The following is a 57,671-nucleotide window of genomic DNA, read 5'->3' as shown; positions in this document are numbered from 1 at the left end:
AATTTGCATTTATTATCGCATCTTTGGGAGTCTCGCTGCACGTGACAAGTGATTTTCTCTATCCGATTGTGGTGGCTGTTTCCGTCATCACTACTTTTCTGACTCCTTATATGATTCGTCTTGCCGAACCGGCTTCTACTTTCGTAGATGCTCATCTTCCCGTTTCATGGAGGAAATTCCTGATGCGCTACTCTTCCGGATCGCAGACTGCGCTCAATCATGAGAACTTATGGAAGAAGTTGATATTGGCAATGGTACGTATTACTGTCGTTTATTCTATTGTCAGCATATCGATCATTGCGCTTTCTTTCCGTTTTGTCATACCTTTCTTTAAAGAGAACCTGCCTCATTTGGGAGCTTCTTTACTTGGAGCCGTGTTTATCATTCTCTGTATTGCTCCATTTCTGCGGGCTATTATGGTGAAGAAAAACCATTCGGTGGAGTTTATGACTTTGTGGCACGCCAATCGTGCAAATCGCGCTCCGCTGGTATCGACCATTGTGATTCGCATTATGATAGCGGCACTTTTTGTTATCTTTGTGATTTCCGGATTATTCAAGGCGTCTATCGGCCTGGTTATCGGAGTTGCAGTGCTGGTAGTGTTGCTAATGGTATGGTCGCGCCGCTTGAAAAAGCAGTCTATCTCGATTGAACGTCGTTTCTTCCAGAATCTTCGTTCCCGTGATGTGCGTGCGGAATATCTGGGGGAGAAAAAACCGGAATATGCCGGACGCTTGTTATCGCATGATCTCCATCTTGCCGATATGGAGATTCCTGGTGAGTCTGCTTGGGCGGGAAAGACATTGATGGAACTGAATTTAGGAAAGAAGTTCGGAGTTCATGTTGCTTCCATTCTTCGCGGAAAGAGACGGATTAATATTCCGGGTGGTTCTGTCCGTCTGTTTCCAATGGATAAAATACAGGTGATAGGGACGGATGAACAATTGAATGTGTTTAATGAAGCCATGCAAAATGGGACAAAGGTGGATTGGGATGTGTATGAAAAGAGTGAGATGACTCTAAAACAATTAATTGTTGATAGTGATTCCATGTTTTTAGATAAGACCATTCGTGAATCGGGCATTCGGGATAAATATCATTGTATGATAGCAGGTGTTGAAAGTGAGGATGGAACATTGATGATTCCAGATGTGAATGTGCCGCTTGAAGAGGGTGATGTGGTCTGGGTGGTAGGTGAAAAAGAGGATGTATACCAATTAGTCAATCAAAAAAACGAAAAAGTACAAGTCGGATAGGAATGTTATGCCTATTTTTGTAAACGATAAAAACTTAAAAATAATAATGTCATGAAGAGCGATCCGAAAGAATGTCTGTATTGCCAGAATAATGAAACGCTGCATAATCTGATGATTGAGATTGCGCAGTTGAGTGTGTCACGTGTATTCCTGTTTAAGGAGCAAACCTATCGCGGGCGTTGCCTTGTTGCTTACAAGGATCATGTGAACGATTTGAACGAGTTGAGTGATGAAGACCGTAATGCTTTTATGTCAGACGTTGCACGTGTTACCCGTGCCATGCAAAAAGCTTTCCAGCCGGAAAAGATAAATTATGGTGCATACTCAGATAAGTTGTCTCATTTGCATTTTCATTTAGCGCCTAAATATGTGGATGGACCGGATTATGGAGGTACATTCCAAATGAATCCGGGAAAGGTTTATCTGACTGACGCGGAATATCAGGAACTGATTGATGTAGTTAAGGCAAATCTATAAATGATAATCTAGAGTCCACGGTTCACGGTTCACCACAGAGGACACAGGGGACACAGAGGTTGTATATCGGAGCATACCTATGGTATCCTGTAATTGTATTAAGAGTATAATCATGGACAGTGCCTAAAAGACTCTTTCCCCTATTTCCTCTGTGTCCTCCGTGTCCTCTGTGGTGAACTATTCTTCAAAGTCAAAATCGAAGTCGAAATCGTCCATAAACTCCGGAGTTGTAAATTCTTCCAGCTCGCGGCGGTCTTTTTTAGTTGGGCGTCCGGTTCCGCGTGCACGGTCTATGAATCCGCTGATTTTGCTCATTTCTAACAATTCGTATTGATCGGGAGTAGTGACGTTTTCCATCATCTCCGGTACTAACTTTGCACCTATGCGCTTTTCGATAGCCTGCAGTACCTTGAATGAATAGGTGATAGGTGGCTTTTTTACCTGTATGACATCTCCCGGTTTTACCATACGGGCAGCTTTCACTAATGCGCCATTGATGGTGACGCGTCCTTTCTTACAAGCTTCCGCTGCAATTGTGCGTGTCTTGAAGATGCGGACAGCCCACATCCATTTATCTATTCTTGCTTCCGCCATTTTATTTCTTATTAAACTGGTTCATAGTGATATCAATTCCGGAAAGGCAAAAACTCTTGATGATTTCTCCAGCTGTTTCTAATCTTTCATTCATTGTTTTCCAGTCTTCATCAGTGAAGTGTCCGAGTACGTAATCTATTTGTCCGCCACGAGGAAAATCATTTCCGATACCAAAACGCAAGCGGGCATAGTTCTGAGTCCCTAATGTTGCAGCGATATGTTTCAAGCCGTTGTGTCCGGCATCGCTTCCTTTTCCCTTCAAACGTAACGTTCCGAAGGGAAGTGCCAGATCGTCTACTACAATCAATATATTTTCTAGTGGAATGTTTTCTTTTTGCATCCAATAGCGAACGGCTAATCCGCTTAGGTTCATAAAAGTAGACGGTTTCAACAGTATCAGTTGGCGACCTTTGATCGTGAAATTAGTGGTGAATCCGTAGCGGCCGTCAATAAAAGGAGGCGCACTGTTGGTTTTAGCCAATGAATCTACCGTCATAAATCCGATGTTGTGGCGGGTCTCATGATATTCGGGACCAATATTCCCCAGTCCGACAATTAAATATTTTATCATTGTTTTTTCGGTAAAACAGTTCGTTAATGTAGAAAGAGAAACGCAGATTAATACAAATTAATGCAGACTGAACATCTGCTTTAATCTGCATTAATCTGCGTTTGAAGTATATCTCTGTTTACAGGGATAATCTCAGATTATTTGCCTGCAGCGGCTGCTGCACCTCTTGCTGCACGAGTCAACTTAACGGCACATACAACGGCTTCTTTAGCACTGATCAGTTCAAGACCTTCAAAGCTCAATTCACCAACTTTGATAGTCTTACCCAATCCTAAGTGAGAAACGTTGATGATCAGTTTTTCAGGAATTACATTGTACAAAGCTTTCACTTTGATCTTACGCATCTGCAATGCCAACTTACCACCGGCTTTTACACCTTCTGCAAGACCTTCCAACTGTACAGGAACTTCCATTACGATAGGTTTAGCTTCATCAATCTGATAGAAGTCAACGTGCAGGATAGTATCCTTTACCGGGTGGAACTGGATGTCTTTCAAGATAGCGTTTACTTTTTTGCCATCGATCACCAAGTCTACTACGTAGATGTGCGGAGTATAAACCAAGTTGCGAAGACCTTCGTTAGTCACTGTGAAGTGAACTACTTCATTACCTCCGTAAAGTACACAAGGTACACCACCGTTCTTACGCATTTCTTTCAAAGCTCTTGCCTGTTCTGAAGAGCGTTCTGCAATTGTTCTTGCAGTTCCTTTTACTTCAATTGATTTCATTTCTTTAAAAATTTGTGTTACTCTAAATTAAGTTAGTTTGCTTAATTCACCATCACACGATGTGGATTATCACACGATGTTGCAAAAAAGCGGTGCAAAAGTACATCTTTCTTTTGAGATATCAAAGAGTTACTCCTTTAAAAGTCAATATCAATCTTAATTTCACTCTCTAATTTCTCTTCTTGGGCTTCTTCGGTAGCTTTTCGCTCATTCTCTTCATCGGCTTCTTGGTCCAGCTGACCGCTGTAGTCACCCATTTCACTACGGTCGATAAAGCTGATAGCTTCCGTCAACCCTGCCATAAACTTCTGAAAGTCTTCCCGGTATAAGAAGATTTTGTGTTTCTCGAAGCTCACTTGAGAGTCATCACCTTCTCCCGTTACCACTTTTTTACTCTCTGTAATAGCCAGGAACATTTCATCTTTACGATTCTTTTTTACGTCAAGGTAATAGATGCGTTTACCTGCTTTAATGGACTTGGAGAATACGATCTCCTTGTCATTCATGTCTGCGCTCATTTTCTTTTTTAAATCTTCCATATCTTACGGTCCGTTTATAATCGGCCTCAAAATTGGATATTTTTTTTAAACTGTCAAAAGAAAAAGCGCAGAGAATGAAATACTGCATTAAAAAATGTGATTTATTTGTGGAAACTCATTAAAAATATCTACTTTTGCAGTTCGATAACAACAGTATTAATTTGAATTATGATCAACAGAGTTCTTATTCGTCTTAAGATTATACAGATAGTATATGCCTATTATCAGAATGGCAGTAAAAATCTAGACTCAGCGGAGAAAGAGTTATTCTTTAGTCTTTCAAAGGCGTATGACCTTTATAATTATTTGCTAATGCTGATGATAGCATTGACAGAGTACGCACAAAAACGTATTGATACGGCAAAAGCCAAATTGGCACCTACGGCAGAGGAGTTATATCCCAATACAAAGTTTGTGAACAACAAGTTTGTTGCTCAATTGGAGGTCAATAAGCAGCTTACAGAGTTCATAGCCAATCAGAAAAGGACTTGGGCGAACGATCAGGATTTCGTAAAGGAACTTTATGAAAAAATTGTGGAAACTGATATTTATAAAGATTATATGGCTTCCGATGATGATTCTTATGAAGCAGACCGTGAATTATGGAGAAAACTCTATAAAACATATATTTTTAACAACGATTCTTTAGATCAGGTGTTGGAGGATCAAAGTCTGTATTGGAATGACGATAAGGAAATCGTAGATACATTCGTGCTGAAGACAATTAAACGTTTTGATGAAAAGAAAGGCGCTAATCAGGAATTACTTCCGGAATTCAAGGATGATGAAGATCAGGAATTTGCGCGCCGTCTGTTCCGTCGTACTATTTTGAACTCTGACTACTATCGCCATTTGATTAGCGAGAATACGAAGAATTGGGATTTGGACCGTATTGCATTTATGGATATCATCATTATGCAAACTGCCTTAGCGGAAATTTTAAGTTTCCCGAACATTCCGGTCAGTGTTTCGTTAAATGAATATGTAGAAATAGCGAAGTTGTATAGCACGTCTAAAAGCGGTAGCTTTATCAACGGAACGCTGGATGGAATAGTTAATCAATTGAAAAAAGAAGGTAAGTTGACCAAAAACTGATACCTTTGTATACATTATAGAAACTAAAACAGATTATTTATGAACGTATTGACTTTATTATTAGATGCTCCTGTTGGGGCTGCCGGAGGTGGAAGTATGATGTGGATCATGCTGATAGCGATGTTTGTTATCATGTATTTCTTTATGATCCGTCCTCAAAATAAGAAACAAAAAGAAATAGCTAATTTCCGTAAATCTCTTCAAGTAAATCAGAGTGTGATTACTGCCGGTGGTATACACGGAACAATCAAGGAAATTACTGACGACTATGTTGTACTTGAGATTGCTTCTAACGTAAAGATTAAAATAGATAAGAATTCTATCTTTGCTGACGCTTCAGCAGCTAGCAATCAATCTAAATAAATAGCTGGTAAATACATGCCTATGTTTGATCGTAGGGAAATAAGATATACGTATTTAAAACTATCTAAGAGAATTAAGGATTTTCTGCTCAGTGATAAGAGCAGAGAGTTCTTAATTTTTTTATTTTTCTTTTTGATAGCCAGCGGATTCTGGTTACTTCAAACATTGAATAATGATTATGAAGCGGATTTCTCTATCCCGGTGCGTATCAAAGACGTTCCTAATAATGTAGTGTTGACCTCTGAACCTCCTTCCGAACTTCACGTCAGGGTGAAAGATAAAGGGACTGTCCTTCTGAACTATATGTTGGGCAAAAGTTTTTTTCCGGTGAATCTTAGTTTTCCTGATTATAAGGGAAAAGATAATCATGTGAAGATTTACGCCTCGGATTTTGAAAAGAAGATAATAAGCCAGTTGAACGTGTCTTCCAAAATTCTTTCTATAAAGCCGGATACATTAGATTATATCTATTCGGAAGGAAAGTCCAAACTGGTACCTGTTCGTCTTCAAGGAAAAGTGACTGCCGGACTTCAATATTATGTGTCGGATACGATTTGCAATCCTGATTCAGTATTGATATATGCTCCGGAAGGAATTTTGGATACGATAACGACTGCTTATACGCAAAAGATAAATTTGGAGAATATTTCGGATACTACGCGTCAACGGGTTTCTTTATCTCCGGTGAAAGGAGTAAAGTTTGTTCCGAGTTCGGTTGAAATGACATTCCCGGTCGATATTTATACGGAGAAAACCGTAGAAGTGCCGTTGCATGGAATCAACTTTCCGGCGGATAAAGTGCTGCGTGCCTTCCCTTCTAAAGTTCAGATTACTTTTCAGGTAGGCTTAAAACGGTTTCGTAGCATAAAAGCGAGTGACTTCGTGATTAATGTCTCGTATGAAGAGTTGCTGAAGTTGGGTTCGGATAAATACACGGTTAAGTTGAAATCATTTCCAAGTGGAATCAATCAAATCCGTATTACTCCGGCACAAGTTGATTTTTTGATAGAACAAATATCTTCCAATGGCGATTAAAGTAGGTATAACCGGTGGTATCGGTAGCGGGAAAAGTGTGGTTTCCAGATTGCTCGGCATAATGGGAATCCCTGTTTATATTTCTGATATAGAGGCGAAACGTATTACGAATACGGATGAGGTGATTCGTCGGGAACTGTGCGCTTTGGTTGGTGAGGAAGTTTTTCAGAATGGGGAATTAAACCGTCCTTTGTTGGCTGCCTATATGTTTGGGTATCCGGAACGCACGAAAGAAGTGAATGGGATCATTCATCCACAGGTGAAAAATGATTTCCGTCAATGGGCCGGTCGGTTGAGCGGTAAACCATTAGTCGGCATGGAATCAGCCATTCTTATAGAGTCTGGTTTTAGAGATGAGGTCGATGTTTTGGTAATGGTATATGCACCATTGGATATAAGGGTGGAACGTGCCATGCGACGTGACGGTTCTTCAAGGGACTTGGTAATGAAGCGTATCGAGGCTCAAATGAGTGATGAGGTTAAGAGAAGTCAAGCCGACTTTGTGATTGTGAATGACGATGAAACACCCTTAATTCCGCAGGTTTTAGAGCTTATTTCTTTGCTATCTAAAAATAATCATTACCTTTGCTCCGCAAAAAAATAATTAATAAACAAAAGAATATATACTATGTTGAAGACTATCTTGTCTATCTCCGGCAAACCGGGATTGTACAAACTCATTTCGCAAGGAAAAAATATGTTGATTGTAGAATCAGTCAATGCTGAGAAAAAACGTTTTCCTGCTTATGGCAATGAAAAAATTATCTCTTTGGCAGATATAGCAATGTACACGGACGATGCGGAAGTTCCTTTGTATGAAGTGTTGGAAGCAATCAAGGAAAAAGAAAAATCTGCAGCCGCTTCTATTGATCCAAAGAAAGCAACTCCTGAACAATTGCGTGAATATTTGGCTGAAGTATTGCCGAATTTCGATCGTGAACGTGTGTATGTGGCTGATATCAAGAAATTAGTTTCCTGGTATAATATCTTGGTTGCTAACGGAATCACGGAATTTAAACCGGAAGAGGCTAAAGAGGAAACAGTTACGGAATAAGGAATTGATCCGATTGTTTAATCGAAGTGAAAGCATGATAATCACATAAAGATGGTTATCATGCTTTTTTAGTTGGAATGTGGATATTTCAAAAATATATTAGTATTAATTGGGTAATCTTTGATTAAAATAAATATCTTCTGTTTATATTGTAAATAATACTTCTTTTTGTGTATCTTTGCCTCCATAGTTTTAAATTGATGTTAGGGGAGATGGAGACAATAACAAATAAAGAAGTAAATGTCCGTTTGGACAATCAAAAAGGAACCTTGTGCATAACCGGCTTATTAGTTGGTACGATGGTGTTTTTATACGATTCACAGGGAGAGCTGAGGGGGAAGTCCAAGTTTGAGTTGCCCTCAATTTCTATGCTGGTTCCTAAATATGGGACTTATGTATTGGTGATGAGCCATCCGAACTGTCAACCGGAAGTTCGTAGGATTATATATTCAGAGAAATAAAAAAATGAGAATGTGTCATACCGCGATGAACGCAAATTATCGCAGGTTATTTATGACACATCCTCATTTTAATTTAATGAAACCTTTAATTCCTGAATACTAATCCGTCACCGCTAGCGTCTACAATAATTGCTTTGCTTCGGTCTACTTCCTGAGAAAGTAGTTTTTTGGACAAGTCGTTCAATAGGTAGCGTTGAATAGCCCTCTTTACTGGACGTGCTCCGAATTCGGGATCATATCCTACTTTAGATAAGAAGTCCAAAGCAGCTTCGGTCATCTCAAGTTCCACTCCGTTTTCGGCTAACATCTTCTGTACGCTCTTGATCTGTAAGAGTACAATCTGCTTGATTTCCTTTTCTGTTAACGGCAAGAACATGATTGTTTCGTCGATACGGTTCAAGAATTCCGGACGAATGGTCTTTTTCAGCATATTCATCACTTCCTTTTTCGTTTCTTCGACTACCTCTTCTTTGTTTGCACCATTCAGCTTCTCCATCTGGCTCTGTATATAGGAACTACCCATATTTGAAGTCATGATGATGATAGTGTTCTTGAAGTTGACCACCCTTCCTTTGTTGTCCGTCAGTCGTCCGTCATCCAATACTTGCAACAGAATGTTGAATACATCCGGATGAGCTTTCTCTATTTCATCGAACAGAACGACAGAATAAGGTTTCCGTCGGATAGCTTCCGTCAGTTGACCGCCTTCATCATATCCTACATATCCCGGAGGCGCTCCGACCAAACGGGAAACACTATGCTTTTCCTGATACTCGCTCATATCGATACGGGTCATCATCGTTTCGTCATCAAACAGAAATTCAGCCAATGCCTTTGCAAGCTCTGTTTTACCCACACCGGTCGTTCCGAGAAAGATGAATGAACCGATCGGACGTTTCGGGTCTTGCAGTCCGGCGCGGCTACGACGTACAGCGTCCGCAACAGCTTCTATCGCTTCATCCTGCCCGATAACCCGTTCGTGAAGCTCTTCTTCAAGATGCAACAGTTTGTCTTTCTCGCTCTGCATCATTTTGCTGACCGGAATACCCGTCCAACGAGAAACTACGTCTGCAATGTCTTCGGCGTCTACTTCCTCTTTAATCATGGCGGTATCACCTTGCATCTCGCGGAGCTTTTGCTGAGTCTCTTCTATTTCTTTGTCCAAAGCTTGGAGTTTACCGTAACGTATTTCCGCAACTTTTCCGTAGTCGCCTTCCCGTTCCGCCTTTTCAGCCTCAAACTTCAGATTCTCAATCTCCACCTTATTCTGTTGGATCTTGTCCATCAACGTCTTTTCGCTCTGCCATTTTGCCTTGAAAGACTTTTCCTGCTCTTTCAGTTCGGCAAGCTCCTTACCGATGATTTCCAACTTAGGCTTGTCATTCTCACGTTTGATGGCTTCACGCTCAATCTCCAATTGTTTGATTTTACGGGAAATCTCATCCAGCTCTTCCGGAACGGAATCCACCTCCATGCGTAATTTAGCGGCAGCTTCGTCCATCAGGTCGATAGCTTTGTCCGGCAAGAAACGATCGGTGATGTAGCGGCTACTTAGTTCTACGGCTGCAATGATCGCATCATCTTTGATACGGACATGATGATGGTTCTCGTAACGTTCTTTCAGTCCACGCAGGATAGAAATTGTGCTCAAGTTATCCGGCTCATCCACCTGCACGATTTGGAAACGGCGTTCCAAAGCCTTATCCTTCTCGAAATATTTCTGGTATTCGTCGAGAGTCGTAGCACCGATAGACCGCAACTCGCCACGTGCTAAGGCCGGTTTTAGGATATTGGCGGCGTCCATTGCACCTTCCCCTTTTCCGGCGCCTACCAGCGTGTGAATCTCGTCAATAAACAAGATGATATCACCTTCGGATTTCTTCACCTCATTGACTACGGACTTCAACCGTTCCTCAAACTCACCTTTGTATTTTGCACCGGCAACCAATGCACCCATATCCAATGAATACACCTGTTTGTTTTTCAGATTTTCGGGCACGTCTCCACGAAGAATACGATGCGCCAATCCTTCTACAATGGCTGTCTTACCGGTACCCGGTTCTCCAATCAGAATCGGATTGTTTTTAGTACGACGGCTCAATATCTGAAGTACGCGGCGGATCTCCTCGTCACGTCCGATGACAGGGTCCAACTTACCGCTACGGGCAGCCTCATTCAAGTTGATGGCATACTTTTCGAGTGACTGATAGGTGTCTTCACTTGATTGCGACGTAACCTTTTCTCCTTTTCTCAATTCACTGATGGCGTTACGCAGTTCCTTTTCCGTCATACCTGCGTCCTTCAGGATGGTAGAAACGGTACTCTTGACAGTCAGCAATGCGAGTATGATATGTTCCAGTGAGACGAATTCGTCACCCATTTCTTTGGAATACTGTGTCGCTTTCTGTAAAACCTCGTTGGATTCACGACTCAGGTACGGCTCGCCACCGGATACTTTCGGAAGTGAATCGATTTGTCTGTCTACAACAAGAGCAACCTGTTGTCCGTTCATGCCCAATTTCTGGAAAATGAAGTTAGTGACGTTTTCGCCTACTTTCATCACTCCCTGCATGATGTGGACAGGTTCAATAGCCTGTTGTCCCCGACTTTGTACCAGGTTCACGGCTTCCTGCACCGCTTCTTGAGATTTGATGGTAAAATTGTTAAAATTCATATTGTTGTTCTCCTTTCTTATTTCATGTTTCTAATAACACTTAAAAGGGCGCAAAAGATTTGCCAAGTAGAAAAATATGACAAAATAGCATGATTATTAAGGAGTTAAAGGACAAAATGACTTTTTTTGTTTAGTGCAGACTGACGAATTTACAAGATAATCAAGTGGATAAATGAAAGTATTGTAGTATCTTTATCCGCTGTAATGATATAATTAAGGTATATATGAATGATAAACCCCAAATAAAACTGTCCGAAACAGTAGTGCTGATAGATGCCGCTTTTTTGAATTTTGTAATAACGGATATAAAAAACTATTTTGAGAAGACATTGCAACGTTCTTTACAAGAGATAGACCTTTCGTTGTTTACTTCCTATCTGACTCTGGATGCAGGAATCAACGAAGGAAAGAACGAGGTGCAATTTCTTTTTGTATATGATAAAGAATCGAGACACTTGCAACATTGCCAGCCTTCCGACTTGCAGGAGGAGCTGAACGGAGTTGCTTTCCAAAGTCCGTATGGCGAGTTCTCTTTTGCCGGTGTCCCGTCGGAGGGCATGGTGTCGAGAGAAGACCTGTTTATGGATTTGCTTTCCGTTGTTTCCGATTCGGCGGATGTGAAGCGGATGATTGTTGTTTCTTTCAACGAGGAATATGGGAAGAAAGTGACTGATGTTCTACAGGGACTGAAAGGCAAGGAAGTTATGCAGTTCCGTATGAATGAACCGGAAATACCGGTAAACTACAAATGGGATATGTTGGCTTTTCCTGTGATGCATTCATTGGGAATAAGGGCGGAGGAGTTATAATCGCTAATACTAAGTTGCTGTGTCCGATTTTCGTTTAAAAGTTTTTCAGAGTGTAGCGAAGAACCTAAGTTTTACGAAGGCTTCGCAAGAGTTGTTTGTCAGCCAGCCTGCTATCACCAAGCATATTCAGGAGTTGGAGACTTGTTACCAAACCCGTCTTTTCGATCGTCAGGGAAGTAAAATCTCCTTGACTGAGGCCGGAGAGCTGTTGCTGAAGCATAGTGAAAAGATTTTGGATGATTATAAGCAATTGGAATACGAGATGCACTTGTTGCATGACGAATATATCGGAGAATTAAAACTGGGTGCCAGCACTACGATTGCGCAATACGTCCTTCCTCCTTTATTGGCCAACTTCATAACAAAGTTTCCACAAATCAATCTTTCTTTGATAAATGGGAATTCCCGTGGGGTGGAAGTGGCGTTGCAGGAACATCGTATTGACCTGGGATTGGTAGAGGGTATCTTCCGTTTGCCGAATTTGAAGTACACTGCATTCCTGCAAGATGAACTCGTGGCTGTGGTTCATACGCGGAGTAAATTGGCGGTTGCCGACGAAATCCTTCCGGAAGAACTTCCAAATATCCCTTTGGTCTTGCGCGAAAGAGGTTCCGGTACATTAGATGTATTTGAGCGTGCTCTGCTGCAATATAATCTGAAGCTCTCTTCTCTGAATGTTTTAATGTATCTTGGCAGTACGGAAAGTATCAAGCTTTTTCTGGAGCATACGGATTGTATGGGAATTGTTTCCATCCGTTCGGTACATAAGGAACTTGTTGCCGGCACTCTCAGGGTAGTTGAAATAAAAGGAATGCCGATGCAACGTGAATTTAACTTTGTTCAGTTGCAAGGGCAGGAGGGAGGATTGTCCCAAGTCTTTATGCGTTTTGCGGGACATCATAGCAAGAGTTTATAACCTCGCTTAGGAATCTCTACTAGAAGAAAAAACAATATTATCTCTCATCTCTCATAATTTGCTTGTAAATTGCTGATTATTAGTTTGATATTTTATGAGAGATCTTTTTTGTGCTACCATCTCTCATATATTAAGGCTCTATCTCTCATACTTTCCGCACCTTTTGAGATATAATCTTTGGTAACTCATTATTCTTCTTGTTTCTTTTTTATATAGATTCTGTGTGCACCTCTTCCAGCGATTCCGATTCCGGAATTGGGTTGATCTCCCCATTGTTTTAATTCTATGGTTGCTGCCGTTTGTAAGAGTCCTGTTAGGTTCCGATATTCATGAACCGTAAGGAACGAATGCTCGTCGAGATATTTCAATGCCAGTTTGAGGCGTTGCTCCGGTGTGAACTTCTGTGAGGAACGTTGCTTTTTCCAAGAGGCTCTTTCCAGTCGGCATCTTTCATTAATTCTTCTCGGCATGATTTTGTCTACTCGGAAATTTACATTTCCTACATAAATACTCTGTGCATTACGATGTTCACTTCCTTCTTCGGCTCCTTCCCGTTCTTTATCTTTGTACAGGGCTAGCGACGCTGTGAATGTGCCGATTCCGTCTATCTTAACCGAGCGTCCTTCCGCCATTATGTGTGCCATTTCGATGGAGGTTTGGAGCAATATGCCTTCTATATCTCCTGGGCTGAAACCACTGACGTCACCCACTCGTTGGGCGAGTTCTTTTATGCTTGCATTGTCTACCCGTGCAAACTTCGGATATGTGATTCTTTTCCCCGTATTCTGTAAGTCGGGCATCTCCTCCATTATGTACTTTGCCATACTGTTTGTTGTTTAAATCATTAGTAGATAAGTTCTTGTATACTAGGGCAAAACTTCTTTTTCTCTAATAGATAAGTACTTTTGGATTAAGTATAAACTATAAACGGAGCTTTCGTTTTTACAAATGAAACTTGCGTTTATAAAAACGAAAGCTTTGGTTATAAAAACAAAGCCTTCGTTTATAGTTTTCTCTTGTACAAAGGTAGGTTTTATATTTGAGAAAAAGAAGTTTGGCATTAATAAAAAGGAATTTATCTATTAATAGATTGCGTGGAAAGTACTAGGAAAAGTGGAAGTAGGAAAGGATGTCTATATGTGTTTAGACGATTGCTGGGAGGGGTGTTTCTAGTTTTATTCTATTACTTGAATAAAAATGAATGAGATGAAGTAGGATATTTGATTTTATTTTCATATTTTTGCAGTTGTCTATAGCGATAGGCTATTATTTGTAGAGATAAAATTGTAAGAAGCGTTGTGCTTCATTCTTGTGACTGAAAACCTAGGAAATTTTCAATGACACACGGGAATGACACAGTATGTTTCCTACGCTGATTCAGCGTGGGTCTGCTGTCCATCTATTCGTGTGTTTGGGTTTTCCTAGGACCTTCAGTTGCAGATAGTTGGCACGCAGTTCCGCGCTTTTTTTGTGTACTTATATATTGACTGATTTTTGGGAACTGGAAGTCTGCTGAATTTGATATTAAATAAAATTGATTATATATGGCAGCAATTATTAAATCCATCTATTGGGAGCAAATGGACCAGGAAGAATTAGTCTATAAGTTTCCATTCAATAACATTACTACAGGTAGTGTGTTGACGGTTAATGAAAGTCAAGAGGCTTTCTTTTATAAAAGTGGTACGCTTTGTGATTCTTTTACATCGGGTAGGCATACGTTGAACACAGCTAATTTGCCTGTTCTTCAAAAACTATTGAATTTACCTTCGGGAGGAGAAACGACCTTTACGGCTGAGGTATGGTTTGTCAGCAAACTAGAAAAGCGCAATATGCTGTGGGGAACCGGAGGTTTACGAATTATTGACCCCTATTTTCAAATTCCGATAAAGATTGCTGCTCGTGGACAATATGGGATTCGTATTGTAGACGGGGCTACTTTTTTGAAAAAATTGATTGGAACAGTTGGACATGCTGATATGGAATTGATTGACAATCAGTTTCGTATAGATGTGATTGAGGCTGTAAGGGTATCCATTGCCAAATACATGAAAGAAAATGGAGTGAATGTAAATGAACTGGGAATGGAATACAGAGGAATATCTAAGGAAACTTCCAAAAATCTTCAACTTTCTTTTAATGAATATGGTATTGAAGTTTTAAATTTCAATATCGAGGATATATCATTCGACGAGAATGACAAGGGATATCAAACGGTGCTTTCTGGTATTGCAGAACAGGCTCGTTTAAGTAAATTAGGAATAAATTATCTGCAACAAAAGCAGTTGGATATTGCACAGACAGCTGCGGGCAATGAAGGCGCGGGCGTAATGATGGGAGCTGGTATGGGATTCGGAATGGGAAATTCAGTGGGAAATATGATGGGAAATGTGATGACAAATGTGGGGATGCCTTCTACTCCTCCGCCACCGCCACCTGTAAATTCTTCTTTTTATATAGCACAAAATGGACAAACTACGGGACCTTTTACTATGGAGGTTCTGAAAGATATGGCGTTGAATGGGCAGTTAACAAAAACTACTTATGTCTGCAAAGTCGGCTCACAATCGTGGGTGTTGGCTGAAAATGTTGTGGAAATTGCAGCTTTGTTCTCTTTAATGCCACCCCCTCCACCTCCAGGCTTGTAATGGTGGAGTGTGTAAATTAAAATATTAATCATATATATATACTTATGAAAGCAAAGAATTTCTTGATTTTATTTGTGGCTATACTTGTGATAGTCGGGATTACGATAGGACTGTTTTATTTGTTAGGTCCAGAGGAAAAGACTCATTTATTTTACGCTAATATGGTGGTCACTTCTATATTAGAGATTATGCTCTTGTGTAATCTTCCATTTTTTACTAATGGAAAATTAACCACGGTTCGTAATACTTCCATTAGTATGCAGTTGTTTTACTTCATATTGTCGGAAGCTATTTGGATGCTGGTTTTCAATGTTTTTTTATCCGATACTGTTGATACTAAATACTATTATGCGGGTTTACTTGTTATCTTTTTAATCTTTGTTGCATTGATTAGCATTGTCGGAATCGGTGGGAATGTACAGGCAGAGAAACAAAAAGAAATAGAGCAATCCGTGATGGTTCGGAAAAGCCATTTAGCTTCTACGCAAATGGTAATGATGGAGTATCGACAGGCTTTACGTGATGTTGATAGTGAACAGAAAGATAGGCAGGGGCAGCAATTGAAAATTCTGTTAGATAAAATAGCGGCTATTCCGGCAGAAAAGTTAGAACGTAATGCAACTGTAGTAGAGGATATTAATATCAAGCTGAATGGATTAAAATCGTATTTCCAGATACGGAAAGAGAGTGTCGAGGTGGATATGGATACTTTGACCCGGGAAATTGAAAACTTTACAGAATATATATCTTACATTAAAAATACATTGTAATATGAGTGAAGAAATAAAATGCCCCGTATGCGGTGGCAATAAATTAATTGTGGGTGCTGATCCTTTTCAAAGGAAATGTGCATATTGTGGTGCGGTAGTACAAACAGAACCAAATCAAGAAAAAAAGTCGTCGGAAGTACAAACTCCGTCAAATACAGTGGTACAGGTTACTGTCCAACAAACGCCTCAGAGTACGCAGCAATATACTCCTCAATACGCGCAATCTACGAAAAGTAAGACGACAGCGGGGATGCTTGCTATATTTTTAGGTGGATTAGGAATACATAAATTCTATTTAGGCAAAAATGGACAAGGTATAGCATATTTATTGTTATTTTGGTTTTTCTGTTGGACTGTTTTTGTCCCTGTCTTAATTACTATAATTGCGTTTATTGAGGGAATAATTTTACTTACGATGAATGATAATGAATTTCATCAAAAATATGGCTAATTAGGTTATTGTTGTGGGGGGAATGGCTTAGTGAATGAGGAAGATTTAAGGAGCGTCTTTCTAATTCATGATAGTCATTTCCCCTTATTCTAATTAAATAAAGGATGAAATATAAATTATTCCGTAGAAGTGGAATCAAATACAAATCCTTTCTTTTTATATGTTTACTTAATCTCATCTTTTTAAAGATTGTTAGTTTGTAAAAAATATAGTCGTAATATAGGAGAGTATAATATGAAAATAAATGAGACTGTTACAACCAACTGTAAGTTGAAGCATACGTTTTTATTCGTGGAATTGATAATGTTATCTATATTGATACAAGTTGCTATATATATAGCATTAGACTCCATAGTATTGGAAAATAAAGAAATTTTTCAACTGATTGTTTTATCTGTTGCAAATCCAATAACTGAATTGGTATGTACTTTAGTCGCAATAATTATGTATATTATTTAATAGAGCGTTTTGTTAAACGTTTCCGTTTGTGAGCTCAGTTTGACAATTTAATCAGTTGATTATGAATTGGAATAATAAAATAATCTTCTATTACTGAAGATAAAACAGAAATGCGTAATGTTTTTTTACGAAATGGGTTTATTGGAAAAGAAAGTTTATTGAAAAGTTATACAGTTCTCATTCTTCTTACTATCTTTGTTCTTCATCTGTTAAGAACGATAGAAGTATGGATAGTATTACTGCATATCTTTTGGAGGAAAAGCAATCTAAGCGAAAAGGGGGATTGTATCATAAAACCCAAGTGAGTTTGACTTATAACTCTAATCGAATAGAAGGGAGTAGGCTTACTGAAGAACAAACTCGTTTTATCTTTGAAACTCGTACTATAGGTTTTAGGGATGAAGAGGCTGTACCGGTTGATGATATAATTGAGACATCCAATCATTTTGTGGCTTTTGATTATTTGCTTGATACCATTGATGAACCCTTATCTGGAAAATTGATTAAAGAATTTCATCGAATATTGAAAACTGGAACGGCGGATGCAGCGAAAGCTTGGTTTAATGTAGGTGATTGGAAAAAATATCCAAATGAGGTTGGAGGTATTCAGACTGTAATGCCTGATAATGTAGATGCGGAAATAGCGAATTTGAATGATAAATACTATTCAATTGTCTGTGTAACATTTGAAGATATTATAGAATATCATTATTGTTTTGAAAGAATTCATCCATTTCAAGATGGTAATGGTAGGGTAGGGCGGCTGATTATGTTTCGTGAATGCCTTCGTCATAATATCGTTCCATTTATTATAGATGAGCGCCATAAGCAATTTTATTATCGTGGACTTAGGGAGTTCGCGACTACTCGTGGATATTTGCTAGATACTTGTCTCTCTGCTCAAGATACTTATGTAGCGTGGGTAAAGTACTTTTATCCGGGATTATTAGACTGATAGATAGAAATAAAATCTGACTTTTATATGGGCTGTTTAATGAATCTTTTATGGTTGTTGCTTGGCGGTATTAGCGTTATCACCTTTTGGAAAAGATATTGTAGAAGTGTAATAAGGTAATCTTGATAAAGAAGAGGTTAGAGCTATAACTAAAAGTTATAACGTATAATTAGAAACGATTAGCGTGTCTTGATTGTTTGTCATACCTTTGCGCTCCAGAAAAACAATTAAAGATATATTATATGATTTCAACAGCTACAAAAACATTGCAGGCAAAAAATAAGACTATTTATGTCGCCCTGCTTTCTACTTTGACTCTTTTCTTATTTTTGGATTATATTCCGGGTTTGCAGGCATGGTCTGCATGGGTGACTCCTCCGGTAGCTCTGTTCCTCGGACTTATTTTTGCATTGACTTGCGGACAGGCACATCCGAAATTCAATAAAAAGACTTCTAAATATCTATTGCAATACTCCGTTGTCGGATTAGGATTCGGTATGAATCTGCAATCAGCGTTGGCTTCCGGTAAGGAAGGGATGGAGTTTACTATTATTTCGGTGGTAGGTACATTGGCGATAGGTTGGTTTATCGGACGCAAGATATTTAAGATAGATAGAAATACTTCTTATCTGATCAGTTCGGGAACGGCTATTTGCGGTGGTAGTGCCATTGCGGCAGTAGGACCGGTATTGAAGGCAAAAGATAGTGAAATGTCTGTGGCATTGGGTACTATCTTTATTTTGAATGCTATCGCGCTTTTCATATTTCCAATGATTGGTCATGCTCTGAACATGAGCGAACATGAGTTTGGTACTTGGGCGGCTATTGCTATCCATGATACAAGTTCTGTGGTTGGAGCCGGTGCTGCTTATGGAGAGGAGGCTTTGAAGGTGGCTACTACCATCAAATTGACTCGTGCTCTTTGGATTATTCCGATAGCTTTCGCTACTTCATTCATTTTTAAGAGTAAGGGGCAGAAGATTAGTATTCCCTGGTTTATTTTCTACTTTGTACTGGCAATGATCGTAAATACTTATTTGCTGGATGGAATGCCGGAAATTGGAAATGCTATTAATGGAATTGCTCGCAAGACATTGACAATTACGATGTTCTTTATTGGTGCTTCTCTTTCGATAGATGTTCTGAAAGCAGTTGGCGTAAAACCGTTATTGCAGGGAATAGCGTTATGGGTAGTCATTAGTTTGAGTACATTGGCATATATCTATTATTTTGCATAAGTAAGAATAAGGATAAGATAATATATAAAAGAAGTGGGAGAATGTTCGTTTCGTACGATATTCTCCCACTTCTTTTTGTACAACCCTCAACCCTCCGATTACAGCTCCTCCGATTACAGCTTTGAAAAACTGTAAGGTGGGAGTGATTATTTTTTCTTTAACTCTTCAAAGATCAGTCCTTCCAGCTCTTCTGCAAGTTCCGGATTGTCGGCAATACATTGTTTGGCGGCATCGCGTCCCTGTCCCAGCTTCGTGTCGTTGTAACTATACCATGAACCGCTTTTCTTGATGATTCCCAGATCGGCACCCAAGTCAACGATTTCTCCGGAATGGGAGATACCTTCACCGAACATGATATCAAATTCTGCTCTCCGGAAAGGAGGAGCCACTTTATTCTTCACGACTTTTACTTTAGTCAGTTTGCCCAGAATCTCTTCACCATCTTTGATCGGTTGTCCCGGACGGATATCCAAACGTACGGATGCGTAGAATTTTAAGGCATTACCACCGGTAGTTGTTTCCGGACTGCCGAACATTACACCGATTTTCTCACGCAACTGATTGATAAAGATACAAGTTGTACGTGTCTTGCTGACTGCTGCTGTCAACTTACGTAATGCCTGAGACATCAAACGTGCCTGAAGACCTACTTTGTTGTCACCCATGTCACCTTCAATTTCAGCTTTAGGAGTCAATGCGGCAACGGAGTCGATTACGATAATGTCGATAGCGGAGGAACGGATCAGTTGTTCTGCAATTTCCAATGCCTGCTCCCCGTTGTCCGGCTGGGAGATGTACAGGTCATCGATGTTTACACCTAGTTTAGATGCATAGAAACGGTCGAAAGCATGTTCTGCATCAATGAAAGCTGCTATACCGCCAGCCTTTTGTGCTTCGGCAATGGCATGAATGGCCAATGTCGTTTTACCGGAAGATTCCGGACCATAAATTTCGATGATTCTACCTCTTGGGTAACCTCCCACGCCAAGTGCCACGTTCAAGGCTATGGAGCCTGTCGGGATCACTTCTACTTGTTCAACACTGTCGTCACCCATTTTCATGATAGAACCTTTACCGAAGCTCTTTTCTATCTTTTCCATGGCTGCCTGTAAGGCTTTTAGTTTTTCGCTTGATGCCATTTTATTATCTGTTTCAAAATTAAGTTCGTCTTTCTTTGCCATACCTTATTCTACAATTAATAGATTTATTGATTTAAAATCTGTGCGGCGTGTTCTTTGGTCTTCACCTCTTTGGGAGTGATAATCCGTTCTACTATTCCTTCTTCATTAATCAGGAAAGTAGTGCGGAAAGTTCCCATGTAAGCGCGTCCGTACAGCTTCTTTTCTCCCCACACACCGAACTCTTCTACTAATTTCTTGTCAGTATCGGCAATCAGCGTGAAAGGAAGATTGTTTTTCTCGATGAATTTCTGATGTGATTTCTCATTGTCTACACTGACACCGATTACTTCATAGCCGGCTTTGCGTAGTTCGGAGTAGTTGTCGCGCAGATTACACGCTTGCGCGGTACACCCCGACGTGTTGTCTTTCGGATAGAAGTACAACACAATCTTTTTCCCTTTATAAGCACTTAAACGGATTTCTTCGCCTTTTTCATTGATTCCCAAGATTTCCGGTGCTTTATCTCCTACGTTTATCATAACTTTCTTTTTATCGAACAGGGCTACTCTTACAATTCCAAATCTTTGTCGAACTCTTCATGCCACGGAAGGCCTTGTTTATTGAGTTGTTCCATGAACGGATCCGGATTGAATTCTTCAACGTTGTTTACGCCCGGACGTTTCCATTCGCCTTTAAAGAACATCATAGCTCCGATCATTGCCGGAACTCCGGTTGTATAGCTCACTCCCTGCATACCTGTTTCTTTGTATGCTTCCTGGTGGCTGCAATTATTGTACACATAGTAGGTGCGTTCTTTTCCGTCTTTCAAACCACGTATACGGCAGCCGATAGAAGTTTCGCCTTCGTAGTTTTCGCCCAAGTCCTGCGGGTTAGGCAGAACTGCTTTGAGGAATTGCAGAGGTACAATCTTCACCCCATTATAATCGACCTCGTCAATGCGAGCCATGCCAATGTTTTGGATAACGCGTAAATGAGTTAGGTATTCTTGTCCGAAAGTCATCCAAAAACGTGCACGTTTGATAGTCGGGAAATGTTTTACCAATGATTCCAGTTCCTCATGATATAGAAGGTATGAATCACGTGGACCGATATTCGGATAAGTCAGGTCCTTATGAATTTCCAGAGGACCGGTAGTTACCCATTTACCGTTTTCATAATAACGTCCGTTCTGCGTAATCTCACGGATATTGATTTCCGGATTGAAGTTTGTTGCAAATGCCTTGTGGTGGTTTCCGGCATTACAATCTACAATATCCAGATAATGAATCTCATCGAAATAATGTTTGGCTGCATAAGCTGTATAAATACCGCTTACTCCCGGGTCGAATCCACAACCAAGAATGGCTGTCAGTCCTGCTTCTTTGAAACGGTCGTGATATGCCCATTGCCAACTGTATTCGAAATGAGCTTCATCTTTCGGCTCGTAATTGGCGGTATCCAAATAGTTTACTCCTGCTTTCAGACACGCTTCCATAATGGTTAGGTCCTGATAGGGGAGGGCAACGTTAATCACCATTTCCGGTTTGAAATCATTGAACAGAGCTACCAGCTCGTCCACATTGTCGGCATCGACTTTTGCTGTTTTTATATTGGGGTTACCTATTGCCTCGACGATTTTATCGCATTTCTCTTTCGTACGGCTGGCAATCATTATATCTGTAAAAATGTCGGCATTCTGTGCCACTTTGTGTGCAACGACAGTACCAACACCACCTGCACCAATAATAAGAACTCTACCCATTTTCTTTAATTGCGAATTAAAAATTAAGAATATTAGAATTGTTTATGGAGCAAATATACGTGATTATTTTTAGATAATCATTCGTCTCGCTCTCTTTTTATTTACCTTTGTGAAGTCTATTCTCATTTTTTTTGGTATCTTTGTCCTCAATTTAACTTAAACGTTATAACAATATGAATAAAGTACTAGTTTCAATTTGCATTGCGGGTACAGCGCTTGCAATGTCTTCATGCCGTTCAGTAGAGAAGGCAATACCTTTGTCATCAATCAATGGCGAGTGGAATATCATAGAGGTCAATGGCTCGAAAGTGACTCCGGGCGAAAGCAGAACCCTTCCTTTTATTACTTTTGATACTGCAACCGGTCGTGTGTCCGGTAATAGCGGCTGTAATCGTATGATGGGTAGTTTCGATGTAAATGCGAAACCGGGAAGCCTTTCGTTGGGCGCGATGGCGGGTACGAAGATGATGTGTCCGGATATGACTACTGAGAGAAATGTATTGGGTGCTTTGGCACAAGTAAAAGGATATAAGAAAGCCGGTAAAGATAAAATGTATCTTTGCAATGCATCCAATCGTCCGGTTGTGGTTCTTGAAAAGAAGGAGGCTAATGTGAAATTGTCTGTTTTGAATGGAGAATGGAAAATAAAGGAAGCGAATGGCGAAGCAATCCCTTCTGGGATGGAAAAGCAACCTTTCATCGCTTTTGATGTGAAAAAGAAAACGATTCATGGCAATGCCGGATGTAACTTGATAAACGGTGGCTTTGAAACCAGTGCAAGCAATGCTAAATCAATCTCTTTTCCGGGAGTGGCAAGCACGATGATGGCTTGTCCGGACATGGAAACGGAAGGTAAGATTCTGAAAGCCTTGAATGAGGTGAAGTCGTTTGATGTATTATCAGGTGGCGGAATCGGTTTGTATGACGCAAATAATGCATTAGTGCTCGTCTTGGAAAAGTAATAAGTAAGAATAATATATATAATAAGGTATGCCTGTGTCGCACATGACGACATAGGCATATTTTTTTTGTTGGCATTGAACCAGAACCGCCTGTATTTGTTTAATGAGTCAGTTGCTGATAGTGTCCGGGTTTGACTGTGTCAGCAGTGTTTTATTTGTTGAAACTGTCTTTTTGGCAGATATTATGTCAAGCATTCGTATAATTTCTTTTTGGCATACGGTTTGTCTTTTAATAAACGTCCGTTTGGGATTACACCCTAGGAAAAGGATGGAAAAACAACCGGACAAAAGAAATTATAGAATAAATAATAAATAAAAAATAACGATCATGGGAAAAATTATTGGTATTGACTTAGGAACAACAAACTCTTGTGTTGCCGTATTTGAAGGTAACGAACCGGTAGTAATTGCAAACAGTGAAGGTAAGCGCACAACTCCTTCAGTAGTTGCTTTTGTGGATGGTGGTGAACGTAAAGTGGGTGATCCTGCTAAGCGTCAGGCTATTACCAACCCTACGCGTACGATTTTCTCTATTAAACGTTTCATGGGTGAAACTTGGGATCAAGTACAGAAAGAAGTAGAGCGTGTTCCTTATAAAGTAGTGAAAGGTGACAACAATACTCCGCGTGTGGATATTGACGGTCGTCTGTATACTCCGCAGGAAATTTCTGCAATGATTCTTCAGAAGATGAAGAAAACCGCTGAAGACTATTTGGGACAAGAAGTGACAGAAGCTGTGATTACCGTTCCTGCTTATTTCTCTGACTCTCAACGTCAGGCTACAAAAGAAGCCGGACAAATTGCTGGTCTGGAAGTAAAACGTATTGTAAACGAACCGACAGCCGCAGCTCTTGCCTACGGTCTGGATAAGGCTCACAAAGATATGAAGATTGCTGTATTCGACCTTGGTGGTGGTACATTCGATATCTCTATCCTCGAATTCGGTGGTGGTGTATTTGAAGTGCTTTCAACAAATGGTGACACTCACTTGGGTGGCGATGACTTCGACCAGGTAATCATCAATTGGTTGGTACAGGAATTCAAGAATGATGAAGGTGCTGACTTGACTCAGGATCCGATGGCTCTGCAACGTTTGAAAGAGGCTGCTGAAAAAGCTAAGATTGAACTTTCTTCTTCTACAAGCACAGAAATCAACTTGCCGTACATTATGCCGGTAGCCGGTGTACCTAAGCACTTGGTTAAGACGTTGACTCGTGCTAAATTTGAATCTTTGGCTCACGGATTGATTCAGGCTTGTCTTGAACCATGTAAGAAAGCGATGAGCGATGCAGGTTTGAACAATGCCGATATCGATGAGGTAATCCTTGTAGGTGGTTCTTCCCGTATCCCGGCTGTTCAGAAACTGGTAGAAGATTTCTTCGGCAAGACTCCTTCTAAGGGCGTGAATCCGGATGAAGTTGTTGCTGTAGGTGCTGCTGTGCAGGGTGCTGTTTTGACAGATGAAATCAAAGGTGTGGTATTGTTGGATGTTACTCCGTTGTCAATGGGTATCGAAACGCTGGGTGGCGTAATGACTAAGCTGATTGACGCTAACACTACCATCCCGGCTCGTAAGAGTGAGACTTTCTCTACTGCTGCCGATAACCAGACGGAAGTTACTATCCACGTATTACAGGGAGAACGTCCGATGGCTGCACAGAATAAATCAATCGGTCAGTTCAATTTGACAGGTATTGCTCCGGCTCGTCGTGGTGTTCCTCAAATTGAGGTTACATTCGACATCGATGCCAACGGTATCTTGAAAGTATCTGCAAAAGACAAGGCTACCGGTAAAGAACAGGCTATCCGTATCGAAGCTTCCAGCGGTTTGAGCAAGGAGGAAATCGAAAAGATGAAGGCTGAAGCTGAAGCTAATGCTGAAGCAGATAAGAAGGAGCGTGAGAAGATTGATAAGCTGAATCAAGCTGATAGTGTAATTTTCTCTACTGAAAATCAGTTGAACGAATTGGGCGATAAGTTACCTGCTGACAAGAAAGCTCCGATTGAAGCTGCTTTGCAGAAACTGAAAGATGCTCATAAAGCTCAGGATTTGGCTGCTATCGATACTGCTATGGCGGAAATCAATACTGCTTTCCAAGCTGCAAGTGCTGAAATGTACGCTCAGAGCGGTGCACAGGGTGGAGCGCAAGCAGGTCCTGATATGAATGGCGGTGCTGGTCAGCAAGATAACAGCAAGCATGGAGATAATGTACAGGATGCTGATTTTGAGGAAGTCAAATGATTCCGATAAGGAAACAGATAATAAACAATAAGCAAAAGCGTGCAGCTCAATGAGTTGCACGCTTTTTGCGTTCAGAAGTTTCTTGCGATACTTTTCTTTATATTTGGTATTGTCGGGAAAGAAGTAAATCGGCTAATAGAACCGCTGCTTTTTTTATATATCTATACCATATTGCTTGCAGATGCTTGTTTTACAAATCAAGTCTTTCTGCGGAATAGAAAAAAGTTGGTCCTCAATTTGTTTTGCCGTTCAATGAGATTACTGTAACTTTGTGTCCGGTTTAAAAAGATTGTATATTATGGAGTTACCTAAAGATCCGATGATGCTGTTTAGCGTTATCAATATGAAATTGCGGGATTGCTATTCTTCGCTTGATGAACTTTGTGAAGATATGGATGTAGATAAGGAAGAGCTGGTGAGTCAATTAAAAGCCGCAGGCTTTGAATATAGTGCAGAACATAATAAATTCTGGTAACGGTCTTTTCTTTAATTTACAGACTAACAATCTATCCGGATATCCGAAACGTCTTCATGCTCTTGGCAGAGCTTATGGAGACGTTTTTTTTATCTTATTATTATTTCCTTCCATATCCTTCACTCGTTAATAAAAGCAAAAAGCAAGATTCTGTATTTAACTTCCACACTTTTATGCGTTCTAATAGACAAAGTTCAGAAAAAGAATCGATGATAAATGAGAATAAAATCAGAGAAACTTGTGCCTCGAATCGCGAACGGGGATTCAAGATGTTGATGGACGTTTTTCAGGAGCCGATATACAATTATATTCGTAGACTGGTTGTATCTCATGAAGATGCAGAGGACGTACTTCAAGAAGTGTTTATCCGCGTGTTCCGGCACTTAGACCAGTTCCGTAGTGAAAGTTCTTTGAGTACGTGGATTTATCGGATCGCGACAAATGAAAGTCTGCGTTTGCTGAATGACCGTAAAGAAGAAGGAAACGTTGCCTCCGAAGAGATTCAAGAGGAATTAATAAACAAGTTGCAAGCTTCTGATTACATTGATTACGAGAATGAGTTGGCAGTGAAATTTCAGGAAGCTATTTTGAGTTTACCGGAGAAACAACGTCTTGTGTTCAACTTGCGTTATTACGATGAACTCGAATACGAAGAAATAGCACGAATCTTGGATAGTAAGGTGGAAACACTTAAAGTAAACTACCATTATGCAAAAGAGAAAATAAAGGAATACATATTAAATAGATAGAAGAATGAAAAAGGATTTTGATTTTGACGATATTGGAAAACGTACCCCTTACCGTACTCCTGATGGCTTTTTCGAAGATATGCAACGGAGAGTGATGGAGCGTGCGGGAGTAAAGCAACGGCGGAAGTCACATTTGAAACTGATTGTTTCTGCGGTTGTTACGATGGCGGCAATATTAGCCGGATTCTTATTCGTTCCGTCCTTGCGTCAGATAAATGACGTTAAGTCGCCTTCTTCGATATTGGCTGTCGATAGAAGTAATGGTACGGACGCGGTAGATAAGTGGATTAAAGAATTGTCGGATGAGGAGTTGGAAGAGCTCGTCAGCTTCTCTGAAAACGATATATTTTTAAATTAAGTAACTCAATCAATTATTTAAAACGTAAAGATTATGAAGATGAAATTTATTTATGTACTTTTGGGTGCTCTCCTGTTGGGGAGTCAGATGAGCCTTTCTGCTCAAAACAATGATAACAGAGAAAAGAAACAGCGTCCTACGCAGGAACAAATGGTGCAGATGCAGACCAATCAGATGGTTAAAACGTTGATGTTGGATGATGCAACAGCAGCTAAGTTTACTCCTGTCTACGAGAAATATCTGAACGAATTGCGTGAATGTCGCATGATGAACCGTAAGCCCAGAGCGGAAAAAGCACAAGGTGCGGAAGCAAATGCTAAAAGAGAAGGTCAACGGCCGTCTATGACTGATACGGAGATAGCGGCGATGTTGAAGAACCAATTTGCTCAGAGTCGCAAAATGTTGGATATTCGTGAAAAGTATTATAACGAGTTTAGCAAGATACTTTCTCAGAAGCAGATTATGAAGATCTATCAACAGGAGAAAAGCAATGCGAATAAATTCAAAAAAGAATTTGACCGTAGAAAAAAAGGACGTAAACCGGGACAAGGACACCATGAGGGACAGAAGCCTCGTGCTCCGCGTCAAGGTGAAAAATAAAGATTAGGTTTATTATTAGAGTTTTATTTTACTAAATCGACACAAAATTGAACATAGGCAGCCATATTTGTTTTTTTCAGCGGCGTTTGATTAGTTGTTATGTCTTCTTGCTGATTATCAGTTTGGCTGCTTATGCGCAGTCCGGTGGAAAGCGTTTCTTCGGACGTGTCGTTGATTCGGAAACCTATCAGCCGGTACCGTTTGCTACGGTCCGGCTTTTGGCTTTATCGGATAGCTCCCTGTTAGTAGGAGGGGCAACCGATGCGGAAGGTAAATTCCGATTGACCGTTGCCGCTCCCAAAAATAAGTCTTTGTTGCTTCATGTCTCTTTTATCGGATACACTGCGGTTTATCGGGAAGTATCGCCTGTAGCGGACAGTCATAAAAATAATCTGGGTGATATACCTTTAGCTCCGGAAGTAATTGCTTTGGATGAAACCGTTGTGGTAGGACAAGCGCCTATGGCGGTAACCGAAGAAGATACAACCGTCTTTAATGCGTCTGCTTTTCGTACTCCCGAAGGTTCGATGTTGGAAGATTTAGTGAAGCAACTTCCCGGTGGAGAGATAGATGCGGACGGAAAATTGTTGATTCATGGAAAAGAAGTGAAGAAGATTCTGGTAGATGGAAAAGAGTTCTTTTCCGACGATCCGAAAGCGGCATTAAAGAACCTCCCGGTGGAAATGGTGGAAAAGCTGAAAGCGTATGAACGTAAGTCTGATTTGGCACGTCTTACGGGGATTGATGACGGGGAGGAAGAAATGATTCTCGATCTGTCTGTGAAAAAGAATATGAAACTCGGTTGGATGGAGAATTTTATGGGTGGATATGGAAGCAAAGACCGTTATGAACTGGCCAATACATTGAACCGTTTTCGCGACAACTCCCAATTGACTATTATCGGAAACCTGAATAATACGAATAATCAGGGATTCTCTGAGATGCAAAAAGAATCAGCAGTCTCCAGCGGTAACCTGCGTACACAAAAAGGACTGACTACTTCCCGTTCTTTAGGTATTAACGCTACATACGATTGGCAACGCGTTAAATTTCGTTCGAATATTCAATATGTAGGTACGGACAGGCTGGAAGATAGTCGTACGACAGTCGATAACTTTCTCCGTCAAGATAAGTCGATAACGCAAAGTACGGGGCGCAACCGCCTGAAAAATGACAATCTGATCGCAAATGTGTTTTTGGAATGGAAGATGGATTCTGTTACAACCTTAATCTTTCGTCCCCAATACCGTACTGCCGCGAATGACAGACGTAACGGTAGTTTCCAGCAAGGGTGGGGGAATGATGTTTTGCTTAATGAGAAAGAGTCATCCGGAACCAATCATAATTCTTCGTACAATGTAACGATGATGATGCAACTCAGTCGTAAACTGAGTCGGATGGGGAGAAATATAGCCTTGAAAGTGGATTATGGAAGTAATGCCTCTTCAACGGACAGAAAGAATCTTTCTACCACGCATTATTTTAAGAACAATACGGAAAAAGTTCAGAATCAAAAGATAGAAGACGAAATAGACGGCTATAATTATCGGGTACAACTGGTCTATGTAGAGCCGTTACCTTGGTTGCATTTTCTTCAGTTCCGTTACAGTTATCAGTATCGGGCGAATAATTCCGATCATTTCGTTTACAATTGGGATAAGGATTTGGACGAATTTACTCCCGATTATGATGAAGAGGCAAGCAACTGTTTCGAAAATCAGTATAGCAATCACTTGTTTAATGTTGCGGTTCGCACTTCCCGAAAGAAATATAACTATAATATAGGTGCCGACTTTGAACCTCAGAAGTCTGTGAGCCATTCCGTATTGAAGGATGATCCGGAAAATCAATTGGAAAGATCTGTTTTTAATTTCTCTCCTACCGTCAATTTCCGTTATAAGTTCTCCAAGCGTACCCGTTTGCAAATAGTATATCGGGGAAAGAGTCGCCAACCCAATATACGTGATCTGCAGCCTGTGACAGATCGTACCAATCCTTTGAACATCCGGGTGGGTAATCCTTCTTTGAAACCTTCTTATATAAATACATTTACGTTGAATTTCAATTCCTACAATATGAAACGTCAACGGAATATGGTTGCCACCGCTTTGGTTGAAAACACGATTAATAGCGTAACCAATCAAGTGACGTATGATAGCGAAACGGGGGTACGGACCACGACTCCACTCAATCTGAACGGGAATTGGCGGGCTTTGGGTTCTTTCTCCCTCAACACTCCTTTCAGAAACCGAAGCTGGATATTCCGCACCTACTCATATGTGCAATACCGGAATCAGAACGGGTATACCACTATCAATAAAGAAGCTCCCGTGAAAAGTACTGTGAAACATCTTACCGCCCGTCAACGTCTGCAATTAACGTATCGGACAAAGCAGATGGAGATCAGCGCACGTGCCGAGTTGCTTTATAATAATTCGCACAACAATGTGAAAGAAACGCGTACGGAAACGTATGATTATCGTTTCGGGACGGAAGTACAATATTATCTCCCTTGGGGAATGGAATTGTATACCGATCTTACCTATTTCCAACGTTCCGGCTATGGTTACGAAGGTTATGCTCGGGAGAATCTGATGTGGAATTGTCAGTTGTCGAAAGCCTTCTTGAAGCGGAAACAATTGTTGCTCCACTTCAAGATATATGATATGCTCCGTCAGGATGTTTCAATGATACGTACCATTACCGCTACCGCTATCCGTGATACGGATTACAACGCTTTGGGTTCTTATTTTATGGTACACGCTATTCTACGCTTGAATCTGATGGGACGCTAATTGGAAATTAAATCTTCATTTGTCTGAAACCACTACCCTGTTTTGGTTGTTGTATGTCATGCGTATAAAACGGTGAAGAGTGGTAGTATGTTTAGATTGATGAAAAAAATAAAAGATGACGGCCGTTGGCGAATCTTCAAACTGAAATTGATTGATGCGCGGCTTTACTTCGTCAGTATCTTTGTTGGATTGCTGACGGGGCTTATTGCTGTCCCTTATCATTATTTGCTTCAATATTTCTTCAATCTGCGTTACGACTTTTTCAACTCTCATCCCAAATGGTATTGGTATATCCCCCTTTTTCTATTGATGTGGGGCATTCTGGTATTTGTTTCCTGGCTGGTCAAGAAAATGCCTTTGATAACAGGGGGAGGTATTCCGCAGACACGAGGTGTCATTAACGGGAGGGTGGAATATAAACATCCTCTGATTGAATTGATCTCTAAATTTGTAGGTGGAATACTTGCGTTGAGTACGGGACTTTCTTTAGGGCGTGAAGGACCTTCCGTCCAGATCGGCTCCTATGTAGGCTGTTTGGTTTCCAAATGGGGCAGAGTGCTTGCCGGTGAGCGGAAACAATTACTGTCTGCGGGGGCAGGTGCCGGGTTGGCGGCTGCTTTCGCTGCGCCGTTGGCTTCATCGCTGTTGGTTATTGAGTCCATAGAGCGGTTTGACGCTCCGAAAACCGCCATTACAACTCTTTTGGCGGGGGTAGTAGCCGGTGGGGTTGCCAGTTGGATTTTTCCGATTAATCCTTATTTCCAGATAGATGCGATAGTGCCGGGCATGACGTTTTGGTCGCAAGTGAAACTGTTTCTTTTGCTGGCTGCTGTTATTTCTGTTTTCGGAAAACTGTTCTCTATAACTACTCTTCAGGTGAAACGTATTTATCCTGCCATCAAGCACCCGGAATATGTGAAAATGCTGTATCTGCTTTTCATTGCTTTCATGATTTCTATGACTGAAGTCAATCTGACTGGGGGAGGGGAACAGTTCTTGCTTTCGCAGGCTATGCATCCGGATATGCATATTCTCTGGATTGTAGGTATGATGTTATTACACTTGGTCTTTAGTATTTTTTCTTTTTCTTCGGGATTGCCGGGAGGAAGTTTCATTCCTACATTAGTGACAGGCGGACTGCTTGGGCAAATTATAGCCTTGATTATGGTTCAACAGGGAGTCATTGCCTATGAGAATATTAGTTATATCATGTTGATTTGTATGTCTGCTTTTCTGGTGGCAGTCGTCCGTACTCCTTTGACTGCTATCGTCTTGATAACGGAGATAACAGGACATCTGGAAGTATTCTATCCGTCGATTGTTGTAGGAGGATTGACTTATTATTTCACGGAAATGCTCCAGATAAAACCCCTTAATGTAACTTTATATGAAGATATGATTCATTCGCCCGCATTTAAGGAGGAAACACGCTATACCTTGTCTGTTGAGGTGATGAGCGGTTCTTATTTAGACGGGAAAATTGTAGATGAACTTCGCTTGCCGGAACGTTGCATTATCATTAATGTCCATCGGGATAAGAAAGATTGTGCGCCTAAGGGACAAACGCTAATGCCGGGCGACCAGGTTCAGATAGAAATGGATTCACAAGATATCGAGAAACTATATGAACCTTTGGTCAGCATGGCAAATATTTATTGACCGGATTATTCAATGCTTCTGAGCCATGAAATTTCTTCTGCCCATTTGCTTTCATCCGGAGTTTCGAGTATGAGTGGGATATTATCGAATCTGGGATCTTTCATCAGTCTTTCAAAGAAAGCCTTTCCTATCAGGCCTTCGCCTATACTGTCGTGGCGGTCTACGTGGCTGCCCAATGCTTTCTTGGAATCATTCAGGTGCATCCCACGGAGATAACCGAAACCTACTTCCTTGTCAAATTCATCAAAGACCTTATCGTACTCGTTGACAAGGTCGTAACCGGCCGTATAAGTATGGCAGGTGTCCAGACAAATACCTACCCGGCTTTTGTCGTCCACCCGGTCAATGATATATTTAAGTTGCCAGAATTCGTTTCCCAAGTTACTGCCTTGTCCGGCTGTATTTTCGATAACGGCCGTCACGCCTTTTGTCTTTTCTAACGCCAGATTGATACTTTCTGCGATAAGGGATAAACAGTCTTCGATTGATATCTTATTGAGAGAACTTCCAGGATGAAAATTCAATAACTTCAGGCCAAGCTGTTCGCAGCGTTGCATTTCGTCCAGAAAAGCGGCACGGCTTTTGGCAAGTCCTTCTTCTTCCGGATGTCCCAAATTGATGAGATAGCTATCATGAGGCAAGATGTATTCCGGTTGGAAACCATATTTATTACAATTCTCTTTGAAGAGAGCGATACTTTCTTCCGTCAATGGTTTGCTTACCCATTGGCGTTGATTCTTGGTGAACAAAGCAAACGCGTTTGCTCCTATTTCATGCGCATTGACGGGGGCAAGCTCTACCCCGCCGGATGCACTTACATGTGCGCCTATTTTTTTCATTGTGATATCTATTAATTGTATGAGATGATTATGTTGGCTATGATTGCAAAGGTAATGAATATATTTAATATAGGAATATATTTAATAAAGTTTGAAACTGCTCCCGTTGTGCGTAGCTTTGAATGCTTTTTATTGTAGTAAGACTTGTGTTCTCTTATATCCTAACTTCCTTATGATTATATCTAAACTTCCGTTTTACAGCAATGAAACTATAAACGAAGATTGCGTTTATAAAAACAAAGGCTTCATTTATATAAACGCAACCTTCGTTTTTATAATCAAAGGCTTCGTTTATAGATTGCGACTAGTCAAACCGAGATTTAGTTACTGATGAAGAGAAGTTTGGCTATAGGGAAGAAGAAGTTGTCTATTAGTAAAACATGGCTGGGTATGTGCCCTATTCACATATATGTGAAAGACTGATGAGGGGAAGGCCCTTCACCCGCAAACGACGATGAATAGGACGTTATGGCGAAAAGGTGAAGGACTTTGAAATTTTAAATCCATACATATTAGTTCGTTGGTTTTCGTGAATTGTATTGGGTTGTCATCGTGGAGAAAAAATAAAAATAAAAGAAAGTTTGTATGTTTTAATATTACTTTCTATATTTGCAACATCCAGCTAGCCCCAGAGGGGGCGGCGGGGACTTTTTATAATTAAGAAAGGCGTTTACCAAACGTTATCTTCTGCATTCGAATCTCGCAAATTTGAAATCTGTAGGGAGATACGGCAACGGGAAGCGTCCACTTAAGGTGTCGTATCAAACATTATGCTGCGCATGGTGTTCTGTATATCTCATCTTGGCGTGGGCTAGCTGCGTTGCTTATCCTTACAGATGGGCAATGCGAGAGCCTGAATGCGGGATAAGCAAAAGTACAGACTCCCATGCCTTTTTATTTATTGCCCAATCCGGGGAGGCTATAAGCAAAACAAACAATAGAATGCAATGAAACAGTGCAATTTGTTTATAGTTCCATTTTCTTTAATGCCAGGTATATGCTCTCTTCTATATATACCCTGCGCTATCAAGCCAACTGAACAATCTTATTTTTTAGTTTAATTATTTAATAGTTACTTACAAATGAAGAACAAATGTAAGAAGAACAGTAGTGTGATGACGGCTATGTGCTGTGCTATCATGCTGGTATGTAATGTGGATGCTTACGCTCAGAAGTCTTCATCCGTTAATCCGGTTAAAACATCGATACTGCCCAACGTGGGGTGGCGGGATGTGAAGTCGGATATGGAAAAACCTTTTGATGTAAATGATCCTAATTGGCCACAACTCGACACGAATGTCAGGGTTAATGATTTGATCTCTGTTTGCCCGAACAGTTTCTGTGTGGTGTCAAACTTTGGTAGAAAGTCCAATCGTGGAATGATGACTTTTGTTTTGGAAGTCAAACTGCAAAAAGGTAGCAGTTTACTCTTTAATGCTGATAAGAATGTCCGGCTGACATTGGATGGAGCGACCTATAAAGCGTTGCCTTCTTCCAAAATGAATTTGATACCTGGTAAGAGTTTGAAAGGAGAGGTGAATATACCTATCCGTAAATCTTTGAAAGGACGCCGTACGGCTACCTTATTAATACAAGTCGGTGATGATTTGCATCGCTTCGAACTTGCCGGGAGTGGCGGAGGAAGGACGCAGGAATTGGCGTTAGTACCTTATAATCCTACGTGGATGGCATCGGAAAAGAAGAAAAACGAGAATCTGGAAACACGGCAGAGAGTGGAAGAAGTGAAGAAAGCTGTGAAGAAAGCGGAAGATGTGACGAAAGACATCAAGGATGATCTGAAGGAAATGCTGGCTACGGCGATTGCCTTATTGCGTGCCAATAATCAACTGACGGAGAATACGAAGGTGGACGTGAATGCCGAAGTCATGCCGGAAGTAAGAAAAGACGGGGCGGTGGAATATAATATGAAGGTGCGCTATGATGTTCAGGTCGTTTCCGATTATGTTAAGAAGATGAATATATCACAAGCTACTGAAGATTGGTCGGCTGGGAAATACCGCTTGAAAGATTCGCAGGCGGCACTTCAGACCGCAGGCATAATAAAAACAACAGTTGAGTCGAAGCTGGAAGAATATATTGTGCCGGGAACTAAAGTGACTGTGAAGATTATTGGAGGAACAGATGCGGCTCCATTTAGAAATGCAGTTGCATACGATGGCAGTTTCGGTGAAATCAAAGACGCGGAATGTTTTGTGAACGGAGCATATAGCTATGTTTCGGTAAACAAAGAAAAAGGGATTAGTTCTAATGAACAGCTTGCTTATTTGCGTACATTGGATATTAAAGATTTTATGATGGCGCATGTAGGTCCTTTCAGGGCAGCGGATATGCGCTACGAACATTTTGCGGAAATAGCTAAAGAGGTGGGAGCGCAATATCGTCGTGTGGCTGTAGAAATTACGATACATAATGCTTTCCAAAAGAAATATCCCGAAATAGCTTCCTATCAGGAAAATGTGTACGACCGGAAATCGGATGTAGATATTAATATTCCGGTTGCGCAGGTTAAGTCAAATGCCGTGGCGGTGATTATTGGTAATACTGATTATCAGGTTGCTACCGGAAAACAGGGAACTACTAAGGTCGGTCCGGTGAAATATGCTGTCAATGACGCGAAAACGATGCGTGATTATCTGATAAAGACGTTGGGAGTGGAAGAAAATAATATCTTGTTTAAGGCCAACGCCGATAAGAAAGATTTTGATGACATCTTTGGCGTAGACGGACAGGAAGGTAAGTTGGCTCAGATGGTAGCTGCCACAGGAGCCAAAGAAGTTTACTTTTTCTATTCCGGTCATGGATATCCGTTTATGGGACAACCCTATTTGCTGGGAGTCCGTTCGAACCCGAAAAGTTGCAAGGAACAGGCTACTTCTTTACAGAGTATCTATAAAGTATTGGGGGCATTGCCGGTGGATAAAGTGAATGTGATTACTGATGCTTGTTTCTCAGGACAGGAGATAACGATGGAAGCATCGGCTACGGAATTTGTTCGTCGTCCTAAACCTGATAAATTGGCGAAATTCGTCATATTGTCGGCTGCGAAAGAAGATCAATACGCCAATTGGTATAAAGATAAGAAGCATGGACTGTTTTCGTATGTCCTGTTTAAAGCTATGCAGAATAAGGCACAATCGGACTTAAATGGTGATGGAACATTGACGTTTGATGAGCTATATAAGTATTTGTCGGACGAACAGGCAACGGGAGTGCCTTATTTAGTGAAAGAGTTGGAAGGTGAACAAGTGCATCAGAATCCTGTACTCCAAGTAAGTGCACGTGCAAAAGATACATTCATAAAATATTAAACTAACAAATTAGTGAATAATGAAGACAATAATAAAAACAGTAGGGCTACTGTGTGTTTTATTTGTATTTTCTGTGAAAGGAAATGCGCAGTGGCGTTTTGGCTTTGAAGGAGGTCCCGGATTTAGCTCTGCTTATGAATATGACTCTGACGGTTATTTTCAGAATGAAGACAAAACAGGACGGTTATTCGGTCAGGCAAACTTTATGATGGATTATCTTTTACCCCGTAACTGGACTCCTAATTACCTCGCTTTGTCATTACGGGCAGGATTAGGCTTCATGTGGGTGGAAGATTGCAGTACTTTTGACGGTTATGATACTTATACACAATCTATGGGTGTGGATATTCCTTTGGAAGTGGAAGTAAAATATTTGCTGACAAATCGTGCCCGGGTATATTTGAATGGTGGTATTACTCCTTATGCGGACATATCCTCGTCAGATTCATGGGATAGAAGTCCGAAGGATGATCCGGAAGTTTGGGAAGATACCGGTACTCGGCCTTTTATTCTTGGTTATCAGTTTGGAGTCGGAATAGAATTTGGTAATTTTCGTGTCGGCTATAAACACTTCTGCATGAGTAAAACAATTGACAAAGCTGGATTGGGAAATAAAGCGAAACCGGTTCATGCGCTGTCGGTAGGATTCTGGTTTGGAGGTAGCCGTTTCTTGAAGAAACATTCTACTTTGAAAGCTTATTAGGAAAGAAAGATGGGTGTGAAAGGAAAGATATGCCTGATAGTGGGAGTCTTGCTGTACACCGTGTCCGGTCGTTCACAGATTTTTCACGGAGTTCCTTCTTCGGATTGGGTGTTAGTGGAAGGTTGTACTTCCATAAAGATTCCCTGCGGAGAGGAACTCGACCGGGAAGGGCTTTTGAATATGGCACAGCAAGAAGCTATTGAGAAGAAATTCGGTACTTCCATCGCTTACGGTAACTTTATGAAATCTTTTGAAAGCGAGCTTCGCCATTCGGAGTACTATGTCGATTTGTCTTCCCAATTTCCACAGGGGATTTGGAAAGCGGATCTTATGGAACCGGAATGGAGTTCGAAAGAAGCGGAGATTATGAAGGCAAACCGCAGGGGAGAACTGAAAAAGAAAGTAGCTGCCATAGAGTGGACATGTCGGGTAAAGGGTTATGCGCAACCTTTAAGGCAAATCCTTCCGCAGTTTGAGTTTCAGATTTTGAATGGACGGAAACAGGTGGTTGTAGAGCAGGCGATTCTGAAAAGAGAAGCTAAATTGTCCGTCGGTATTGATTCGGTATTTCGACAAGGTGATTTGTTTATCACCCGGTTTCGTAGTACGAAGTCCGGACACTTGGTCTTGTTCATGGACAATGGAGAAAATGCGTTTCGTATGCTTCCTTATGCGGCTTTCGATCACGAAGATGATGTTTGGGTAGAGGCTAACCGTTGGCATTCTTTCTTCGATTTGTCTGCTGTTCCGCTGAAAGAGCAGAAAATGGTAGATGAGCTTGAACTGATGACCGATAGAGAATATGATGCTATTCGTGTCTATTATCTCTTTTCGGAAACTCCTTTTACAAAAGATTTCTTTTTTACAATGGGCGATACTGAACATAAAGAACTTCCTGAAGGGTACAGTGGACTTCCTTCGGTAACTTCCCGACAATTTGCGCTTTGGTTACAACAGAACAGGGTTCGGAAGCCGGATTTGCAGATTAGTGTGGTTGACTTAATTATTGATAACTTAAATAAGGAGGTGAAATGAAGTGCTATTTATTAATCTTATTTTTAGGAATGAATTGTTGCGTATTTGCTATGAAGAGTTTGGGAGATGGTCAGTATTTCAAGACAACTCAAAGTGCAACTACAGCTTCAGTAATTTCAGCACGTCAGAAGGCACTACTGTTTGCTAAAAACACATTGGCTACAATGGTGAATGGCAAAGTGGAAAATGTGACGAAGAGTTATATTGAGCATAATAGTGAAACGGGAAAGTCCGCCGATGATTTTATGACAGAGACTCGGATGACCGCCAATATGTTATTGCAGAATGTGACTGTGACTGATGAAAATGTAATTAAGGAGAAGAATGGGAAATATACAGTGTATATCACTCTAAAACTAAGGAAAGATGACGTATTGAAGGCACTTTGTAAAAAGTTATCTGCGAATAAGCAGGATAAAGAGACTTTTCACAAGGAAGTGTTTGTAGACCTATGGGAAAGAGAAAATAAATGAATTGATAATTTAAAAGACAATGATTATGTATATGAAATATGTAAGGTTATTATTTTTGATTTGTGCATCCGCTATGTATGTGGGATGTTCGGAAGATCCGTTTGATTGGAGCGGAGACAGTGAAAGAAGTGTTCCGATTCCGGTGGATTTGAGTTTGGAAGTAGTTGAGGATATTGTCTCTGCTAGTTGCAGAATTGAGTATCATGAGGATGATTTACCAATTCTTGAAGTCGGGTTCTTTTATGGAGATAATGAAGGAGTTACTTATAATACAGGGACGAAAATAAAATGTACGGTCAGTGGTAATGTGTTTACTACAGAGGGTATATCCAATTTTCTATCTGATAATATGAGATATTGCTATGTTGGCGCGTATATTACAACCTCAAGAGGAACTGTGACTATAGGACCTGAATATATTGATAATTCCGACTATGTTCCGATGCCAAAGCCTGAAGGACTCAGTTTGAGTTATAGCAAACCTTATGTAAAAGCCCGTTGTAATATTGATTATTCAGGCACTGAATACTCAATTAAAAAAGTTGGATTTTATTATGGGACATACTCAAGTGCTGTTAGTTTTATAGAATGTGAGATTGTGAATGGCTCTTTTCAAGCGTCTATACCTGTAACAGGTTGGTCCTTCTGTTATGTTTATGCAGCTGTGCAGAGTTCTAAAGGAACAAAATATAGTGAAACAAAAGAAATACATTTTTAATTGGATATTATGAAGAAGATAATTGTATTCTTGTTGACATTATTAGTAATAGTATCAACAACCGAGCTTCAAGCTCAGAACAAGGCATTGGAAAAGGCATTAAAGAAAGAATTTAAAGCCAAGCAAAAAGAATTGAAACAAGGAAACTGGAAAATTTACGGTTCATCCCGCAGTGCGGATGTAGTTTTATTAAAGCATTTTGATAGATTGTCTACGATGGGGGATGATGCGGTAGAAGTACTTGGAGTTGCTTCAAAGTTCAAATCTAAAAATGTCGGTGTACAGATGGCTTATAATAATGCGGTAGTAACTTATGCGCAAAAAGCCGGTAGCCATGTGAAAGGTAGGGTTGTTTCCGATATTTCCGGAGACGGAACGGAAGGAACCAGTGAGTTTGAGCATTTCTATGCAGCCTACGAACGTGAAGTGGAAAAGGAAATAAAAGGTGAATTGGAACAGAGCTTTACCGTTATTCGTGAAAATGGTGATGGTACTTTTGAAATGCAAAGTTACTTTATAGCCAGTGAAAGTGCAGCTACTAAGGCACGCATACGGGCATACGAGAATGCAATGAAAGAATCGGCTGCCGCACAAAAGTATGCCGGAAAGATAAGTGATTTTATCAAAGAAGGATTTAAATCACAGGAATAGATTAGATTAGTTTGTAATGAAAGCGAAATGGATTTGATTAGTGTTAGTATCGCATTGGTTAAGACTGATTTCTCATTATAAATGTTTTCAGATTTCTCATCAAATAATAATTAAAAGCAATTAATTATGAAACGTTACTTTTTGTTTTTTATGATATCGTTGATCATTCCAATAACATTATTCTCACAGGAAAAAATAACTTGTACAGTATGTGGAGGAAGTGGAGGATCGTGGCTCTCTATTGGCTATGTGCCTTGTTTTTCATGTGGTGGTACTGGAAAAATAGTGAATCCTGCATATATGAATCAGCGAGCTTATAATAGTGGAATGGCAGAAGCTGCTTTTATGCGTGGTAAAATAGATTTATCACATAGAGATTATGATAGTGCATTTAAGTTTTTTAAGAAAGCGGTTGATAATGATTTAAAAGAAGCGATATATTATCTAGGTATATGTCTTGAGCTAGGATATGGTATCACAGTGAGTCATGATTTAGCAAAAGAAATGTATGACATTGGTTCAAAAATGGGTGTGAAAAACTGTATTGAGGCGGTAGCTCGTATCAATAAAGAAGGTTTCTATCCTGCGACTGATGATATGCGCGAGAAGTTTAGGGTGGCTGTAAAAAATATGCTTGCTTTTCAACTTGGAGTAAATGATGTTTCAATTCCTTCTTCTGGGAGTAGTCGTGGTTCCTCTTCTTCGTCAGGGAGGACTTGTCCGGGATGTAATGGAACGGGAGTCGGTGGTGAAAAAATAATTTATGGGGCAGAATATACTAGTGGAAGCAACTTCTATTGTCCTAAATGCAGCCGTACTTCTCCACATACACATCATACCCCAATTTGTCCTGTATGTCACGGAAGAAAAACGCTTAGATAAATCACAGGAATAGATTAGTTTGTAATGAAAGCGAAGCGGATTTTAGCGGGATTAGTTTTGTCCTTTTGTGTGATAGTACTATCTGCACAACAAGAGAAACAGACTTTTGATGAGTATCGGAAAGAAATGCTGAATAAGTATGATACTCATCGGAGGAATATGCTCGAAAGGCATTCTGAATATCTGAAAGGAATTTGGAAGGACTATCAAAGTTTCATAGGAGAAAAGGCTGATATGATTCCTAAACCTGAAAAACAACCTGTTGTCAATTCGGCTAAAGGAGTTGTTTTATCTTCTCCTTGGCTGCTTGACACTGTTCCTGTGACGGATACCATATCATTGAATAAAACAGATATCCCGCTAAAAGCGCTTTCGGATTTACCTCTAAATAAGAAAAGAGTATATACCTTTTACGATTTGGAGATAGAATTACCAGAGATAGAAAAGGAAAAAGAACCTGTTTCCTTTTCTACGTTACAAAACATTTCTGCATATTGGGAAATGATGCAGAAAAAACATATTGGTTTTCAATGGATATCCGGAATGAAAGAGATTGTTTCTACTTATGGCTTTAATGACTGGCTGGAGGTTGATTTGGTACGTCATTGCGTCAATCAATCTTTTACAGGAGGGACGTCCGAAACTCGTATAGTATTTACTCATTTTGCATTGGTACATTTGGGTTATGATGTTCGTTTGGGAATCACTGATACGAAACAGTTGGTTTTACTAATCCCTTTTCGTCAGATGGTCTATGGGCGTTCTTTTATTAAATTAGATGGGAAGAAGTACCATATTTATTATGATGAATTGAAGGGGCGGGAAGAAAAGACACCGGTCATTTCAACTTATGAAATACCGGAAGTAGATAAGGCAGGTAAGGAGGTGGATTTAATATTCCAACATCCGGTAACTTTGCCTGTGAATGAATGGAGAAGGTTTAGTCTTACTGATGGTCAGTTTGCCATTGAAAGCGAGGTCTCTGTGACATTAATGAAGATGCTGTCTCATTATCCGCAAATGCCTGTCTCTTGTTATGCTGTGTCGATTTTGCAACCTGAATTGAGGAGAATAATTGTAGAACAGGTAAAGAAACAGGTAAGCGGCTTAGGTGAACTGGAAGCTGTCAATCGTATTTTAAAGTTCGTGCAATATGCTTTTCCGTATGCTACGGATAGTCAGCAATTCGGCTACGAAAAGCCTTTCTTTATGGAAGAGCTTCTTTATTATCCCCAATGTGATTGTGAAGATCGTGCTGTATTTTATGCATATCTGTTAAGATACGTTTTGAACCTTGATTGTCATTTAGTTAAATATCCCGGTCATGAGTGTGTTGCGGTTAGACTGACTTGCCCGATTGAAGGAAGTGGCTATATATATAAAGGAGCATATTATTCAATATCAGATCCTACTTATGTCGGTGCAATGACTGGTATGTGTATGCCTGATTATTTGCATGAAAAGCCGGTTATTGAATGTTGGCTGGGTAATAATCCATAAAATACTTGTTCGTGCAAATTTAAGTACTTATCTTTGTTCTCATAAATTAAATGGTAACTCATTATGGAAATAGGAGACAAAGTATTAGTATCACCCGATTTGACTATGCTTGCCGACTGGACGCCGGCAACGGTGATAGAGGTTGAAAACAATCCCTTTATTGGCATTGTCATCTCTGCGAAGACAGATAAGGGAGTTATCTTTTTCGGGCAGAAAGATTTGTTTAAACCACTAAAAGAAGAGGAATGTTTGCAATAAGTTTCGATATGGTCATTTCGGATCTCAAAAAGCATTATGGTGAACCTTACAATAATGCTTATTTTGAAATAAAAGAAGTTTTAAGACGAAATGGCTTTAACTGGGTGCAAGGTAGTACTTATCTAACCGAAAGTGATGATTTAGGTAATGTTATTAAGGCGATTATGGCCTTGTCGAAAATAAATTGGTTTAAGAAGTCCGTTCGTGATATCAGAGGTTACAAAGTAGAGAACTGGTCTGATTTTACGGATATAGTGAAGAATGCGTGACTTTTAGGGATATTCAGTAAATGTTCCTCTTTCTCATAAATCAAGAGAAAAGTTTTACCTTACGGGCACTATAAAATATTTTGTGTAAATGTAAAATACGGGATTCAGTACGAGTTTCGTATTTTTTTATTTAATAGATTTGCAAAATGAAAAAGATTATGAAAGAGAATCATGTAGTGCCTGATGAGGTTTTAACCAAGGAGTTCCTCAGCCATTTCAAAACTGAGGCAGACGTAAGCAAGTTCCTAAAGCAGCTCCACGCCCAAGTGCTGGAGAAGATGCTTGAAGGTGAGATGGATGCTCATTTGGGTTATGAGAAACATTCTGTTTCCGGCAATAACAGTGGTAATTCCCGTAACGGCAGTTACCCCAAGAAAATCCAGACCGAGCACGGCGAGGCTGTCATACCCATCCCTCGTGACCGCAACGGTCAGTTTGAACCCATAGTAGTCCCCAAGCATGAAAGCCGCGGGCTTTCCATAGAAAAGCTTGTTATCTCCTTATATGCCAAAGGAATGAGTGTGTCCGATATAGAAGAAGAGATGCGCGAGATCTATGAGATAGAACTCTCCACCTCTGCCATCTCCATCATCACAAACAAAGTAAACCAGGCTGCTCAAGAATGGCAGAACCGTCCTTTGGACCCGGTCTATCTCATCGTTTGGATGGACGGTATTGTCTTCAAGGTCCGTGACAACGGGAAGATTATCAACAAGACTGTCTATCTCTGTGTCGGCCTGAAACAAAACGGCTTGAAGGAAGTTCTTGGCATGTGGGTGGGTAAATCAGAGAGTTCCGCCTTCTGGATGGGTGTTCTCACTGACTTGAAGGCCCGTGGGGTACAAGATATACTGATAACCTGTACCGATAACCTGAACGGATTTACGGACACTATACGTACCGTATTCCCTCAGTCATCAACTCAGATTTGTGTTGTACATCAGATAAGAAACTCATGTAAATATGTCGTTTACAAGGACAAAAAAGAGTTCACGGCAGATATGAAGAATATCTATAATGCGCCAAACAAGGAAGTTGCTGCCGCGGAGCTTGATAATCTGGAAAAGAAATGGGGAGGGAAGTACCCTTATGCCATTCTTTCATGGAGGAACAACTGGGATGATCTGACTGTTTTCTTTCAGTTCCCATTGGAAATCAGAAAAATAATCTATACCACAAATCTCATTGAAAATCTGAATGGAAAAATCAGAAAGTACACTAAATCAAAGCTTTCATTCCCGTCGGATGACGCAGTGAAGAAGATGGTATACCTTTCCTTGATGGAGATTGAGAAGAAATGGACAATGCCGATTACTAACTGGGGATTGATTATGAACCAGTTTATGCTTATTTTTGAAAACAGAATCCAGATATAAGAGAACTTATAACTGAATCCCGTTTACATTTACACAATATTATGGACACTGCCACCTTACGTGAGCTTTTCTCTTAATTTTTTCTGTCAACTCCCCATTCCTTCATCCTTTTTTATAGAATATTATTTACATATTCTTATGTTTTCTCTTCCAACCTTGCATTATGTACATGTCTTTTTTAGGGGAAGTTAAAACCTCTCCTGTTTACCTCTCATTTTAGTCAGATTATGCAGCCTTTCTTATTTTCTTTTCAACCTTTTCTATCATACATACCGCATTGGCCGTATGTATTCCAAAGAAAATCCAAAGCATTTCCGTTTTCCTGTTTCTGGCTTTTATCCTGGCCAGTGAGTAATGTTGTTTCTGTGTTCCAAAGCTTCCTTCCAGGCGGGTGGCTCTTTCACGGCCGAGTTCCGACCGTAAGATCTTACGAAGCGGCTCGTCTTTGGCCGCTCTGCCCTTACGCTTAAAGGAAGTACTGATGTGATATCTTGTACAAAATTTCCGGTTGGCATTATTAGCATAGATTGAATCCGCTGCCAGCGCCTTCACTCTAACCCCGGTCAGTTGTTGCAGACGAATACAGTCCTTCAAACGTATTCCTTCGTTGAAAGCCTTAAAGGAGATATGTTCTATGAAGGAGATCCCATCTATCTGTATATTGTTGACTTTGGCGCCGAATTCAACGGATTTGGTTTCCTTGCCTCTGATAATGGGACGAAGGTAATGCCGGTCGATACTCACAATACGGTCGGACACTTTTTCACCTGCAAATAAATACTTCCCTTGCTCAAGGACCCTCTGTATGACCGAGAAACGTCTTTGGTAATCGGAGGATAGTGTAAGCCTGTCCCTGTAGGATGAATGAAGCAGCTTCAGCTGCTCAAGTAACTTTTCCAACAACTGAAGTAACCTGCGTTTAATCATACGGGTCTGTGATTTCCTGCGTTTACGAAGTTTGCTATAAGCAAGGTAGGCGCGGCTTACATCAAGATACTTGTTACGGGGACGTTGTATGTGCAATGTACGGCAATGTTTGCACAGATGACGGTGAAGCCATACAATACCTTCCCATAAGAGTTTGACATCGGTAGGAAAGCGCAGATGACTTTCATAACAGGTGGCATCGGTCATACAGACATGAAGGTTTTCAAGGTAAGGTTTCCAGTGCTCAGCCAGAATAAGCTGGAGGGACTCAATATCAAGATGTTCCGCCTGTTCCTGACGGATTGCACTGACGATTTTTGAATTGGTCAGTGGATGAAGAGGATCAATCTGAACACCACAGAATATCTGGTAATGAATATTACCGTTTAAATGTTCGATCAGTTGTGAATCGGAGAAGTTGGTATAGGACTTCAAGACCATCAAGGCTATTTTACCTTCGGGAGAAAAATAACTTTTACGCCCCAAAGTGGAAGACTTCAAATGCATTTGGCGGGCCAGTGCCGAGAAAGGAAACAGAGAATGGAGCCGACCTAATTCACTCGTTGCAAAACTTTGACGATATTTTTTTAGTATATCGAACTCGGTAAAACCTAAACTAGGTTCGATTTCTGAAATTTTTTGTATCTTTACCATGTGTTTTTATATTTAATTACCCCCGTTTTGGCCGTCAAACCGTTTTTTGGGGGGAGTGCTTAAAGATACAAAAAAGGCAACTAATTCGCAATGAAGTAGTTGCCTTTAATTTTATTATTTTAGGAATATCCCTAAATTAATGAACGTTAGGAAGAAGGAAAGATGGAAACAGGAGGGCAAAGCCCCCCTGTTTTCATTTGAATACTATAAGTTTATATCTCAAAGTCCGGCAAATAATCCGTCAGTACTTTACTGATCTGTTTGCCTTTTATCTGATCGGTTACAATTGTTGCACCTTCCTTTTTACCTGCATCATAGTTCAAAGAAGCCTTTTCAGATTTGTTGGTGACGGTGATAGCGGCTTTTCCTTTCTCAGTCAGATTGCAGTTGATAACCCAATCTCCGACTTGAACGGTATTACCGTTACGGACTACTTTCATATCCGGGCGATTATTTCCATGAGTATCCATAACCGTTAAGAAACGGGCAACCTTGCATGGAACGGTTGTAGAAGAGAAATGCCAGTGATTAGGATATTTCAGAGTTTTCCCTTGTGCGTTCGTTACATTTTTCCAGTTTGTCGGAGCACAGAAGAAAGTATCTGCAATAGCCTGTTCTGTCTTAGCCGAACTGAAGAGGTGAGCTACAGAAACTCCGCCTGCCTTATTCTTGCCCGTAACTTGCACTTCGTTCGGAAGTTCTTTCATTTCCATAGGAAGTTCTACCGTATGCAAAAGATAACTCCATGTTACAGCCTCTTTACCCTCCAGTTCGTCATAAATCACATATACGCCACTATTGCCTAATTGGATGATATGACGGCGGAACATATCCAGTTTGTTCTCATCCCATCCTTTTTCCGGAGTATATTGAGTACCCGATAGCTCACCGCGTTTCAGCCAAATGGGAGCAGTGACTTTTCCGTACGCATTGGACGCATCACCCACCATATAGGAAATCTTTTCCCCTTCATACCAACGTGGAATCCAGCCGTATCCTTCCGTACCTATCTTCTGCGTCATGCCATTGACCAGAATACTATTGTGCGCACGTGTATTGCGGTAGGCGTACATGCAATGATCATCCGTAAAACCGGTACGATGACCGCTACTGTAGAAAATAGCCTTCCCACCATAGAACGTGTTGAAAGCATTCTGATTAGCCAGTGCATGAGAAGTGGAACCGTAAGGACTCGAACGGAATGAAAGCATGGCATTCTTACCTATATCTCCCAATGAAGTATGCATCGTTGCTATTCCCGTTTCGTTGAATACTTTTGTCATAGGGAGCTCAGCCAATGAACGTTCCTCTTTCGGCAATGATTTTTTAGTAGTACAGCGGTACCAAGTCAAGTCGCCGGATTTACCTAAGAATGTTTTCTTCATGATGTCCGGTTCTTTTTCCAATATCGTACGTGCATAAGCTGCCGCCCACGGATTATTACATTCACGTGCCAGTGCATCTGCGTAGCCCACACGTGTACCGTTCGGCTTCATCTTTGTCTCATGAGAATTCCCCTGTCCGGCAGATTTGGAGAATGGCGGTTGCTGATAGATGACATAAAGTGCATTGTTGTTATACCACGGGTCGGCAAAGAAATCGAATCCACTGATACGAGAGTAGAAAGCAGGCACTTCGATCAACGTGCGGAGATTGACATGGAAATAAGAATCGCCATTATGCCATCCCCCGTCCGTATTAAGTCCCGGCAGGCGAGATACCCATTCATTGTAACAATAATCCACCCAAGTAGAAGCTATCGGAAGTTCGCCGTACGTAGCGAAAGCTGCCATATTTAGAATACGGAAAGTCATTTGCCAGACATGATTGTCGGCAATACGGTTTTCCAGATGATTGACATACTCATGATAGAACTTCTTGCCATTATCGCGGATCGTTCTCAAGAGCAGCTTTTTTTCTTCCGGTTTCATCAGATTATACCATGCATCGTATGCCGAAGTACTCATCGACAAAATCGTGGAGCGGTTGAAATCTCCTGCAAAATACTTGCTGTTTTTCCATGAGAGAATTTCAGAAAGGCGTTTGATACCTTCCTTATAATACACCTCATCTTTAGTCAGCAGATAAGCGCGTACCATTGCTTCAATGTTCGCTTCTTCACGGTCTACAATCTTCCGGCTTTCCCGAATCAGTGCAGAACGGTATTGCACGATGTTCGTCAGTTTCACAACCTGTGTCGTATCAATTTCCTCTTCCAGATGTTTCAGCGGGTGATTCAAACATTTATTGGCCTTTGTGATATACGCCTGTGCTTCCGGGTTGTTCTTATTCCGTTCGATGATGTTATCCCAGTCGTTCGCATCGAGCAGAATACGGGGATGAGTCTTTGGAAATTTAGCCAATACTTCTTGCAGTGAAGGCGGGTTGAAAGTACGCGTCTGCTCGTCTACATAGAAATGGTAAACAGGCGACCATTCCTCCTTACCGTCTTTGTCAACGTATGCGTGCTGCCAATACCATTTTCCTTTCCCGAATAATTTGAAAGGATTGAAGAATGCCCATTTCCTTTCGGCAGTGATAACTTCCGACTTAAACTCCGGATCACGTGCGATGCGGATACGATAAGTTACTTCCGGTTTGAAATCCTCTTCTTCCACACCGTCGAGTACGGCGCCGAGATGCGGATACTTATCCGGCCACATGAAGCGTGGCGGATTAACTGCAATATGCTGTCCGTCCAGTGGCGAAGGAGTTTCACGTACCTCATGCATCAATGTCTGTTGGCTAAGGCGCATAATACCTTTCTGGGCATATCCGTTTGCGGATAACAGGATGGAAAACAAAAGGAGAATATAGCTTCGTTGTTTCATAATCATGCTTTTTTAAACAGTTCTTTCAGTTTCACTGTCTTATTGTTAATCAACGGGCGAGCCCAAAAGCCGATGAACGTGATGTATCCTACAAAGACCAGGATAAACAACATACCTGTTCTTAGCGACGTAGCATCGGCTATCGTGCTGACAATCATCGGACCGCCTGCTCCGCCTACGATTGCGGAACATAAAATACCGGCAAAAGAGCCATGATGTTGTGAGGCGGAATTCAAGGCCAGAGAGAACACGATGGAGTACATCATTGAAATGCTGAATCCTACGGCAGGGAAAGCAATCAAAGCAATTCCCTTGCTTCCGAATAAAGCGGAAAGCAACAACACAATCGTCAATACTCCCGAAATCTGTAACAATCGTTTGCTGTCAATCAACTTCAGCAGCAACATTCCGACCAGACAACCGGCCGTCATCAATCCCCAAAAATAACTAACGGCTTGCGCGCCATCTGTTTGAGGGTTGACTCCATGATACTGTTCGAGGAATGTACTCATAAAGATAGAAGTGCCCTGCTCTGTGCTGACATAACAGAAGATTCCCATAAAGAACAGCCATACATACTTTTGTTTGAATAAAGCCAGATAGGAATCCTTTGATCCGCTTTTCTCGTCTTCTTTCAATTCTATTTTCGGGAAACGGGAGAGACTGACGGCAATCAACATGACCAACAGAATTAAGGCGAATACCCAATAAAGCGATACCCAAGGCATTTCCCGCGGGGTGACATCTGCCAATAAATCAATGAAGAATCCTTTTCCGGCTGTGTACGTTGCCGGATCAAGTTCACGAATCAGATAAGTATACACTAAAGGACTCAGGAAAGAAGCGATTCCAAACATAAATTGCGCCAGTTCGGCAACGAACGCATAGTTCTCTTCCCCTCCCACAGTACGTTGAAGCGGATTCAGTACCGTTTGCAGCATAGCCATCCCCAAGCCGATGATGAAGGAAGAAGCCAGCAACATCGGATAGGTATGCATACAAGCAAACAGAATAGTTCCGATAAACGGCATTAGGAATCCGCCGAACAATACCGGCTTTTCACCGAAACGGTCGATCAGTAACCCGGCGGGAATGGACATGATGGCATAAGCCAGAAAGAAAGAAGTCGGGATAAAACCCGCCATTGCCAGGTCACTTAAATTGAAGTTGTGAATGATGTCCGGAATAAGTGGTCCCAGAATATTAGTGATAAACGAGATTGTGAACCAAAACGCCATTATCAGCGCCAGCATTCCTATATTTCTTTTCATAATTTTGAATAAGTTGAAAGTTGACAATTGGAAGTCGAGAGTTTATTCAACTTTTAACTTTCCATTAAAGAAGAGGGAAGCGGCCCCGATACTTCCTGCCTTATTGCCTAATGCGGCAGCCATGATTTCCGTATTCACGGCACAGTCGGAGATAGCATAACGGTGTGCTTTTTCACTCACTTTCCGGATATAAAAATCACCGGCTTCGGAAAGGCCTCCGCCGATCACAATCTTCTGAGGGCTGAAGGTATTGATGAATCCGGCAATACCGTGTCCCAGAAAATCGCAATGTTCTTCCAGTGATTCGGTGGCAATCTTATCGCCTTGTTTGTAAAGACGCACAATTAATTCACCGTTGATCTCTTCGCCCGGATAGGAGATACCGGCTTCTGCTATTCGTTTACTGAAACGTCGTACGAGAGCGGAAGTAGAAGCATAGTGCTCCAGACAGCCGACAGAACCACAAGCGCAGGGCTCTCCATCGGCAATTAAGGGTACGTGCCCTAATTCCGTTCCCCGATTGGCAAAACCGTTGAATAATTTACCGTCGATAACAACTGCACCGCCGATACCGGTTCCTACCGTTAAGAAAACAACATGAGTCGCCCCTTTGCCTGCCCCGTACATAGTTTCACCTAGTCCCATCAGGTTAGCGTCATTCCCCAATAAAACCGGAATGTCGGTTTCTGCTTCAATGCGGTCTGCCAAACATAGGTTTTCCCATCCCTTGATGTTCTCCGCACCTCCCAGAACGATTCGGTTCGTACAATCTACGATACCCGGTGTTCCGATTCCTATACCGTTAATCTTACAATTCTGTTCTTTTGCAAAAGCCTTCACTTCATTGATGGCGGCAACCAACTGTCCGATGACCGCTTCTGCCGATACATCGGCTTTCGACGGCAACTTCCCTTGAAAATGAAATACGCCTTCATTATCAATAAGGGCGTATTTCACTGAAGTTCCGCCAAGGTCAATTCCTATAGCGTATTCTTTTTCCATATCATTTTAATACTTGATTTACACTCTTTCTGCCCAGATCGGTGAACTCCACGCCCATTGTCCGTCGCGTTGACGGGCGCGTACATAGTAATAATCCGTATCACGTTGAGGCTCTTTATCCTCCATGTAATGTTCTACCGTGAAGCAACTTTCCGGCATAGCGCGGTTGAAGAGGATCGCTTCGCTCAACCAGCCGATCATAAAGTGCGAACGTGAACCTTCAAGCAGTTCACCTAATGTATGTTCAAACTTCTTGCCATTGAATTCTGCGATAATCTTACCGTCTTTCGGCATTTCCACATCAAGTATTACAGCCTGCATAGCCGCTGTGGTAGTATTCGGATTCTTGCTGCTGTACATATCCAGTTCGGTTTCCTTGTCGTTCACGGAAACGATGCGGTTGACGTGCGTGTGGAATTCTGTTTCACCTTCTTGCGGAGAAGTGAAGGCCGCACCACGGAAGCAAGGAGTTACACCGTGCAATTTTCCTTTATCCAAAGACAGTTTACCCTGCCAGTGTACATATTGTTCTTCGCGGTTCCAACCGAAATCCATCTTCACTTTGCAACGTACCGTGTCACCTTCCGGAGCAACCGGAGTCAACGGACCGTTCATGCGGGCCAGAATCTGACCGTTCTTTATAATATCTACATAGTCGATACAGCTTTCACCGGTTACATTCACATAGATGCGACGGCTGTTTCCGCGAACTACATCTCCCATAAAGGCATCATTCAATCGGAAATCGATAAGAATCTTATCACCTGTTGCGGCGCATACGTGACGGGTACGGAGTGCGTCCCAGATTGCATCACGGGTTAACGATGGAGCAAGCACTCCGATACGTCCGTCTCCGTAACTTCCCGGATAACCGGAATGCTGGTCGGTAGAAGCCATGATACCGAACTTATTCCCTAACTCAAGACCGTATTGAATGGTTCCTTCCCATTGGCGAGGTCCCATATCATGCAGATACGGATAATCTCCCTGATCACTTTCCGCCAGACCGTGACGGGAATACATCTCTACGAACGGAGTCTGATCTCCTTCGGTGAAACATTTCCAGTTGTAGCCACGATAACCACCTTGATAACCCATGTGGTGCGGAGTGATAAATACTTTATGTCCTTTGGCTTTTTGTTTCCAGTCCTCAATGGAAGTACATTCAACAAGCGGTGCATCCAGGTCATAGTTCAGTGCGACATGGTCACCATGTTCCATGCTGTGAGCTTCGTAGCCGATAAAAGCGAGGAATTCACCTTCTTTATTGTATTCGTTTGTCATGGCTACATATTTCTCGTAACCACCTTCACGCAAACGTTTGAAAGCACCTGTATGATAATCGATTACCCATTTCAGACGAGGATCGTCCGCTCCGGGAATATCCGGCCACATGGCATGGGGAGTGACGCTGACAAAATCCAATTGTCCTTTTGCTGCTTCAAAAGCGTCGCGCATATCGCCGTGTCCGTATGTGATGTTACAGTGGTTATGTAAGTCTCCCCAATACATTTTGAGGTCGCTTGCCGATGGCATGATTTTCTTTGCATCTTTGCTACCCGGTGCACAAGCACCCAATAAGCTGCCCGAAGCTGCCAATCCGAGGAAAGACCAGCCTGTGTTTTTTAAGAACTTTCTTCTATCCATGGTTTTAGTAATTAGTTTATCTGTTTTTCATTAGTCGGCGATCCCCTTTGAAAAGAACTTTCTCTTTCTCATCGGGATCGGTGTCTTTGTACTGTTTTTGAGTCTCCTCAAGAAGTTGCATCAGTTCCTTTTGTTTTTCTGCATATTCCGGTTTGCCGAAAACATTATTCATTTCTCTGGGGTCGGCTTTCATGTCGTACATTTCCCATTCATCAATGTCATTGTAGAAATGAATCAGTTTGAAATCTTGGGTACGGATACCGTAATGGCGTTTTACAGAGTGCTCGGCAGGGTATTCATAATAATGATAATAAGCTGCTTTTCGCCAGTCGGCAGGAGTTTTGCCTTCGTTCACCAATATCGGTTTCAGCGAGGCACCTTGAATATCCGATGGTATTTCCACCCCGGCAAAGTCGAGGAAAGTAGGGGCAAAGTCAACATTCATGCTGATCGCATTGCTTACGCTTCCTGCTTTGATTGCCTTCGGATAACGGATGATAAGCGGCATACGCTGGCATTCTTCATACATGAAGCGTTTGTCGAACCAGCCATGTTCACCGAGGAAGAAACCTTGATCGGAGGTATAGACAATAATTGTATTGTCCAGCTCACCAATCTTTTCGAGATAATTCATCAGGCGACCGATGTTTTCGTCCACTGCCAATGTGGTAGCCAGATAATCGCGCATATACTGTTGGTATTTCCAACTGATCAACTCTTTGCCTTTCAAGTCGCCCTTACGATATTCTGCGATACGTTGTGCATACACAGAATCCCATTTGTCCTGTACTTCGGCAGGCATACGTTTGTACACACTGTAAAGACGGTTGGTAGTATCTTTCAGCATTTCTTCACGAGTCAGCAGTTTGAGATCCCAGTCGTCAGTCAAAGTATGTTCGATAGACATATCCTGTTCACGAGCCGCTCTTCCACGTCCTTCGTAGTCGTCGAACAAGTTGGCAGGTTCGGGAAAGGTAGTATTGTTGAAGATACCCAGATAGCGGGGAGCAGGCATCCAGTTGCGGTGCGGTGCTTTCTGATGATACATCATGCAGAACGGTTTGCTCTTGTCACGGCCTTCGAGGAATTTGATGGCTTTATCTGTGATAATGTCTGTTGCATATCCTTTTTCAACGATATGTTTACCGTCTTCCCAGAAGTCAGGATCGTAATAGTCGCCTTGTTCATGCTGACCGCTAAGGATGCTCCAATGGTCGAAACCTTGCGGCTCACTGATAAGGTGCCACTTGCCGATCATGGCAGTCTGATATCCGGCTTGTTGAAGAAGCTTTGGAAATGTCTGCTGGTCACCGTTGAAAGTGCTGGCATTATCGGTAAAGCCGTTTTCGTGACTGAATTTACCGGTCAGGATACAAGCACGTGAAGGGCCGGAGAGGGCATTGACAGCATAACAATTATCGAAACGGATACCTTCGTTGGCAATCCGGTCCATGTTAGGAGTCTGGATCAGATTTCCTCCATAGCATGACATCGCCTGGGTGGTATGGTCATCCGTCATCATGAAAATGATGTTCGGCTGTTTGGCTTCTTCCTTCTTTTGACCACTGCATGAAGCAAGGCTTAATGCAGCCAACGGGAGGAATAGGGTAGAGGGTTTTTTCATCAATTACTATATTTTGTATTTTAGTGACTGTTTCTTTCCGTTTACTTTCACTTCTACTTCCAGACCATTTTCATCGAACGCTTTGTTCTTGAATTTAGCGTCAAATTTAGGGGCATCTGCGCTTTTCTTTATCGGATAGATTACAGTGATATAACGTACAGCTTCTTCGCCGTCTTTCTTCACGTTGAATGATACATTCATACGTTTGTAGCGTTTGCGGTAAGCTGTAGAACACCATCCCGGTTCTTTTTTCATAGTCATGCCGGTAGGACCGAAACATTGCAGTTTCATGTTGCTTCCATCCTCGAACTGAGTAAGGAATGTCATGTCTTCGCGACTGTTTGCGATTTCTCCCTTCGGCATTTGATAATGAAGGTTGATGGAACCTTTGGCGCTGCCTGCCAATTCGTCTACAATTACAAAGTATGTGTTGTCGACGAAGAAAACGGAACGGCGGTGCTTCAAGTTTTTGTAGCTTGGGTTTTCAGTCACCAGCGTTTGGATTGTTCCTTCCGGCTGCCACAATTTAGTTACAGATTCAGTTGTATCCAGATTTTTGTTGTTCAGAGTCACAGTATTGTGAACACAAGTCTGACGGTGCCAGTTGCGTTGTTCCATTACTTCACCTTCGCCTGCATACACATACGAACCTGAATCCGGGAACAGATTTTTGCCATTGAACCACAGTTCGAATGTACCGTTGTCCGGTTGGCAGTGCCAGAAAGCTTTCGGACCGGCTTTCACCACCATTTGAGTAGCGTCCGTTCCCCAAGAGTTGCGGAATACGAAGAAACCTGATTTCAAGAATCCTTTAGACATATAATCCGGCAATGCACCTTCTTTACCTTCTGTTGCGAAGTATTTGATAGCCTGGTTTTTCGGGAACAATTTGCTCCATGATTTGTAGTTCTTCACCATTTCCTTCTTTGTTGTCAGTTTTGCGTCACTGAAACACGGATTTGTGTAGTCGGGGAAAGAGATGTTTGCATAGAACATAATCATGCTTTCGATAGTATCCAGATAGTTTTGTGGGAATTCTTTGCGGAATCCGTTTGCGTCTGCGATACCCAATGCTTTACAGAAAATATTGATTGCGGCAAGATGATAATGCGGGTCAAGCTCGAATTGTCCCCCATCTTCATATACCTGTACATGAATTTCACGGTTCAGGATATCAATGCCGCTCTTTCTCCATGCCGGAGCGTCCTTGAATTCAGGGAAGAAAGCACCGGCATAAATCATACGCTGAGCTTCAAACAACAAGTGGTTACCTTGATCTGAGTAATTGCCCAAAATATGTACAGCGTGTTTGTGATAGTTCACCAAGAACTCAGTCAGGAAATCCGGAGTGAAGGAAGGAGAGGGGAGGAACAGTTGGAATTGTGAGGTCTGATCTTGCAGACGGTTGCTCACTTCCAACGGACGCCATGCAAAACGTACGTTTTCCACTTCACCTTTGATTTTGCCATCACTTACTAGCTCATATTCTTTCTTGTCCATCTTCACCAACGGATTCTTTTTGATCCAGTCGATATACTGATGAGCCCATTCTTTGGCATATTTCTCATCACCGGATATGCGGTAAGCCTTACCCATCGGAGTGAACCATTTGTGACGGTGCAACTGCCAACGGAGTTCGTTATCTTTCACCGGCCAATATTGCCAGTTGATGTCTTCTCCATAATTATAAGAAGGTTGATAACCTTTGTGTACAAAGAAAGTATGTTGCAGCGCGTCGTCTGCCCATTTCTGTTCTTCTTTACCGATAGTGATTTTGTTCAGATTGATATCCGGAGTTTTCACGTTTGTACGTGCGCGATAGTAATCAAGCAATGCTTTGGCTGCATCTTCATTTTTACCCTCCTGATGGAGTGCTTTCACTTTTTCCAGTCCCGGGTAGTCCAGATTGAGAAGTGAAAATACTTCGCTTTTCAACTCTTGGGCATAACCTTTGCCTACGAAACATGCAAATGTCAGTAGGACGATATATTTTAAAGTTTTATTCATGATATACTTTACGATTTTAAAATTTGCTATTGGACTCTTACTCTTATATTACTGAATCACTCTCAACTCTCCATTCTCAACTCTCAACTTCTTCAACTCCATGAATCTCTTCAATGCTTCCAGATAGTAGTAGTCGGCATAGTTTAGCGGAGTGTCTATCTCAGAACCGTTAGGCAATGAGCCGACAGAGTGCAATAGGATAAATCCTTGATTATCGCCAACTTTTGCGAGGTATGCATCGCTTGACAAACTCTTCAGAATCTTTTCTGCGTAATCCAGATATTTCTGTCCGTCGGGAACCATAGTGCTCAACTCGATTAATGCAGAAGCAGTAACAGCTGCGGCCGATGCATCACGCGGAGTCTCTTCTGTCACAGGAGCGTCATAGTCCCAATAAGGAATAGCGTCGTCAGTCTTCACACGATCCATTATCATGTCGGCTACTTTCACTGCAAAGTTCAAGAAAGTAGTGTCGTTTGTTTCACGGTAGCAAGCTGTGTAACCATATACAGCCCATGCCTGACCGCGTGCCCATGAAGAATCATCGTTCTTGCCTTGATGAGTCTGTTTGCGTTCTACTGTTCCGTCGTTGTTGTAGCTCACTACATGCCAGCAAGTATAATCCGGGCGGAAGTGGTTGTTCATAGTAGTCATAGCGTGTTTAACGGCGATGTCTTTATATTTGTTGTCACCTGTTGCTTTTGCTACGTTAAACAGAAGGTCGAGGTTCATCATGTTGTCGATGATAACCGGGAAGTTCCATGTTCCGAAATCCCATGAACGGATAGCGGCGATAGAATCGTTGAAACGTCCGCAAAGATTATCAGCTGTTTCTTTCATCACGGCTGCGATAGTATCGTTAGGGGCCAGACGTTCGGCATTGCCATAACTGCAATTGATCATGAAGCCTAAATCGTGTGTGCCTTTGTAATAGCGTACAGGATTCAAGAGATTTGTATATTGAATGGCTTGTGCTTTCAGAGTATCGTTTCCTGTCAGTTCGTATGCGTACCATAAAGAACCAGGGAAGAAACCGCTTGTCCAGTCATAAACGCCACAAAGACGGCGTTTACCTAATTGCTCTGCAGTCGGTTGTGCACGAAGTGAGTCTTTGAAAGTCAGTGAGTCTCTTTCTAACTGACGGCAAAGGAAGTCCATATCGTAGCCTGTACGGATAGAACGCGGCAACATACCTGTGCCATTAATTTCCTCTGCGGAAAGCTGTAATTGTGCAGAAGCTACATCCAGTCCTTTTTTTATCCAACTGTAGTCTTCCTTAGGGGCTGTTTGGCACGATGCAAGCGCAATTGTAACCGAAGCAAAGAGAACGAGTTTCTTTTTCATGTTATTCATTTTAAGTGATTGTTTTTAGAAGTTTTGTAACTGATGCAAAAGTAGGCGAAAGCTCTAATTTTATGTTACAGGATTGTTGAAAAGGCATTTAATTAAGGCTTTTCAAATATTGATTTTGTTGAAAAAGGTTTTAATATTCTCCAATATGCCTGGTTAGGGGCATATTGGAGAGGGATTAGATTAGTTCCATTTGGGATTTTGTACAAACTGTTCACATAAATCCATATCACGTTGTGGGATAGGGTAAAGTTCATGTTTGCCAAACACTGTATATCTTCCTGCAGTATTATATGCTTTGTTTTTGACCATATCATTATCAAAGAACCACTCTGTGATTGCATTGGATGTTTCTTTAACAGTTTTATAGTAGATGTCCCAACGTACTAAGTCCATACGGCGGTGTCCTTCGAATGCAAGTTCATAAGCACGTTCGTCTTGGATAGCTTTACGGAAGTCTTCGTAAGACAAGTTCTTTAAGTTATATTTGTTGTTTCCATAGGCACGTT

The 57,671-nt window shown here is 41.3% G+C and carries 53 protein-coding genes (2 of these 53 only partly in view); 34 read left to right on the top strand and 19 right to left on the bottom strand.

What is annotated here, in order from left to right; translation table 11 throughout:
* On the top strand, positions 1-1,256 hold the 3' portion of the coding sequence (locus tag GD630_RS18560; RefSeq protein ID WP_143866745.1) for a cation:proton antiporter. The gene continues 1,018 nt to the left of window position 1, outside the view; 1,256 of the gene's 2,274 nt are visible here — the last part of the coding sequence; the start codon falls outside the window, past its left edge; the stop codon is at positions 1,254-1,256.
* Between the two features lie 51 nt (positions 1,257-1,307).
* Complete coding sequence (locus tag GD630_RS18555) at positions 1,308-1,733, top strand: HIT family protein (RefSeq protein WP_143866747.1); 426 nt, start codon at positions 1,308-1,310, stop codon at positions 1,731-1,733.
* Between the two features lie 177 nt (positions 1,734-1,910).
* Here the strand turns inward: GD630_RS18555 and GD630_RS18550 are convergent, their stop codons facing one another.
* The 4 genes from GD630_RS18550 to GD630_RS18535 all read right to left on the bottom strand — a co-directional run bounded on the left by GD630_RS18550 (position 1,911) and on the right by GD630_RS18535 (position 4,165).
* Positions 1,911-2,327, bottom strand: coding sequence for an RNA-binding S4 domain-containing protein (locus GD630_RS18550; protein ID WP_007756093.1), 417 nt, complete (start codon positions 2,325-2,327; stop codon positions 1,911-1,913).
* A 1-nt stretch (position 2,328) separates the two neighbouring features.
* Complete coding sequence (pth, locus tag GD630_RS18545) at positions 2,329-2,895, bottom strand: aminoacyl-tRNA hydrolase (RefSeq protein WP_143866797.1); 567 nt, start codon at positions 2,893-2,895, stop codon at positions 2,329-2,331.
* Positions 2,896-3,035: 140 nt separating this feature from the next.
* Entirely contained in the window at positions 3,036-3,626 is a 591-nt protein-coding gene (locus tag GD630_RS18540; protein WP_007756089.1) for a 50S ribosomal protein L25/general stress protein Ctc, read from the bottom strand.
* 137 nt (positions 3,627-3,763) lie between these two features.
* Positions 3,764-4,165, bottom strand: a complete 402-nt coding sequence (locus tag GD630_RS18535) for a PUR family DNA/RNA-binding protein (RefSeq protein ID WP_007756088.1) — start codon at positions 4,163-4,165, stop codon at positions 3,764-3,766.
* Positions 4,166-4,333: 168 nt separating this feature from the next.
* Between GD630_RS18535 and nusB the strand changes: the two genes are divergently transcribed.
* The 6 genes from nusB to GD630_RS18505 all read left to right on the top strand — a co-directional run bounded on the left by nusB (position 4,334) and on the right by GD630_RS18505 (position 8,173).
* Positions 4,334-5,260: a transcription antitermination factor NusB gene (gene nusB, locus GD630_RS18530; RefSeq protein ID WP_007758751.1), complete on the top strand. Its 927-nt coding sequence runs from the start codon at positions 4,334-4,336 to the stop codon at positions 5,258-5,260.
* Positions 5,261-5,299: 39 nt separating this feature from the next.
* Complete coding sequence (gene yajC / locus GD630_RS18525; RefSeq protein ID WP_143866748.1) at positions 5,300-5,623, top strand: preprotein translocase subunit YajC; 324 nt, start codon at positions 5,300-5,302, stop codon at positions 5,621-5,623.
* Positions 5,624-5,644: 21 nt separating this feature from the next.
* Complete coding sequence (locus GD630_RS18520) at positions 5,645-6,658, top strand: CdaR family protein (RefSeq protein ID WP_029425769.1); 1,014 nt, start codon at positions 5,645-5,647, stop codon at positions 6,656-6,658.
* On the top strand, positions 6,648-7,262 hold the full coding sequence (coaE, locus tag GD630_RS18515) for a dephospho-CoA kinase (RefSeq protein WP_143866750.1): 615 nt from the start codon (positions 6,648-6,650) through the stop codon (positions 7,260-7,262). The genes GD630_RS18520 and coaE overlap by 11 nt, the downstream gene beginning before the upstream one ends.
* 24 nt (positions 7,263-7,286) lie before the next feature.
* Entirely contained in the window at positions 7,287-7,712 is a 426-nt protein-coding gene (locus GD630_RS18510) for a DUF5606 family protein (RefSeq protein ID WP_007756075.1), read from the top strand.
* A 200-nt stretch (positions 7,713-7,912) separates the two neighbouring features.
* Entirely contained in the window at positions 7,913-8,173 is a 261-nt protein-coding gene (locus GD630_RS18505) for a hypothetical protein (protein ID WP_182505657.1), read from the top strand.
* Between the two features lie 85 nt (positions 8,174-8,258).
* Here the strand turns inward: GD630_RS18505 and clpB are convergent, their stop codons facing one another.
* A complete protein-coding gene (gene clpB, locus GD630_RS18500; RefSeq protein WP_055278177.1) occupies positions 8,259-10,847 on the bottom strand; it encodes an ATP-dependent chaperone ClpB in 2,589 nt (862 codons plus the stop codon).
* Positions 10,848-11,071: 224 nt separating this feature from the next.
* On the opposite strand from clpB, the gene GD630_RS18495 reads away from it, so the two are divergent.
* Both GD630_RS18495 and GD630_RS18490 read left to right on the top strand, forming a co-directional pair.
* Entirely contained in the window at positions 11,072-11,656 is a 585-nt protein-coding gene (locus GD630_RS18495; protein ID WP_007758765.1) for a DUF6621 family protein, read from the top strand.
* Positions 11,657-11,675: 19 nt separating this feature from the next.
* The gene (locus tag GD630_RS18490) at positions 11,676-12,572 is read left to right on the top strand and encodes a LysR substrate-binding domain-containing protein (protein ID WP_143866754.1); all 897 of its coding nucleotides are present in this window, start codon (positions 11,676-11,678) and stop codon (positions 12,570-12,572) included.
* A gap of 188 nt (positions 12,573-12,760) precedes the next feature.
* On the opposite strand, the gene GD630_RS18485 is transcribed toward GD630_RS18490, so the two are convergent.
* A complete protein-coding gene (locus GD630_RS18485; protein ID WP_007758767.1) occupies positions 12,761-13,396 on the bottom strand; it encodes an HU family DNA-binding protein in 636 nt (211 codons plus the stop codon).
* 720 nt (positions 13,397-14,116) lie between these two features.
* Between GD630_RS18485 and GD630_RS18480 the strand changes: the two genes are divergently transcribed.
* The 5 genes from GD630_RS18480 to GD630_RS18460 all read left to right on the top strand — a co-directional run bounded on the left by GD630_RS18480 (position 14,117) and on the right by GD630_RS18460 (position 19,093).
* On the top strand, positions 14,117-15,220 hold the full coding sequence (locus GD630_RS18480) for an SPFH domain-containing protein (protein ID WP_143866756.1): 1,104 nt from the start codon (positions 14,117-14,119) through the stop codon (positions 15,218-15,220).
* A gap of 44 nt (positions 15,221-15,264) precedes the next feature.
* Positions 15,265-15,990, top strand: coding sequence for a hypothetical protein (locus GD630_RS18475; protein ID WP_143866757.1), 726 nt, complete (start codon positions 15,265-15,267; stop codon positions 15,988-15,990).
* Between the two features lies 1 nt (position 15,991).
* A complete protein-coding gene (locus GD630_RS21530) occupies positions 15,992-16,441 on the top strand; it encodes a TM2 domain-containing protein (protein WP_143866759.1) in 450 nt (149 codons plus the stop codon).
* A gap of 685 nt (positions 16,442-17,126) precedes the next feature.
* Entirely contained in the window at positions 17,127-17,855 is a 729-nt protein-coding gene (locus tag GD630_RS18465; protein WP_143866761.1) for a Fic family protein, read from the top strand.
* Positions 17,856-18,097: 242 nt separating this feature from the next.
* Positions 18,098-19,093, top strand: a complete 996-nt coding sequence (locus GD630_RS18460; protein ID WP_007756046.1) for a YeiH family protein — start codon at positions 18,098-18,100, stop codon at positions 19,091-19,093.
* 146 nt (positions 19,094-19,239) lie between these two features.
* Here GD630_RS18460 and recA read toward each other — a convergent pair whose 3' ends face one another.
* The 3 genes from recA to GD630_RS18445 are packed head-to-tail and all read right to left on the bottom strand — an operon-like array spanning position 19,240 to position 21,976.
* The gene (recA, locus tag GD630_RS18455; protein ID WP_007756044.1) at positions 19,240-20,274 is read right to left on the bottom strand and encodes a recombinase RecA; all 1,035 of its coding nucleotides are present in this window, start codon (positions 20,272-20,274) and stop codon (positions 19,240-19,242) included.
* A 23-nt stretch (positions 20,275-20,297) separates the two neighbouring features.
* Positions 20,298-20,753: a thioredoxin-dependent thiol peroxidase gene (bcp, locus tag GD630_RS18450; RefSeq protein ID WP_007758771.1), complete on the bottom strand. Its 456-nt coding sequence runs from the start codon at positions 20,751-20,753 to the stop codon at positions 20,298-20,300.
* Positions 20,754-20,782: 29 nt separating this feature from the next.
* The gene (locus GD630_RS18445) at positions 20,783-21,976 is read right to left on the bottom strand and encodes a saccharopine dehydrogenase family protein (RefSeq protein WP_007758772.1); all 1,194 of its coding nucleotides are present in this window, start codon (positions 21,974-21,976) and stop codon (positions 20,783-20,785) included.
* Positions 21,977-22,149: 173 nt separating this feature from the next.
* Between GD630_RS18445 and GD630_RS18440 the strand changes: the two genes are divergently transcribed.
* The 8 genes from GD630_RS18440 (at position 22,150) to GD630_RS18405 (ending at position 31,816) form a co-directional block, all read left to right on the top strand.
* Positions 22,150-22,938, top strand: a complete 789-nt coding sequence (locus GD630_RS18440; protein ID WP_007758773.1) for an META domain-containing protein — start codon at positions 22,150-22,152, stop codon at positions 22,936-22,938.
* 328 nt (positions 22,939-23,266) lie between these two features.
* A complete protein-coding gene (gene dnaK, locus GD630_RS18435) occupies positions 23,267-25,180 on the top strand; it encodes a molecular chaperone DnaK (protein ID WP_143866763.1) in 1,914 nt (637 codons plus the stop codon).
* A 298-nt stretch (positions 25,181-25,478) separates the two neighbouring features.
* Complete coding sequence (locus tag GD630_RS18430; protein WP_143866765.1) at positions 25,479-25,655, top strand: DUF4250 domain-containing protein; 177 nt, start codon at positions 25,479-25,481, stop codon at positions 25,653-25,655.
* Between the two features lie 209 nt (positions 25,656-25,864).
* A complete protein-coding gene (locus GD630_RS18425; protein WP_143866767.1) occupies positions 25,865-26,404 on the top strand; it encodes an RNA polymerase sigma factor in 540 nt (179 codons plus the stop codon).
* 4 nt (positions 26,405-26,408) lie between these two features.
* Positions 26,409-26,762, top strand: coding sequence for a hypothetical protein (locus GD630_RS18420; protein WP_007758808.1), 354 nt, complete (start codon positions 26,409-26,411; stop codon positions 26,760-26,762).
* 33 nt (positions 26,763-26,795) lie between these two features.
* The gene (locus GD630_RS18415; RefSeq protein WP_143866769.1) at positions 26,796-27,362 is read left to right on the top strand and encodes a hypothetical protein; all 567 of its coding nucleotides are present in this window, start codon (positions 26,796-26,798) and stop codon (positions 27,360-27,362) included.
* Between the two features lie 47 nt (positions 27,363-27,409).
* Positions 27,410-30,157: an outer membrane beta-barrel protein gene (locus GD630_RS18410; protein WP_143866771.1), complete on the top strand. Its 2,748-nt coding sequence runs from the start codon at positions 27,410-27,412 to the stop codon at positions 30,155-30,157.
* An 87-nt stretch (positions 30,158-30,244) separates the two neighbouring features.
* Complete coding sequence (locus GD630_RS18405; protein WP_143866773.1) at positions 30,245-31,816, top strand: ClC family H(+)/Cl(-) exchange transporter; 1,572 nt, start codon at positions 30,245-30,247, stop codon at positions 31,814-31,816.
* A 5-nt stretch (positions 31,817-31,821) separates the two neighbouring features.
* Here GD630_RS18405 and nfo read toward each other — a convergent pair whose 3' ends face one another.
* Positions 31,822-32,655, bottom strand: coding sequence for a deoxyribonuclease IV (gene nfo / locus GD630_RS18400; protein WP_143866775.1), 834 nt, complete (start codon positions 32,653-32,655; stop codon positions 31,822-31,824).
* A gap of 1,082 nt (positions 32,656-33,737) precedes the next feature.
* Here nfo and GD630_RS18395 point away from each other — a divergent pair.
* The 11 genes from GD630_RS18395 to GD630_RS18345 all read left to right on the top strand — a co-directional run bounded on the left by GD630_RS18395 (position 33,738) and on the right by GD630_RS18345 (position 43,849).
* Positions 33,738-35,984 carry a caspase family protein gene (locus tag GD630_RS18395; protein ID WP_143866777.1) on the top strand — a complete coding sequence of 749 codons (2,247 nt, stop codon included), beginning with the start codon at positions 33,738-33,740 and terminating at the stop codon, positions 35,982-35,984.
* 19 nt (positions 35,985-36,003) lie between these two features.
* On the top strand, positions 36,004-36,687 hold the full coding sequence (locus GD630_RS18390; RefSeq protein ID WP_143866779.1) for an outer membrane beta-barrel protein: 684 nt from the start codon (positions 36,004-36,006) through the stop codon (positions 36,685-36,687).
* 9 nt (positions 36,688-36,696) lie between these two features.
* Positions 36,697-37,722 carry a hypothetical protein gene (locus GD630_RS18385; RefSeq protein WP_143866781.1) on the top strand — a complete coding sequence of 342 codons (1,026 nt, stop codon included), beginning with the start codon at positions 36,697-36,699 and terminating at the stop codon, positions 37,720-37,722.
* Positions 37,719-38,195, top strand: a complete 477-nt coding sequence (locus GD630_RS18380) for a hypothetical protein (protein WP_143866783.1) — start codon at positions 37,719-37,721, stop codon at positions 38,193-38,195. Before GD630_RS18385 ends, GD630_RS18380 begins: the two co-directional genes overlap by 4 nt.
* A gap of 25 nt (positions 38,196-38,220) precedes the next feature.
* A complete protein-coding gene (locus GD630_RS18375; protein WP_007758821.1) occupies positions 38,221-38,913 on the top strand; it encodes a hypothetical protein in 693 nt (230 codons plus the stop codon).
* A gap of 9 nt (positions 38,914-38,922) precedes the next feature.
* Entirely contained in the window at positions 38,923-39,564 is a 642-nt protein-coding gene (locus GD630_RS18370; protein ID WP_007758823.1) for a hypothetical protein, read from the top strand.
* Between the two features lie 126 nt (positions 39,565-39,690).
* Positions 39,691-40,446 carry an SEL1-like repeat protein gene (locus GD630_RS18365; protein ID WP_143866785.1) on the top strand — a complete coding sequence of 252 codons (756 nt, stop codon included), beginning with the start codon at positions 39,691-39,693 and terminating at the stop codon, positions 40,444-40,446.
* A 69-nt stretch (positions 40,447-40,515) separates the two neighbouring features.
* Positions 40,516-41,946, top strand: a complete 1,431-nt coding sequence (locus GD630_RS18360; RefSeq protein WP_238482941.1) for a hypothetical protein — start codon at positions 40,516-40,518, stop codon at positions 41,944-41,946.
* Between the two features lie 63 nt (positions 41,947-42,009).
* Positions 42,010-42,204 (top strand): transcriptional regulator, encoded by a 195-nt coding sequence (locus GD630_RS18355; protein WP_143866788.1) that lies wholly within the window; start codon positions 42,010-42,012, stop codon positions 42,202-42,204.
* Complete coding sequence (locus GD630_RS18350; RefSeq protein ID WP_143866790.1) at positions 42,192-42,473, top strand: virulence protein; 282 nt, start codon at positions 42,192-42,194, stop codon at positions 42,471-42,473. Before GD630_RS18355 ends, GD630_RS18350 begins: the two co-directional genes overlap by 13 nt.
* Positions 42,474-42,631: 158 nt before the next feature.
* Positions 42,632-43,849 carry an IS256 family transposase gene (locus GD630_RS18345; protein ID WP_431834204.1) on the top strand — a complete coding sequence of 406 codons (1,218 nt, stop codon included), beginning with the start codon at positions 42,632-42,634 and terminating at the stop codon, positions 43,847-43,849.
* A gap of 225 nt (positions 43,850-44,074) precedes the next feature.
* Here the strand turns inward: GD630_RS18345 and GD630_RS18340 are convergent, their stop codons facing one another.
* The 9 genes from GD630_RS18340 to GD630_RS18300 all read right to left on the bottom strand — a co-directional run.
* Complete coding sequence (locus GD630_RS18340; protein WP_182505656.1) at positions 44,075-45,430, bottom strand: transposase; 1,356 nt, start codon at positions 45,428-45,430, stop codon at positions 44,075-44,077.
* Positions 45,431-45,642: 212 nt separating this feature from the next.
* Complete coding sequence (locus tag GD630_RS18335) at positions 45,643-48,261, bottom strand: DUF4962 domain-containing protein (RefSeq protein WP_143868601.1); 2,619 nt, start codon at positions 48,259-48,261, stop codon at positions 45,643-45,645.
* 2 nt (positions 48,262-48,263) lie between these two features.
* Positions 48,264-49,532, bottom strand: a complete 1,269-nt coding sequence (locus tag GD630_RS18330; RefSeq protein ID WP_182505655.1) for a sugar MFS transporter — start codon at positions 49,530-49,532, stop codon at positions 48,264-48,266.
* Between the two features lie 42 nt (positions 49,533-49,574).
* Positions 49,575-50,534, bottom strand: a complete 960-nt coding sequence (locus GD630_RS18325; RefSeq protein ID WP_143868599.1) for an ROK family protein — start codon at positions 50,532-50,534, stop codon at positions 49,575-49,577.
* Between the two features lie 18 nt (positions 50,535-50,552).
* Complete coding sequence (locus GD630_RS18320; protein WP_007756004.1) at positions 50,553-52,181, bottom strand: PHP domain-containing protein; 1,629 nt, start codon at positions 52,179-52,181, stop codon at positions 50,553-50,555.
* A 16-nt stretch (positions 52,182-52,197) separates the two neighbouring features.
* Positions 52,198-53,805 (bottom strand): sulfatase family protein, encoded by a 1,608-nt coding sequence (locus tag GD630_RS18315; RefSeq protein ID WP_143868597.1) that lies wholly within the window; start codon positions 53,803-53,805, stop codon positions 52,198-52,200.
* Between the two features lie 6 nt (positions 53,806-53,811).
* Positions 53,812-55,812: a heparin-sulfate lyase HepC gene (hepC, locus tag GD630_RS18310; protein ID WP_143868595.1), complete on the bottom strand. Its 2,001-nt coding sequence runs from the start codon at positions 55,810-55,812 to the stop codon at positions 53,812-53,814.
* Between the two features lie 48 nt (positions 55,813-55,860).
* Positions 55,861-57,165, bottom strand: a complete 1,305-nt coding sequence (locus tag GD630_RS18305; RefSeq protein ID WP_143868593.1) for a DUF4995 domain-containing protein — start codon at positions 57,163-57,165, stop codon at positions 55,861-55,863.
* 180 nt (positions 57,166-57,345) lie between these two features.
* Positions 57,346-57,671, bottom strand: the 3' portion of a protein-coding gene (locus GD630_RS18300) for a RagB/SusD family nutrient uptake outer membrane protein (RefSeq protein WP_143868591.1). Its footprint extends 1,381 nt past the window's final position; only the last 326 of its 1,707 coding nucleotides appear in the window; its start codon lies off the right edge, out of view; the stop codon is at positions 57,346-57,348.

This window comes from Bacteroides zhangwenhongii (genome assembly GCF_009193325.2).
Classification (GTDB): domain Bacteria; phylum Bacteroidota; class Bacteroidia; order Bacteroidales; family Bacteroidaceae; genus Bacteroides; species Bacteroides zhangwenhongii.
The sequence above is the reverse complement of the archived record's forward strand: the minus strand, read 5'-3'. Positions and strand labels throughout refer to the sequence as shown.

Bases quoted from the DNA above. Each gene is read 5' to 3' on its own strand.
- GD630_RS18320 (WP_007756004.1), bottom strand. From the start codon at position 52,181: ATGGATAGAAGAAAGTTCTTAAAAAACACAGGCTGGTCTTTCCTCGGA.
- GD630_RS18380 (WP_143866783.1), top strand. From the start codon at position 37,719: ATGAAGTGCTATTTATTAATCTTATTTTTAGGAATGAATTGTTGCGTA.
- nfo (WP_143866775.1), bottom strand. From the start codon at position 32,655: ATGAAAAAAATAGGCGCACATGTAAGTGCATCCGGCGGGGTAGAGCTT.
- GD630_RS18520 (WP_029425769.1), top strand. From the start codon at position 5,645: ATGTTTGATCGTAGGGAAATAAGATATACGTATTTAAAACTATCTAAG.
- GD630_RS18430 (WP_143866765.1), top strand. From the start codon at position 25,479: ATGGAGTTACCTAAAGATCCGATGATGCTGTTTAGCGTTATCAATATG.
- hepC (WP_143868595.1), bottom strand. From the start codon at position 55,812: ATGAATAAAACTTTAAAATATATCGTCCTACTGACATTTGCATGTTTC.
- GD630_RS18555 (WP_143866747.1), top strand. From the start codon at position 1,308: ATGAAGAGCGATCCGAAAGAATGTCTGTATTGCCAGAATAATGAAACG.
- GD630_RS21530 (WP_143866759.1), top strand. From the start codon at position 15,992: ATGAGTGAAGAAATAAAATGCCCCGTATGCGGTGGCAATAAATTAATT.
- GD630_RS18425 (WP_143866767.1), top strand. From the start codon at position 25,865: ATGATAAATGAGAATAAAATCAGAGAAACTTGTGCCTCGAATCGCGAA.
- clpB (WP_055278177.1), bottom strand. From the start codon at position 10,847: ATGAATTTTAACAATTTTACCATCAAATCTCAAGAAGCGGTGCAGGAA.
- GD630_RS18510 (WP_007756075.1), top strand. From the start codon at position 7,287: ATGTTGAAGACTATCTTGTCTATCTCCGGCAAACCGGGATTGTACAAA.
- GD630_RS18445 (WP_007758772.1), bottom strand. From the start codon at position 21,976: ATGGGTAGAGTTCTTATTATTGGTGCAGGTGGTGTTGGTACTGTCGTT.
- GD630_RS18485 (WP_007758767.1), bottom strand. From the start codon at position 13,396: ATGGCAAAGTACATAATGGAGGAGATGCCCGACTTACAGAATACGGGG.
- GD630_RS18365 (WP_143866785.1), top strand. From the start codon at position 39,691: ATGAAACGTTACTTTTTGTTTTTTATGATATCGTTGATCATTCCAATA.
- GD630_RS18475 (WP_143866757.1), top strand. From the start codon at position 15,265: ATGAAAGCAAAGAATTTCTTGATTTTATTTGTGGCTATACTTGTGATA.
- GD630_RS18395 (WP_143866777.1), top strand. From the start codon at position 33,738: ATGAAGAACAAATGTAAGAAGAACAGTAGTGTGATGACGGCTATGTGC.
- GD630_RS18370 (WP_007758823.1), top strand. From the start codon at position 38,923: ATGAAGAAGATAATTGTATTCTTGTTGACATTATTAGTAATAGTATCA.
- GD630_RS18345 (WP_431834204.1), top strand. From the start codon at position 42,632: ATGAAAGAGAATCATGTAGTGCCTGATGAGGTTTTAACCAAGGAGTTC.
- GD630_RS18375 (WP_007758821.1), top strand. From the start codon at position 38,221: ATGTATATGAAATATGTAAGGTTATTATTTTTGATTTGTGCATCCGCT.
- GD630_RS18405 (WP_143866773.1), top strand. From the start codon at position 30,245: ATGTTTAGATTGATGAAAAAAATAAAAGATGACGGCCGTTGGCGAATC.
- GD630_RS18465 (WP_143866761.1), top strand. From the start codon at position 17,127: ATGGATAGTATTACTGCATATCTTTTGGAGGAAAAGCAATCTAAGCGA.
- GD630_RS18350 (WP_143866790.1), top strand. From the start codon at position 42,192: ATGTTTGCAATAAGTTTCGATATGGTCATTTCGGATCTCAAAAAGCAT.
- bcp (WP_007758771.1), bottom strand. From the start codon at position 20,753: ATGATAAACGTAGGAGATAAAGCACCGGAAATCTTGGGAATCAATGAA.
- GD630_RS18480 (WP_143866756.1), top strand. From the start codon at position 14,117: ATGGCAGCAATTATTAAATCCATCTATTGGGAGCAAATGGACCAGGAA.
- GD630_RS18315 (WP_143868597.1), bottom strand. From the start codon at position 53,805: ATGAAAAAACCCTCTACCCTATTCCTCCCGTTGGCTGCATTAAGCCTT.
- GD630_RS18460 (WP_007756046.1), top strand. From the start codon at position 18,098: ATGATTTCAACAGCTACAAAAACATTGCAGGCAAAAAATAAGACTATT.
- GD630_RS18505 (WP_182505657.1), top strand. From the start codon at position 7,913: ATGTTAGGGGAGATGGAGACAATAACAAATAAAGAAGTAAATGTCCGT.
- coaE (WP_143866750.1), top strand. From the start codon at position 6,648: ATGGCGATTAAAGTAGGTATAACCGGTGGTATCGGTAGCGGGAAAAGT.
- dnaK (WP_143866763.1), top strand. From the start codon at position 23,267: ATGGGAAAAATTATTGGTATTGACTTAGGAACAACAAACTCTTGTGTT.
- GD630_RS18535 (WP_007756088.1), bottom strand. From the start codon at position 4,165: ATGGAAGATTTAAAAAAGAAAATGAGCGCAGACATGAATGACAAGGAG.
- nusB (WP_007758751.1), top strand. From the start codon at position 4,334: ATGATCAACAGAGTTCTTATTCGTCTTAAGATTATACAGATAGTATAT.
- GD630_RS18340 (WP_182505656.1), bottom strand. From the start codon at position 45,430: ATGGTAAAGATACAAAAAATTTCAGAAATCGAACCTAGTTTAGGTTTT.
- GD630_RS18440 (WP_007758773.1), top strand. From the start codon at position 22,150: ATGAATAAAGTACTAGTTTCAATTTGCATTGCGGGTACAGCGCTTGCA.
- GD630_RS18420 (WP_007758808.1), top strand. From the start codon at position 26,409: ATGAAAAAGGATTTTGATTTTGACGATATTGGAAAACGTACCCCTTAC.
- GD630_RS18415 (WP_143866769.1), top strand. From the start codon at position 26,796: ATGAAGATGAAATTTATTTATGTACTTTTGGGTGCTCTCCTGTTGGGG.
- GD630_RS18325 (WP_143868599.1), bottom strand. From the start codon at position 50,534: ATGGAAAAAGAATACGCTATAGGAATTGACCTTGGCGGAACTTCAGTG.
- GD630_RS18330 (WP_182505655.1), bottom strand. From the start codon at position 49,532: ATGAAAAGAAATATAGGAATGCTGGCGCTGATAATGGCGTTTTGGTTC.
- GD630_RS18355 (WP_143866788.1), top strand. From the start codon at position 42,010: ATGGAAATAGGAGACAAAGTATTAGTATCACCCGATTTGACTATGCTT.
- GD630_RS18385 (WP_143866781.1), top strand. From the start codon at position 36,697: ATGGGTGTGAAAGGAAAGATATGCCTGATAGTGGGAGTCTTGCTGTAC.
- GD630_RS18335 (WP_143868601.1), bottom strand. From the start codon at position 48,261: ATGAAACAACGAAGCTATATTCTCCTTTTGTTTTCCATCCTGTTATCC.
- GD630_RS18550 (WP_007756093.1), bottom strand. From the start codon at position 2,327: ATGGCGGAAGCAAGAATAGATAAATGGATGTGGGCTGTCCGCATCTTC.
- GD630_RS18540 (WP_007756089.1), bottom strand. From the start codon at position 3,626: ATGAAATCAATTGAAGTAAAAGGAACTGCAAGAACAATTGCAGAACGC.
- GD630_RS18390 (WP_143866779.1), top strand. From the start codon at position 36,004: ATGAAGACAATAATAAAAACAGTAGGGCTACTGTGTGTTTTATTTGTA.
- yajC (WP_143866748.1), top strand. From the start codon at position 5,300: ATGAACGTATTGACTTTATTATTAGATGCTCCTGTTGGGGCTGCCGGA.
- GD630_RS18305 (WP_143868593.1), bottom strand. From the start codon at position 57,165: ATGAATAACATGAAAAAGAAACTCGTTCTCTTTGCTTCGGTTACAATT.
- recA (WP_007756044.1), bottom strand. From the start codon at position 20,274: ATGGCAAAGAAAGACGAACTTAATTTTGAAACAGATAATAAAATGGCA.
- GD630_RS18495 (WP_007758765.1), top strand. From the start codon at position 11,072: ATGAATGATAAACCCCAAATAAAACTGTCCGAAACAGTAGTGCTGATA.